The organism is Streptomyces sp. NPDC020490 (assembly GCF_044335305.1).
GTDB lineage: Bacteria > Actinomycetota > Actinomycetes > Streptomycetales > Streptomycetaceae > Streptomyces.
In genome coordinates, this window is sequence record NZ_JBIRUY010000002.1 from 1 (window position 1) to 57,671 (window position 57,671).

Below are 57,671 nucleotides of genomic sequence, written 5' to 3' on the forward strand. Positions count from 1 at the left end.
AGCCGATCCGCTTCGGCACCGACCTCTCCAAGGGCGTCGTACGCGATGCGGCGACCGGCGACCTGAAGGCCGTCGCGGTGACCCCGGAGAACGAGGCACGGATCCTGGTCCACGACGCGCACTCCACCTCCCCGACCACCGCGTTCGCCCTGTCCCGACTCGCCGACCCCGACACCCTGCACCACACGCCCGTCGGCGTCTTCCGCGACGTCGAACGCCCCGTGTACGACGAGCTGATGTCCGGCCAGCTGGAGCGGGCCGTCGAACTGCACGGCAAGGGCGACCTCGCCACCCTTCTCACCGGCAACGACACCTGGACCGTGGGGAGTTCCTCATGACGTATGTGATCGCCCAGCCCTGCGTCGACGTCAAGGACAAGGCCTGCGTCGACGAGTGCCCCGTGGACTGCATCTACGAGGGGCCGCGCAAGATGTACATCAACCCCGACGAATGCGTGGACTGCGGTGCCTGCGAGCCCGTGTGCCCGGTCGAGGCGATCTTCTACGAGGACTCGCTGCCCGACGAGTGGGCCGGCTATCTCACCGCCGAGCGGGACGTGTTCACCGTGATCGGTACGCCCGGTGGCGCGAGCGCGGCCGGACCGCTGGCCGCGGACCACCCGATCGTCGGGGGCGAGCCGGTCCCGGTGGGCTGAACGCCCAGGTGGGGGCGGTAACGAACGTTCGCTTCAGTGTGGCTTCCCCGGTCCTTCAGCGGAGTCGGGCAACGTGCTCTCCGTCAAGCGCACGTGCCCAGCCAGCCTTCCGCAGAGCCGCCGGACACCGCCGCAGAGGAAGTCCATGGACACCTACACCCCCACGTACACCCCCACGTCCCCCACGTCCCCCTCGCTCCTCGGACCCCACCATCTGGTCCACAGGCCCGGCAGCCCCGAGGCCTTCCTGTTCAAAGCGACCGCGCCGGTTCGGCAGAACTTCGCCTTCTCCGCGCAACTGCCCGAAGAACACCCGCTCTTCGGCGACTCCGGGTCGCGGTACCACGATCTGCTGTTCCCCATCGAGTCGCTGCGCCGGACGATGCTGTTCGCGGCTCGCCGTTACTTCAGGGTGCCGGCGGACCGGCTCCCCGTGCTGGCCTCCGCCGGCGCCGCGATCACGGGGCCGGACGCCTGGCGCCGCGACGGCGCCGGGACCAGGATCGCCCTGGATCTCGGCATGACACCGCTCGACGTGGTCGGCGGCGTGCCGCGCGGCCTGGAGTGCGAGGCCGCCGTCTCGATCGACGGCGAGCGCTGCGGGACCGCCTCGGCGCGGCTGGTCTTCCCCGTCCAGGGCGTCCGCCCCGGCGGTGCCGTGCTCGGCCGGCCGGAGAGCGAGGAGCCGGCGGCGGCAGGAGGCGGCGTTCCGGCGTCGCCCGGCGTGCCGCTGCCCGAACAGGTGGGGCACCTCGACAGCCGGCACGTCCTCGTCGGGCTGCCCGCGTACGCCGGGGCGGAGGGCGGCGACGGCCTGGTGTTCCCCGTCCACTCACCGGCGGCCGCCGAGCTGCCGGCCGAGGTGCCCGGCGTGATGGAGCCGACGCTGTTCCTGGAGGTGTCCCGCCAGGTCGGGCTGCTCGCCGCAGCCGAACTGCGCGGCTTCGTGCCGTCGTACGCCGTGCTGTCCCGGTGGCAGGCCTCGTTCGAGGGTGTCGCCGAGTCGGCCGTGCCGCTGCGCTGCACGGTGCGCGAGGAGGCGCGCCGTGCGGACGGGCGGGTGTCCCGGGACGCGGAGGGGCGGCCGGTGATCGACCTGCGGATGTCGTTCTCCCAGGGCAGCCGGGTCGTGGCGCGCGTCTCCGCGGCCGTGCTGCAGGACTGCTGAGGCGCGCGATGAGATACCGCGTGCTCGGACCCGTGCACATGTCGCCCCGTACGCCGTCCGCGGCCAAGCCGCGCGCGGTCCTGGCCACCCTGCTGGTGCAGAGCAACACGGTGGTGTCGACCCACACCCTGATCGACGAGCTGTGGGGTTCCGAACCCCCGCGCACGGCCACCACCACCCTCCAGGTGTACGTCTCCCAACTGCGCAAGGCCCTGCTGGCGGCGACCGGTGAGGTCCCGCCCGGGACGGACGCGACGCAGCCGCTGCTGACCCGCCCGCCCGGCTACCTGATGCGGGTCGCCCCGGATGATCTGGACCTGTCCGTCTTCGAGTCGCTGCGGGCCGAGGGCCGGGCCGCGTACGGCAGGGGCGATTACCAGGCCGCCTCGCAGGCGCTGAGCCGTGCGCTCGGACTCTGGACGGGGCCCGCGCTCTCGGGCATCCCGCACGGACCGTCGCTGCAGGCCTCCGCGATCAGACTGAGCGAGTTGCGCGCGGAGGTGCTGGAGCAGCGGATCTCCGCGGATCTGCGGCTCGGGCTGCACCAGGAGCTGATCGGCGAGCTGATGGCGCTGGCGCACGAGCATCCGCTGCGTGAGGCGCTGCACGGTCATCTGATGGTGGCGCTCTACCGCTCGGGCCGGCAGTCCGACGCCCTGCAGGTCTACCAGCGGGCGCGGCGGGCGCTGGTCGACGAACTGGGCGTGGAGCCCGGACCGGTGCTGAGCGGACTGCAGGAGCGGGTCCTGGCCTCCGACCCCGCGCTGGCCTGGCGCGGCGAGCCCGAGCGCCGGCTCGTGCCGGTCGGCGGCCCGGCCGACCACCCGGCCGAGGGGTCCGGGAGCGTGCGGCCCGAGACGGGTACGGGGCCCGGGAGAGACTCGGGGCCGACGGTGTGGCTGCCGCCCGCGGTGGCCGACTTCACCGGGCGCGAGGACCAACTGGCCGAAGGTGAGCAGCTGTTGGCGGACGACGCTGCCGGCCGGACCAAGGTGCTGGTGCTCTCGGGCCGGGCGGGCGCCGGTAAGACGGCGCTGGCCGTGCGGCTGGCCCACGGAGCGGCCGGCCGGTTTCCCGACGGGCGGGTCCTGGTGTCGTTGCGGGACGCGGGCGGGCGGGCCGTCGAACCGAGGACGGCGCTGACGACCCTGCTGCGCCGGCTGCGCGGCCCGCGGGCGGCCGGAGAGGGCACGGACTCCGGGACGGAGCCGTTGCCGTCGTCCGATGCGGAACTCGCGGAGCTGCTGCACCGGCGCACCGCGGGCCGCAGGATGCTCTTCGTCCTGGACGACGCGGTCTCGGAGGCGCAGGTCCGGCCGGTGCTGTCGGCCGTGCCGGACAGCACGGTGATCCTGACCAGCCGGCATGTGCTCGGCGCGCTGGGCGGCGTGCGGCGGCTGACCCTCGACGTGCTGTCCGCGCCGGAGGCCGAGGCGCTGCTCATGGCGTGCGGCGGGCGGCGGATGCGGGACGACCCGGAGGCGGCGGGCGAGATCGCCCGGCTGTGCGGCCGGCTGCCGCTCGCGCTGCGGGTGGCCGCTGCCGGGCTCGCGGCCCGGCCGCACTGGACCGCCGCGGGGCTCGCCCGTCGGCTGCGTGACGAACGGACGCGGCTGGCCGCGCTCGCGCTGGGCGATCTCGACGTACGCAGCAGCCTGCTGACCGCCTACCGGGACGTGGACGAGGAGGCCCGGCACGCCTTCCGGATCCTCGCGCAGGGCTCGCTGCCCGACTTCGCCCTGTGGAGCGCGGCCGCGCTGCTCGGCACGGACCTGGCGGAGGCCGAACGGCTCACCGAGGAACTGGTGCAGGCCCATCTGCTGGAGGCGCGGCGCCGGCCCGGACGGTCGGCCCCCGTGCGCTACGGCTTCCACGCGCTGCTGCGCTCGCTGGCCCTGGAGGTGTCGGCCGGGGAGGACCCGCGGGAGGGCCGCGCGGCCGTGGAGCGGCTGTGCCGTGCCTTCCTGGCGCTGGCCAGGCACGCGGACGCGCGGCTGACGCCCGGCCGGGTCCTGCTCGCGCACGAGGCCGAGCCCCCGGCCGGGGTCTACCCGGAGGAGGTGGTCGGCAGTGCGCCGCTGCGGTGGTTCCAGGAGGAGTCCGCGGGCCTGTCGGAGGCCGTACGGCAGGCCCACGCGGCCGGGCTGTGGGGCCTGTGCTGTGCCTTGGCGTCGGCCTCGGCCGGCTACTACGAGGCGGCCGCGCTGTGGGAGGAGTGGGAGTCGACCCACCGTCTCGCGCTGGACGCGGCCCGCAGGTCCGGCGACGTGCACGCCGAGGCCGTCGTCCTGCGGTCCCTGGGTGACCTGGACTGGCAGCGTCAGCAGACGTCGGCGGCGATCGACCGGTACCGCCTCGCCGGGGAGTTGTTCACCCGGCACGGCGACCGGGCGGCGGCGGGCCGCTGCCTGTCCGCGGAGGCGGACGCGCTCCTCGGGACCGGGCGGGTCGCACAGGCCGGACGGGCCTACGCGCACGCCCTGTCGGTGAGCCGGCCGGCCGGCGACGCGCGCGGCACGGCCGAGTCGCTGCGCGGACTGGCGCTGGTGGCGGTGCGCGAGGCCCGCCACGAGGAGGCACTGGCCCGCCTGGCGGAGTGCGAGAACGCGGCGCGCTTCGCGGGCGACCGCCGGTGGACCGAGTACGCCCGCCGCACGGCATCCGCCCTCCGCGCGGCCCTCGGGTCCGGCGGTCCGGGCACGGCGGCCTCGATGCCCCTCGAAGTCCGCCCGGGAGTCTGGCTGTTCTGCCCGTCGGAACCGGCCGGCCGGGCGGCGTGAGCCCGCGTCCCGCCCGCTGCCGGACACCGTCCCCGGCACCGGGCGGGCGCCTCGCCGCGAACGCGGACACGCGCGCCGTCCCCGCCACACCCGCCGCCGCGGCCCCGCACGAGACGGACACCCTCCCCCAACCAGGCACGCACCTCCCCGCGAACGCGGACACGCACACCATCCCCGCCGCACCCGCCGCCACGACCCCGCACGAGACGGACACCCTCCCCCAACCAGACACGCACCTCCCCGCGAACGCGGACACGCACACCATCCCCGCCGCACCCGCCGCCACGACCCCGCACGAGACGGACACCCTCCCCCAACCAGGCACGCACCTCCCCGCGGACGCGGACACGCACGCCGTCCCCGCCACGCCCGCCGCCGCGGCCCCGCACGAGACGGTGACCGTCGGTCCGACGGGCCGCCTCGCGGCGTACGGCACGGCCGCCCTCTCCGGCACCTGCCACTGCCTAGGCACCCGTCCGTGTGCGGCTCCGCCGTGCGGGCGTCAGCCGCCCGCGCCCGGCACCCGATGCCGGCACCCACCATGGGCGCCCGCGCTCACGGCCCCCGTCTCACCACCCGTCGGCGGCGGCCGTCTCCCGCTCGTCGGCCGGCTCCCGCTCCCCCAGCGCCGCCGTCACGGCGTCGACGATGCCCGGGTCGAGTGCCGTGCCCGCCGCCGTGTCCACCGTACGGCCGAAGCCCGCGTCCTCGACGGCGACGGCGACGGTGTAGCGGTCGCCGAGCGACCAGGTGCGGAAGGCCCATCTGCCGACCGGTGCGGGGGTGCCGTCGGGGCGCAGCACGGCCCGGGGCGCCCGGTCCGGGGTGAAGCCGAAGTCCGTGAAGCGGAAGCGCAGGCCGAGGCCGAGGGCCTTGCTGTAGGCCTCCTTCAGGGTCCACAGCCGGAGCACGGCGGGGTTGCGTTCCGCGAGCGGCAGGGCCTCGACGCGGTCCAGTTCGAACGGGGTGCACAGGTGCCGGTCCAGCCCCGGGCCGTACAGGACCCGCTCGGCGGGCTCGGCGTCGACGCCGATCGCGCCGTCGGCGGCCAGGCCGACCAGCAGCAGGCCGTCGGTGTGGCTGAGGCTGACGTGGACGCCGTCGTAGCCGCGCAGGAAAGGGCGCCCGGTGAGGCCGTAGCCGATCTCGACCGACTCGGGCGGTACCCCGAGCGCGGCCGCCGCCGCGAACTTCAGCAGGACGCGCGAGGCGGCGAACCGGCCGCGGACCTGCGGGTGCGTCAGCTCCAGGTAGCGCTCCCAGTCCCGGCCCAGGAGCGCGCGCAGCCGCGGCAGGCCCGCCCGCTCCGGCCGCCAGGCGTCCTGGCGGGCGAACAGCACGGCGGCCCCGTGCCGGTCCAGGTCAGCGCGTACTCTGCCCCAGTCCCCCGACGGGCCGCGGATCGCGATCGGCTCCCCGAGCGTCCGTCCCGGGCCCCTGCACCCGGACGCCGGCGGTGCCGTCCGTACCAGCGGTGCCGTCGCTGCTGTCATCGAACGCCTCCATCGTGTCGTGGAGATCGGACAGCACGTCGGCCGCGGTCGCGCCGTCGATCACCCGGTGATCGAAGGTGAGGCCGAGCCGCATCACCGGCGCGGGCACCACGACGCCGTCGCGCACCACCGCGCGGTCCACGACCCGGCCCGCGCACAGGGTCACCGCGGTGCCGCCGGCCGAGTGGAAGCCGTCCACGGTGCGATGGCCGAGCGAGCTGACCGAGACGGTGCCGAACACGCCGGCGCGTCGGCGCGGATCGCGCAGCGCCGCGGCGAACGCGGCCCGGCCGAGCGGGACCGGGAGCCGGCCCAGCATCCGTACGCCCTTGAACTCGGGCAGGTCGGCGGCCTGTTCGCCGCGGTAGCGGTCGACGCGTTCCTGGATCTCGCCCAGGGTCGCCGACTCCAGGCCCGGCACGAGCGCCGAGAGCACGGTGCGCTCGCCGTCGACGGGCCGGTCCAGGGCGAGCTTGGCGGTGACGCCGTCGAAGCGGACGGTCCTCGGGCGCCGCAGCGGTCCGGGCCAGCCGGGGGCCATCGCGGCGTTGGCCTCCGGGTGGCGGTCCAGGACCCGGCCGGCGGCGTACAGCAGGTAGCTGACGACCGAGTAGCGCCGGCCGGCCGCGCGGGCGGCGGCGCGGTGCGCCTGGACGCGGGTCATGTCGATGTCCGTGTCCAGGTGCACGGGCCGCTGGGCCGCCGCCCACTCCAGGAAGTACAGGGTGTGGCGGCGGCGCCGTTCGGCGGTGACGGTGGGGGTCACCCGAGCACCGCCAGTTCGTAGATCTCCTTCAGGCTGCGGGCCTCCAGGACCTTGCCGACGGCGATCTTGCGGCCGACGGCGGTCTCCAGGGCGGTGACGAGCTTGAGGAGGTACAGCGAGTCCCAGTCGGGGAGTTCGTCGAAGTCGGCGGCCACCTGCCCGGCGGCGAGCGGGATCCCGATCTCCTCGTCGACGAGCCGGACGTAGTCGTCCAGGGTGAAGCCGCCTGTGGTGGGAACTGTGCTGTCGACGCTCATATCTTCTCCAGGGCGAAGCCGGCCTTGATCCACTTGCTGGACTCGACGGCGACCGCGAGGGCCTTCTCGCCGTCGGACATCCGTTCCAGCAACTTCTCGATCTGCAGGAAGGGCAGGGCGTTTCCGTTGTTGCCGGTGTCCGCGACGCAGCTGATGTCCTCGGCGGTGGGCACGTCGAGTTCCTCGGTGATGCGGCGGGTCATCCGGCCGGACAGCTGCGGCGGCAGCAGATAGTCCAACTGGTCCGCCTCCCAGTCGAGTTCGCCGAGCATCTCCCAGAGGATCTCGACGGCCATGACGGGCACGGACTCCTCGATGGCCTTGTAGTCCTCGGTGAGGGCCTGCCGGTCGTCGTACCGGTCGGCGAGCCCGAACCACTCGATGACCTGGCCCGGCGCGCGGCCGAGGCCGGTGAAGCGGTTGAGGACGTGGCGCAGCGCGAGCCGCTGTCCGCGCGGCTCGGCGGTGACGACGGCCGCGCCGGCGCCGTCGCCGAACAGGACGTAGTTGACGAGGTCGCCGGGGGCGGCGCCGGCCACGTCACGCTGGAGGTCGAGGTGCTTGCTGCACACGTCGCCGCCGATGACGAGTCCGGAGCGGTACTGGCCGGAGGCGATCATCGTCTGCGCCAGGGACAGGGCCTGTACGGCGCCGGCGCAGCCGGACTGGAGCTGGAAGGTGGGCACCTGGTCCAGGCCGAGCTGGTCGGCGACGTGGTTGACGGTGGCGGGCATCAGGGTGTCGGGGGTGGCCGTGCCGAGGACGACGAACTCGACCTCGGACGGGTCGACGTCGGGGGCGGCGAGCGCCTTCTCGGCGGCCTGCGCGCAGAGGTCGGCGAGCGACCAGCGGACCACTCCGGTGCCGAGGTCCCGGGCGAAGTGCCGGGTTTTCGTGCCGATGAAGACCTCGATCCAGTCCTCGTTGATGCCGAGCACCTTGGCCAGGGTGGCGTTGTCCACCGGGTCACCGGGCAGCGCGGTGCCCAGGGAGGCGAGATGGGCCGTGACAGCCGTCGGGGTGGTCATGCCGTCCTCTCTTCTTCCATCAGCTCCCGCCCGTCCGCCGCCTCGGCGGGGCCCGCGGGACCGGGGGCCGCCGCGCCGGACTCCCGCAGGAAGGCGACGAGGTCGCCGACGGAGGAGAGGCGGGGCAGCAGGTCCTGGACCGTCAGGGCTCCGATGCCGGTGAGCCGGGACTCCAGCCGGTTCTTGAGCTCCATGATCATGACGGAGTCGAAGCCGAGATCCTCGTAGAGCCGGTCGTGCGGGCCGATCTCGGCGTCGGTGTAGCCGCCGACGGTCCGGACGGCGGCGAGGACGGCGTCCTCGACGGGGTCCGCCGGGCCGCCGGGCCGGTTCAGGGTGTTCAGGGTGAGCACGGCGGCGGGCGCGGGCTGCGGCTCCCGGTGTCCCGTGAACGCCCGGTCGGCCGACTCGTCGGCCGTCGCCCGGCCGCGCACCGGGTTCCTCGCCCAGAAGCGGTGCTGTGTCGAGAACGTGTACGGCGGCAGCGGGTGCGGGACCCGCTCCCCGGGCGTGTACACGGCGTCCCAGTCGGGTTCGACGCCGCCCCGGTACAGCTCGGCGAGGGCCTCGGCGAGGTCCCGGCCCGCGGACTCGGGGCCGCGCACCGGCAGGACGTGCGCCGGGCCGGGGCCCGCGGCGGAGCCGTGCAGGCGGCGCACCATCCCGGAGAGCACCGGCCGGGGGCCGGTCTCCACCAGGTGGGTCGGGCCGTCGGCGAGGAGCGCGGCGACCGCGTCGCCGAACAGCACGGTGGCGCCGATGTGCTCGACCCAGTACGCGGCGTCCATCGCCTCGCCGTCGAGCACCCGTCCGCGGACGGTCGAGTACAGCGGGATCTCGGGCACTGTCCCGCCGACCTCCTCGGCGATCTCCGCGAAGCGGTCCAGGACCGGCCGCATCAGCGGTGAGTGGAAGGCGTGCGAGACGGTCAGGCGGCGCGTGTCGACTCCCTCGGCCCGCAGCTCGGCGCCGATCTTCTCCAGGGTCTCCAGGTCGCCGGAGAGCACCGTGGACGTGGGGCCGTTGACCGCGGCGACGCCGATCAGGGGTTCCTGTTCGATCCGGGCCGCCAGCCGCGCGCTGGGGGCGCGGACGGCCAGCATGCCTCCGCCGTCCGGGAGTTCCTGCATCAGGGCGCCGCGGGCGGCGATCAGGCGGGCGGCGCCGTCCAGCGGGAGTGCCCGGGCCAGGACGGCGGCGGCGAACTCGCCGACGCTGTGGCCGAGGAGCATCTCCGGGTGGACGCCGAGTTCCGTCAGGGTGCGGCCGAGGGCGTAGCCGACGGCGAACAGGGCGGGCTGCGTCCACTGCGTGTCGTGGACGGCATCGTCGCCGGCGAGGAGCAGGTCGCGCACCGACTTTCCGGTGTGCGGCAGCAGCGCGGTGTCGGCCTCGTCGAGGAAGTGCCGGTACAGCGGCGACTGTTCGTACAGGGCGGCGGTCATCCGCGGGTACTGCGAGCCCTGTCCGGTGAACAGGAACGCGGTGCGGGGCCGCTCGGCGGGCCGGCCGGAGAGCCGGGCCAGCAGATCCGGGTCGGCGGCCGACTCCCGCAGCCGGGCGACGAGTTCGCGGGTGTCGGTGGCCGCGGCCGCGAAGCGGTGGCGGTGTCCGGCCTTCACGCGGTTGCTCGACCTGGCCAGCGGGCCGAGCGGTACCCGGCGGGCCGCCGCCGCGTCCGCCTGGGCCAGCAGGTTGCGGCGCAGCGCGTCGGCGTTCGGCGCGGTGAGGGTGAACACCGCGGCGCCGATGCCGCCGGGCGCGGCGCTGTTCGCCGGTTCGGGGCGCGCGGCGTGCGCGGGCGCGGACTCCAGCACGGCGTGGGCGTTGGTGCCGCCCATGCCGAAGCTGCTGAGCCCGGCGACGACGGGGCCGGCGGGCAGCCGCAGCGGTGCCTTGAGCAGCCGCAGGCCGTGGTCGCGCAGTTTCAGCCGCTTGCTCTCCTTGGCCGCGAAGCGGCTGGCGGGGACGATCCGGTGGTGCAGGGACAGGGCGACCTTGATCAGTCCGGCGATGCCGGCGGCGCCCTCGGTGTGGCCGAGGTTGCCCTTGACCGAGCCCAGCGCCATGGGCTTCGCGGCGCGGCCGGCGTGGTGGTGGCCGAGCGCCTTGACCTCCATCATGTCGCCGAGGGCGGTGCCGGTGCCGTGCGCCTCGGTGAAGACCACGTCGGAGGGCTCGACGCCGGCCCTGCGGTAGGCGGCGCCGAGCACCTCCTGCTGGGCCCAACGGTTGGGCGCGGTCAGCCCGTTGCTGCGGCCGTCCTGGTTGACGGCGGTGCCGCGGATGACGGCGTACACGCGCTGGCCGTCGGCGACCGCGTCCCGCAGCCTGCGCAGCACGACCACGCCGACGCCCTCGCCGCGGCCGATGCCGTCCGCCTCGGCGCTGAAGGGCTTGCAGCGCCCGTCGGGGGCGGACAGCCCGGCCTGGGTGTAGAAGATCGACAGGGCCGGTGTGAGGGCCACGTTGACGCCGCCGACGAGCGCGTGGTCGCACTCCTCGGCCAGCAGCGCGTTCGCCGCGAGGTGCACGGCGACCAGCGAGGAGGAGCAGGCGGTGTCGACGGCGAGGCTGGGGCCCTTGAGGTCGAGGTGGTAGGAGATCCGGTTGGCGGTCATGCAGTAGCCGTTGCCGGAGCCGACCTGGGCGGTGACGTTGCCGTAGTCGGTGAGGTGCAGCTGCGCCCACTCGTTGCCCATGATGCCGACGAACACCCCGGTCCGGCTGCCGGCCAGGGTCCGCGGCGGGATGCCCGCGTCCTCGACCGCCCGCCACGCGGCCTGCAGCAGCAGCCGCTGCTGGGGGTCCATGGCCGCCGCCTCGCGCGGCGAGACGGTGAAGAACTCGTTGTCGAAGGCGTCCGGGTCGGCGATGAAGCCGCCCTCGGTGGTGTTGGCGTGTCCTTCGTCCCCGGCCGCCGAGTAGAACTCCTTGGCGTCCCACCGCAGCCGGGGCACCTCCCCCACCCCGTCCGCGCCGCGCATCAGCAGGTCCCAGTAGGCGCCGGTGTCGGGCGCCCCCGGGAATCTGCAGTCGATGCCGACGATGGCTATGGGCTCCATCAGGCGCCGCCGTCCTTCGCGGTCTGGGCGGCGAGTTCTTCCACGAGGTGGCCGGCGAGCGCGTGGACGGTCGGGTAGTCCCAGGCGGCGGTGGGCTCCATCATGACGTCGAAGTCGTCCTCGATGTCCCCGCACAGGCTGAGGGCGGCGACGGAGTCGAGGCCGTACTCGGCGAGGGGCACGTCCGGGTCGATCTCGGCGGGCCGCCGCTTGAGGTAGAGGGCGATGCGCTCGGCCAGCCACGTGGTCAGGGACTCGGTGGTGTGTGCGGTGGTGGGAACGGACATGGTGCACTCCTCGCGAGGGTGAGCGGTTTTCGCGTGCTGTCGGGTGGTGGTCCGGTGGCCGTCGCGGGCGGGCGCTCCGTCACGGACGGGCGCTGTACGTCCCGGACGGGCGTCGTCCGGGGCGGCCGGCCGGTGTCCGTCAGCCGGCGAGCGGGGTGTCGTACAGGTCGTAGCTGGTGCGGGCGTGGAACCTGCGCAGGACTTCCTCGTGCATGCGCTCGTCCACGGACGCCGGGAGGGCGGCGGGGCGCCGGCCGAGCCGACGGGCGAGCCGGTGCAGTGCGGCGGCGAGCCAGGCCGGGTCGGCGAGGAACGCGTCGCCGCCGTCGTGGGACGCCTGCTGCCAGACGCCGATCGTGGCGGCGGCCGCGAGCAGGACGGCGTAGCGGTCGGCGAGGGCGAAGGCGGCGGGGCCGGCGAGGGCCGTGCGGTCCTCGGGTGCGAGCGCGCGGCTCGCCTCGCGCAACTGCCGCAGTTCGTCCACCAGTTGCAGGGCGAGCGCCTGGACGGCACGTTCCTCGGGTGAGGAGCCGGGCAGCCGGTCCACGGCGGCGACCAGGGTGGCGCTGAGCGCGTCCCGTCCGCTCGCCAGGGTGAGCCGGTCGTAGGGGAGGCCGGGCAGGTCCGTGCGCGGCTGGAAGAGTTCCGCGGGGGCGGGTTCGTCGCTGAACCAGGACCGCCGGGCGAGCCGGGACAGCTGGGGGATGATCGTGGCCTGGCAGGCCGCGGAGCCGGCGTGGCCGAGGCTGAGCACCGGCAGGTCCCGCAGGTGCTTCTGGAAGATGCCGTGCTCGCCGTCGCGGATGTAGAAGCGGGCCCCGAGCACGACGGACAGCTCCTGCGTCGCCTCGGCGAGCACCTTCGGGACGAGGTACTTGACGGCGGCGGCGAAGACGCTGGTCTGATCGGACAGCAGGTGCACCGCCCGGGTCGCGGCCAGCGAGAGGCTGTCGCAGGTCAGCAGGTCGGTGAAGGCCCCGGACAGGGTGCCCCTGGCGTGCGGGATGTCCATGACGGACTTGCGGTAGAGGCGTCGGCCCAGCGCGAAGCGCACGACGGTCCGCAGGGCCGTGTCGGTGGTGCCGACGGCCATGCCGGGGAGCGCGGAGCGGGTGATCTGGAAGGCGCGCAGGGCGGTCTCCACGCCCTTTCCCTCCTCGCCGACGAGGGCCGAGGCGGGCACGGGCGTGCCGTCGAAACGGAGTCCGGACAGCAGGCAGCCGCGCACGCCGACGGCGTCGTAGCGGGGCAGCACCTGCCAGGAGTCCGGGTCCAGGCCGTCGCGTTCGACGAGGAGCACGGAGTGGCTGCGGCTGCCCGGCGCGGGGCTGGTGCGGCTGAACAGGACCCAGGCGTCGGCGCGTGAGGCGTTGTTGATGACCTGCTTGGCGCCGTGCAGCCGGTATCCGCCGCCGTCGGCGGGGCGGGCCTCGAACTCGTTGCGCACGAAGTCGTTGCCGTGCGCGAGTTCGTGGTAGGCGACCGAGACCTTGCCGCCGCCGGTGAGGATCTTCGCGAGCCGGGCGCGCTGCGCGGCGTCCCCGGAGGTCCAGACGTTCACGGCGGCCATGAAGGAGGTGACGCCGTAGCCGAGGCCGAGGGCGACGTCGCGGCGGAACACCTGCCGCATGATCCGTACCAGGGTGTCGAGCCGCTCCAGGCGGCCGCCCTCGGCACGCGGTACGAAGTCGGCGCCCAGGCCGAGTTCGTCGAGGGCGCGCTCGCCGGGTGCGGAGAGTTCACCGGCCTCGTCCGCCTCCAGCAGCCTGGCGTACGACAGTTCGTTGCGCTCGTCGGTGGGGTCGCCGAGGCGCCGGTCCAGTTCGGCGACGCGGGCCGCGGCCCGGGACTCCTGGTCCGTCCGTGCGGTCGCCGTCCGCGCGTCCTGGGGTTGTGTGCCGGTCAGCATGACGTCCTCTCCGTTCCGTCCGCGTCCGCACCGGCCGACGCGGGCTGCCGCTCGGGCAGGCGCTGCGGCAGCAGCGAGAACAGGCGGCCCGAGGAGCGGGCCGCTCGCAGGGCGCCGAGCAGTTCCTCGTACGTCTCCTCGCCGGCCGCCGCCGGTTCGCCGAGGCGGACCAGCAGCCGGTCGAGGGCGGTGTGCAGCCACAGGCCGTCGCGCCACAGCCCCCCGGTGGCGGGGTCGTCGGCGAGGTGGCCGGTGCTGTGCGTCCACAGGCCGAGGCAGGCCGCTCCGGCCCAGCACAGGGTGTAGCGGCGCGCGACCTCGAAGGCGGCGGGCGGGACCTCGGTGAGCACGCCCTGGTACTCCTCCGCCTCGGCGTGCACCGCGCGGGTGACGTCGAGCAGCCGCCGCGCCGCTTCGGCCACGGGGGCGAGCGCGGGGTCCGCCTCCGCGCGCCGGGTGATCTCCTCGACGCAGGCCGGGAGGGACGCCGTGACGCCGCTGCCGTGCCGGGCGACCAGTGACAGCTTCGCCGGGTCGAGGGCCGGCAGCGGTGCGGCCAGGTCGAAGGCGGCGCCGGCGCCCGCGGTGTCGCCGGTGCCGCGGCGGAACCCGCGGACCAGCGAACGGAACTGGTTCACCAGGGAGTTGAGGTTGACCAGGGTGTTGCCGTCGAAGAGTCCGACGATGCGGTGGTCGCGTACGACCTTCTGGAACCGTCCGCCCGCGTGCACGCCCTTGAGGAAGGCGCGGGCGCCGAGCAGCCCGGTCAGGTCGGCCAGCACCTGGTCGGTGCCGGTGGGCAGCAGGTACTTGGTGACGGCCGAGGTGACGCCGAGTTCGGCGGTCTGGGTCTGTACGGCGCGGGCGGCGACCAGGGCGACCGCCTCGTGCAGCAGGACGTCGGCGGCGGCGCCGGCCAGCAGGTGCCGGGCCTGCGGGAGGTCGATCAGCCGGCGGCCGTACAGCTCGCGGTCCTCGGCGAAGTCCAGGCCGAGCCGCAGCCCGTGGTCGGCGGCGCCGAGCGACAGCGCCGCGCACATGGTGCGGGTGAGCTGGAGCGCCTTGAGCACGATCTCCAGGCCGGCGCCCTCGGCCCCGACGAGGGCGCCGCGCGCCACGCGGGCCCCGTCGAAGGCGATGCCGGAGATGTCGGCGCCGCGGATGCCGTGGGTGCGGATCTTCGGGAGGTGGCGGTAGGTGTCCGCGTCGAGTTCCCGCTTGTCCACGAGGAGGACGCTGAAGCCGCGCGGCCCGCCGTCCGGCCGGGTGCGGGTCAGCAGCGACAGCACCGCGCCCCGCGTGGCGTTGTTGATCAGCCACTTCTCGCCGCTGACCAGCCAGTGCCCGTCGGTGTCGGCCGCCTTGTCGCCGGTGTCGGCCGCCTTGTCGCCGGTGTCGGCCGTCTTGCCGTCGGTGCGCACGTCACCGGCCAGCAGGTCGCTGCCGTGGTCGCGTTCGGTGAGCCCGAGGGAGACCGGCACCCCGGCCATGATGTCGGCGCCGAGCCGGGCGCCCTGCTCCGCGGAGCCGGCGACCCAGACGCAGACCCCGCCGAGGTAGGTCTTGCCGTGGCCGATGGCGCAGGTCAGGTCGCGGCGGGCGACGGCGCGGACGAGCTGGAGCACCCGCTCGTAGTCGCGCAGCCGGCCGCCGTGCTCGACCGGTACGTACTGCGCGGGCAGGCCCCACTCCTCGAAGCGGCGGCAGATGTCGGCGGGGAACTCCTCCCGCTCGTCGAGCTCGGCGCAACGCGCGTAGGAGAAGACCTCGTCGGGGTCGCCGGGGTCGCCGAGGAAGCGGTCGAACTCCTCGGCGAGCCGGTAGGGCTGGTGTTCCATGTCAGACCACCGTTTCCAGGGACGGGGCGGCGTCGGCGTCAGCGTCGTCAGCGGCAGCGGCAGCGGCAGCGGGGGAAGCGATCAGGTCGCGGACGGCGGGCTCCAGGACCTCGTGCAGCGCGGTGATCCGGCCCTCGAGGAACAGCTTGCGCATCAGGGTCCGCTGGATCTTGCCGCTCGTGGTCTTGCGTACGGTGCCGGGCCGCACGAGCAGCACGTTGCCGGCGGGGACCGTGAACTCCCGGCTGATGAACCGCTGGACGTCGGAGGCGAGGGTGGGCAGGTCGGTGGAGACGGCGGCGGGGCGGACCTCCTGCACCGCCACCAGGTGCTCGCGGTCGGTGTCCACGGCGAAGACGGCGCCCGCGCCGGTGCCGAAGGCCGGATCGAGGGACTGCACGGCGCGTTCGACGTCCTGCGGGTAGAGGTTGCGGCCCGCCAGGATGACCATCTCCTTGAGCCGGCCGGTGACGTAGAGCTCTCCGCCGTGCAGCACGCCCATGTCGCCGGTGCGCAGCCAGCCGCCGCCGTCGTGGCCGCCGGCGCCGTCGGAGATCGCCGCGTCGAAGATCTCCTTGTTGGTCTCCGGCCGTCTCCAGTACCCCTCGGCGACGCTGTCGCCCTTGAGCCAGATCTCTCCGACGTGTCCCTCGGGCCTCTCGGCGCGGGTCTCCGGGTCGACGACGCGGATCTCGAAGTCCCGTACGACTCCGCTGCTGACGAGGGAGCGGCTGGGCTCGTCGCCGCGCGGGCCGGCCAGTTCACCGCGTTCCAGGGCCGCGGCGTCGACGTCGAGCACCCGGGGTCCGGCGGTGCGCGGGATGCCGGAGACCAGCAGGGTCGTCTCGGCCATGCCGTAGCAGGGGAAGAACGCCTCGGGGCGGAATCCCGCGGGCGCGAAGCGCTCGGCGAACGCGCGGATCGTCTCGGCCCGCACCGGTTCGGCGCCGTTGTTGGCGGTCGTCCAGGTGGACAGGTCCAGCGTCTCCAGCTGGGCGTCGGTGACCCTGCGCACGCACAGGTCGTAGGCGAAGTTGGGGCCGCCGCCGGTGGTCACGCCGTAGTCGCCGATCATCTTCAGCCAGCGGTGGGGGCGCTTGAGGAAGGTGAAGGGGGCCATCAGGACGGCGGGAATGCCGAGGTAGAGCGGGTGCAGGATGTGCCCGATCAGACCCATGTCGTGGTAGAAGGGCAGCCAGCCGCCGCACACGGTGTCCGGGCCGGTGCCGATCGACCGCTGGATCGCCGCCTCGTTGGCGAGCAGGTTGCGGTGCGAGACCGCGACGCCCTTGGGGTCGCTGGTGGAGCCCGAGGTGTACTGCAGGAAGGCCAGGCTCTCCGGGGTGAGGGAGGGCGCCCGCCAGGCGTCCGCGTGGCCGCCGGCCGGATCGTCGGTGGCCAGGCAGGGCACGTCGGTGAAGCCCTCCGCGGCCAGCCAGGCCGAGATCTCGGGGGCGTTCGCGGAGTCGGTGAGCACGGCGACCGCCTCGGCGTCGCGCAGGATGCCGGACACCCGCGTGAACTTCTGCCCCTGTTCGGTGGGCAGCGGCGCGGGCACCGCCACGGCGCCGGCGTACAGGCAGGCGGTGAACGCCTTGATGAAGTCCAGGCTGGACGGATAGAGCAGCAGGACCTGCCGGTTCGCCGCTCCGCGCGCCTGGAGCCAGGACGCGATCCGGCGCGCCTCCTGGTCGAGCCCGGCGAAGGTGAGGTGCTGCGGCACCGAGCCGCGGGCGTCGTCGGGCAGGAAGACGAAGGCATCCGCGGCGCTGCGGGCTTCGGTCCGCTCCAGAACCAGTTCCGTGAAGGTTCGGAAGTTCGTCAACGTCTTTCTCCGACCTCTCCGAGATCCGCTGGCGTGGCGCCGGCACGGGTCGCTCTGACATCACGATCGTCGTCCGCGGCGCTAAGGAGACGCTTGTGCGCTCCGCTCCGCGGTGGGGACGTGGTACGGCGTGGTACGGCGTGGTACGGCGTGGGTTACGGTCGTCCGGCGTCGGGCGCGGCGCCGTGGAAGTCCGCGGTGAGACGCACGTGGGCCGGGACGTGCGGGAGTTCGGTGAGCGGATGGCGGAACTCGAGCGTGCCGTCGGCCGATTCGGCGGTCCGCTCGAAGCCGAGCGACGGGTAGAGGTCGCGCACCTTGTGGTTCTTGGCGGTGGGCCGGTAGCTCGCGCGCACCTCGGCCGCCCCGGAGTCCCTGGCGTGCTCCAGCAGTGCGGCGAGCGCGGCCTGCTCGATGCCGCGGGCGAAGACCCGGCAGCTGAGCAGCATGTTGTCGATGCGCAGGGCATCGTCCTCGCGGTGGGCGAAGAGGGCGCCGACGACGCCGTTGTCGCCGAAGCGGTCGCGGGAGCGTACGGCCAGCACCAGGTGGTCCGGCGAGTCGAGCCGTTCGCGGACGTCGGGCGCCTGGAGCCGGCGGGTGGTGAGGTTGAACTGGTTGGTGCGCAGCGTGATCTGGGCGATCCGGGCCACCTCGTGGTCGCGTACCGGGGCGACCTGCACGGTCACCCCGAGGGCGCGCAGGTACTCCTCCATCGAGCCGGTGGCCTGCTGGAGGTCCTGCCGCTCCGCCTCCTGGCGGTACTGCACAGCACGGCCCCGGTCCGCGGCGGTCAGTTCCCGTACGTCGAACCAGCCGTCGGCGAGCAGCCGGTCGACGTGCAGCGCCGGCTCCTCGTCGAGCGCGATCAGGGCGATCTCGGGCAGCGAGGAGGCGACGAGGCCGCGTTCGAAGGGGGAGTCGTCGGCGAAGACGAAGCTGTCGTTGCCGAGGTTGAGCCGGCCGGCCATGGTGCGGATGGCGCCGTCCTTGGGCTCCCAGTCGGCGTGGATCCGCACGAAGTCGTCCTCGCGCAGGGCCATGTCGGGGTGGGTGCGCAGCACGTCGAGCACCGGCTCGCGGTCGTTCTTGCTGCACACCGCGAGCAGCACGCCCTGGCTGCCGATCTGCTTGACGACGCGCTGGAACCGGCCGAACGCCTCACCGCGGTAGGTGGTGGCGGCGGCGATGCCGTCGGGTCCGTCGTCGCCGAGGATGCCGTCCCAGAGGGTGTTGTCGAGGTCCACGACGAGGACCTTCCGGGTCCGGCCGCGCAGGGTCCGCAGCAGGTGGCCCGCCTGGCGCGCGTACCGGGCGAGCAGTTCCTCGCCCAGGTGCACCTTGGCGTAGGCGGCCAGCCGCGGGTCGCGGACCGGTCCGCCCTCGGCGATCAGCGGTTCCAGGTCGACGATGTGCAGCCGCGGGTGCGCGGCGGCCAGCCGCAGCACACCGATGTTGAACTCCCGCCACAGGATGGACAGTTCGGTGCGTGAGCGGTGGTCGAGAAGCTGCCTCGGGTGCTCGGCCGGCAGCGGCAGCGTGTTGAGTACGAGCGTGCCGGTGCCGTGTTCGTCGTAGCGGGCGGCGAGCGCGTCGAGGAGTTCGAGCTTGCCGGCGACGGCCTTGGCGACGTCCTCCGGGCCCCAGGGCAGCGGCAGTTCGTCGAAGACGGCCTGGGCGTCGAGCAGGCACAGGGCGAGTTCGGTGCCGGGGGCGTACAGATGACTGCCGGGGTCCTGGAGGTCGCGCAGCCACGCGTCGTGTTCGCCGACACTCACCCGCGACGGGATGCCGTGGCGGGCGAGTTCGGCGGTGAGCGGTGCGGTCAGCGCGTCGAGCGTGCCGTGTCCCGTGACGGCGACGCCGGCGGGTTCGACGCCGGGGTGCCGCTCGGCGATGTCCTCGGGGGCGACCCTGGCGAGCAGCCGGCCCGCGCGGGACAGCTGGGCGGGCCAGTCGTCCTGCCGCGCGAGTTCGGCGAGCAGTCCGGGGACCGCCGGGTATTCGGCGGCGAGCCTCTTCTCGCCGTACAGCGCGCGCAGCCGGTCGAGGGGGCTCGCGGTGCCGGTGGGCTCCGGGCCGGGCGGCGTCGTCACTGCTGTGCTCACGATGTGTTCGCCTCTCTGCCGGGGCGGGCGGGCGTTCCGGAGCTTGTGCCCCGGTCCTAAAGACGGGCTTGCGCCGGGCCGCCCGCGCGGGCCGGAAGGGACGCCCGCGTGAGCGGCTTCGCGGCGGCCGCGGGAGCGGCTTCGCGGCGCCCGCACGAGCCGCCCCGGCGCCCGCGAGAACCGCCCCGGCTCCCGCAAGAGCTTCTTTAGGCGGGCTGCGGACCATGCGGAGGATGACTCCTTCTGAAAGGCAGCGTTGATGTCGACAAGTGAGCTGACCGCAGAGGTGTGTGTGGTCGGAGGAGGCCCGGCGGGACTCACGCTGGCCGTGGAACTCGCCAAGCGTTCGGTCTCCGTCGTGGTCGTGGAACAGAGCGGTCACTTCGACCGGTCGTTCCGTGGCGAGTCGGTCTCCCCCGACTCGGTGTGGCTGCTCGACAAGCTGGGCGTCCTCGGCCGCCTGAACGGCGCCTACCAGCAGATGCACAGAATGGAGATCGTCGACTCCGGCAGCACCGTGCTGCGCGCCGACTTCCGCCGCTTCCCGTACCCGCACCCCTACCCGGTGGAGATGCCCCAGCCGGCGCTGCTGTCGGCGCTGGCCGCCCTGGGGCAGGAGGAGCACCCGGACCACTTCGTCCTGGTGCGGCGGGCCACGGCGACCCGGCTGCTGCGCGCGGCCGACGGCAGCGGGCCGGTCACGGGGGTGACGGCGCGCACCCCGGAGGGCGAGATCACGGTGCGGGCGGCGCTCACCGTGGCGGCGGACGGCCGGTTCAGCAAGGTCCGCGAGATGGCGGGCCTGCCGTACACGAAGCTGCCGCTGGACCGTGACGTGGTGTGGCTGAAGCTGCCGTTCCCGCCCGAGTGGGACGACCGCACGTACCGCATCCGCATCCGCGGCGACCAGCACGGGCTGTTCATCCCGACCCACCCGAACAGCGTCCGCGTCGGCTTCAACATCCCCAAGGGCGGTCTGAAGGAGCTGCGCGCCCAGGGGCTGACCGCGCTGTACGAGCGTCTCGACCTGCTCGCGCCGGAGCTGTCCGGGTCGGTGCGCAGCGAGGTCCGCTCGTGGTCCGACACGTCGATGCTGGACATCTTCACCGCGCTGGTGCCGCGCTGGTCCATGCCGGGCCTGGTGCTGATCGGCGACGCGGCGCACACGCTGACGCCGATCCTCGGGCAGGGCGTCAACCACGCGATCATCGACGCGGTGACGCTGGCCCCGCTGGTGCGCGAGGCGTTCGACGCGGGCGGCGGCGAGACGGCGCTGCTGCGGGCGTGCGAGGAGTTCCAGCGGGCGCGCGAGGAGGCGGTCGGCAAGTCGCGCGGTCTGCAACTGCGGCAGGAGCGGCTGTTCGCCCTGCACGGCGCCGGCGGTGTGTTCCGGCGCTCGCTGTACCGCGTGGTCGACCAGAGCCAGAAGCTGAAGGAGCGGGTGCTGGGAGGCGCGTACTTCCAGCTGCAGAAGCCGGGTCCGCACGTCGTGGAGGCGCAGTCCCCCGACACCCGCGTGTGACCGACCGCCCGGATCACGGCCTGGACCGGGACCGGGGCCCGGACGGGGACCGGGGCCTGGACGGAGACCGGTGAGTGTCGGCGGACCGGACGGTGTGAAGGCCCCGGCCCGTACGCAGGACGCGTACGGGCCGGGGCCTTGGTGCTGCCTACGGGCGCGTCACCAGGTGACGGGCAGGCGGGTCAGGCCGTGCACCATCATGCCGGTCGTCAGCTCCAGGGACTCGACGTCCTCCGCGAGCCGCAGGCCCGGGAAGCGGTCGAGCAGCGAGGTGAGGACGATCTGCAGCTCCGCCCGGGCCAGCGCCGCGCCCAGGCAGAAGTGCGGGCCGTGGCCGAACGCGACGTGGTGGACGGCCTCGGGCCGCGCGGGGTCGAACTCGTTCGCCTGCGCGCCGGGGAAGCGCGCGGGGTCCTGGTTGGCGGAGCAGACCGCCGCCAGTACGGCGCTGCCCTTGGGGATGACGGTGCCGCCGACCTCGACGTCCTCCAGGGTGATCCGCAGCGGGCCGCCGTCGCCGATCGGGTTGACGCGCAGCAGTTCCTCGATGGCGTGGTCCATCATCTCGGGGTGCTCGCGCAGCGCGGCCATGTGCTCCGGGTGGCGGAGCAGGGTCAGGACCATCTTGCCGATCATGCTGACGGTGGTCTCGTGACCGGCGACGAGGATGGTCGCCGCCATCACGATCAGCTCGTACTCGTTGAGGCTGCCCTCCTCGTCGTGGGCGGCGACGAGCGCCCCCATCAGGTCGTCCGTCGGCTCCTCCCGCTTGCGCGCGACCAGGGCGGCCAGGTACTCGATCATCTGCTGGCGCTGCGCGGCGGTCTCCTCCGCGGTGTGCGCGGTCAGCGAGACGAACGCGTCCGACCACTCACGGAACCGGTCGCGGTCCTCGAAGGGGACGCCGAGCAGTTCGCAGATGACCATCACCGGCAGCGGGAAGGCCAGCGCCGCGTTGAGGTCGACCGGCCCCTGGAACTTCTCCATCTCGTCCAGCAGACCGTCGGTCAGCTCCTGGATGCGCGGACGCATGTTCTGCACCCGGCGGGCGGTGAACTCGCGGGAGACCAGCCTGCGCAGCCGGGTGTGCTCGGGCGCGTCCGTGGTGAACAGGCTGCCCGGCACCGGGGGTGTGCCGGTGAGCTGCGGCGCGTCGGGGGAGATGGTGGCGGCCCGGCTGAACCTGGCGTCCGCGAGGACGGTGCGCACGTCGTCGTAGCGGGTCACCACGTAGCCCTCGTCGCCGCTGGGCAGCCGGACGTGGGCCACCGGGCACTTGTCCCTCAACTCCTCGTACACGGGCGGAACTTCGACGGCCGAAGGACGGTGGAACGGGTAGCTGAGTATCGGCTGGTCCGTCTCCGGTCCGCCCTGCGTCGTCTCCGTCGTCTCCGTCGTGTCCGTCGTCTCCGTCGTGTCCATGCGTTTCCTCCGGCAACAGTGCTCAGCGGTTACTGGGGTGCGGTGGTCCGGTCCCCGGGGCGGCGGGATGCGCCGCCCCGGGGACCGGACGAGCCTCGCAGCAGGGGCTTGCGCGGGGCCAAAGCGCACCGAGGCCGCCCGGGAACCGTGTCTTCTGCCGGAGTCGCCCCGCGTCGGCGTCTCTTACCGGGGTCGCCCCGCGTCAGCGCTGCCAGCCGTCGGCCGTGCGCAGGCCGAAGCCGAAGGCCCGGTCGGAGGCGATGTGCTGGAGCCAGGCCAGACCGAAGTTGAACAGGGGAACGGCGACGGCCGGCGAGTCGGGGATCAGGCAGCCGAGCATGACGGCGACGGCGACGACGGGCCGGTGCAGGAGGTTGTAGAGGGGAACGGCCCTGGGAGACAGCCGGCCGTGCTGGTGCGGACCGGAGAGACCGGCGAGGAACGACAGGTCGGGCACGACGATGCCGGCGACGACCGCGGCGATCACCCATCCGCCGTACTTCACCGCCTCGAAGACCGCCCAGATCAGCAGGAAGACGGCCAGCACGCCCCAGGCGATGCGGACCTGCCGAGAGGCCGAGCTCCTGATGGCGCCCTCGGTGGCGTCGTGGGTCACGGTGCTGTTCCTTTCGCGATGGTTCCGCGGGCACCGCGGGGCGCCGCCGTACGGGCATGGTGATACCCGTACGGCGGGAGTCCGGCATGACCCGCGCATTGCCGGAGCGTGAAATCCTCACGGCCGGCCGCGGCGGCGCCGGTTCACACCGCGATCCGCTCCCGCGCTGTGGCGTACCGGCGGGTAAGGGAGGCGAGTTCGCGCAGGAACACGTCCTCGTGCGACCTGACGAAGAAGTGCCCGCCGGGCATCGTCCGCACGGCGTACCCTGCGCCCGCGTGCCGCCGCCAGGAGAGCACCTCGTCGACGCTGACGAGCCGGTCGCCCCGTCCGGCGAACAGGTGCAACGGTACCCGCAGCGGCTCGGTGTGCGCGGCCGTGCCGCCGAGGCACAGCCGCAGGTCGTCGCGGGCCACCGGGAGCAGCACGGAAAGGAACTCGGGATGGTCGAGCAGCGTCTGCGGGATGCCGCCGAGCGCCGCCAGGCCGGCGACGAGCTCCTCGTCCCCGGCGTCCGGGTCGGCGATCGCCGGGGCCGGCAGGTGCGGGGCGCGGTAGGCGCTCAGCACGAGGGCCCGGGGCAGACTCGCGCCGCGCTGCTGCCGGCGCCGGGCCAGCGTGAACGCGATGAGCGCGCCCATGCTGTGCCCGTAGAAGAGGTGGGGTTCGGACAGCTCCTCGTCGAGCTGCGCGTCCATGTCGTCGATGAGAGCGTCCAGTTCGGTGAACCGGGGTTCGCCGAACCGTTCCTCGCGGCCGGGCAGTTGCACGGGCATGACCCGTACTCGGGCGTCCAGGGCGTCGAGGCCGCGCTGCCATCGCCGGTACGCCGACGCTCCGCCGCCCGCGTAGGGGAAGCAGAACAACCGTGTCGCAGGGGCCGGTTCGTGGTCCGGGCGCTTCCGGGACAGGTATCGCGTCATGGGTGGTCCGTCTCGGTTCCGTCCAGGGGGTGGGTGGGGGGATGGCGCGGTGTGGGGGGTGGGATGCGGATCCCCGTGGGCCGGGCCCGGCGGGCGCGGGCCCCACACTGCCGGGGTCCGCTAAAAGGCCGCCAAACTCGGTACGACGAGGTCGAGTTGCGGGTCGGCCGCGAGGATCGCCCGGTGCAGCTGCTGGACCCGGAGGGAGGGCTCGATGCCCAGCTCCTCGACGGTCGACGCGCGTAGCTTTCGAAAAATCTCGAGCGCCTGCCACGAGCGGCCGCTCCGGTAGAGCGCCAGCATCAGCAGTCCGTGCAGGCTCTCCTCCAGCGGGAACCGCTCGGTGAGCGTGAGGAGTTCACCGATCACCTCGGCGTGTCTGCCGAGCCGCAGATCGGCGGTGATCCGTCCTTCCAGCGCGGAGCGCCGGGTCTCCTCCAGCCGGAGCGACTCCAGGCGCAGCGCCGGTCCGATCCTTACGTCGGCGAGGACCGGCCCCCGCCACAGGGCGAGCGCCTCGCCCAGCAGCTGCGACGCGGACTCGTCGTCGCCGCCGGCCAGGGACCGCAGCCCGCGGGCGGTGAGCCGCTGGAAGACCTCGGCGTCGATGGCGTACGTGGGCATGTTCAGCACGTACCCGGCGTAGCTGCGGCTCAGGACGTCCTTCGGCGCACGCTCGTGCTCCGGCCCGAGAGCCAGGGCGATGGCCCGGCGCAACTGCTTGACGTAGGTCTGCACGACTCCCGCGGGCCCGCTGGGGGGACTGGCGTCCCACAGCTCCTCCGTCAGGGTCGTCACCTTCACGTCCACGCCCGCGTTGACAGCCAACAGCGCGAGCATCTGGCGAGGTTTGGCCGCGCTCGGCACCACGGAGGTGCCGCAGATGTCCACCACGAGCGGCCCGAGAACTCCGATCTCCATACCACTGCTCCTTCCGCCTGCCGGAACAGTGACACGTCACCGCGTGCAAAGACACTTAGCCGATCATGTCCTCGGCTAGGAATTTGGCTGAGTCGGGGCATGAAATATTCACGCCGCCCCCGCTTTAAGCGACGCTTCAGGCCGGGCGGTGAGCATGGCGCCGACGGGGTCGCCGGGTGACGGCCCCGGACCAGGTCGGGAGAGGAGTGCCGGTATGAGGCTGAGGTTCTGGCTCGGCAGGGCCGGCGCGGTCGTGATGAGGCACCTGCTCATCCAGCTCAACGGTCTCGGCGTCCTCTTCACCGGTCCCCTGCCCGGTGTCCACTACGTCGATCTGGGCACCGACTCCGACCGCGCCCTCCGGAAAGCCTCGTCGAGGCCCTTGCCGGGGCCCCCGCCCGGCCATCCGGAGCGGCACTGCACGATCCCGCCGAGCCGTCAGGAGCGGGAGCTGTGGGCGTCGCTCGGCATCGACACGGAACGAACCGGCAGCTGACGCGCTGACGCGCTGCGGCGGTCGTCGGCGGTCGCCTGCGGGGGCCAACGGGGCCCGGCGCCGCCGCGACGCCGGGCCGCCGGGCGTTTCGGCTGTTCGGCCGTTCGGCTGTTCGGCCGTTCAGCCGTTCTTGAGTGTCACCTCTCGCTGCTGTGCCGCGCGGAAGCTGGGCATGGGCAGGCCGTCCTCGGAGCGGAGTTCCATCAGGGTGGCCGCGACCCGGGCCCTGCCGGGGACGAGGGTGTCCGGGGTGCCGGGCGCGCCCGTGTTCACCCAGCGGTGTTCCGCGCCGTCGCACACCGCGTGGGTGCCGCCGATGCCGTGGCGGATGCCGGGAGAGTCCTGGCTGAGGGACGAGCTGACGTAGACCGGGCCCGTGCCGCCGAGACAGCGGTAGGTGCCGGAGAGGGTGACGGTGCCGTCCGCCGCGAGGCGGCCCGTCCGGTCGACGGTCACCGTCTCGTGCGGGTCCGCGGCGGCGGGGGTGGCGGGGACGGCGGCCAGCAGGAGCAGGACGGCCGCGCCGAGGACTGGGCGCAAGGGCATGGGAGACCTCCTGGGGGTGGGGGCTTCCACTGCTACCGGGTGCGGGCGGGCGCGACCGTCACCGTCACCCCTTCGGTGGCGAGTCCGCACCGGCGGTGGTGGAACCGTCCAGGGGCATAACGGGTGCCGTCCGGGTGCTTTTTCCGGGTACTGTCCGGGTTTCGCTGTCCGCGTGCTGTCCGCGGGATGTCAGCGTGTTGTCACGCTTCGCGGCGGGGTGTTCCGGCCCGCGCGCGGCGGGAGCATCGTCTTTCCAGGGAATCCGGTCCGGTGATTCCCGCAGACGTGGAGGTGCGCCATGTGTTCCAGCCGGTCTTCGTGCCCTTCCTCCGACAGCGCCGCCCAGCACGTGGTCGCCGCCCACCCCGAACAGGGCTGGAGCCTGCTCTGCGACGGCACCGTCGTGTTCGACGACACCGGTGAGCTGACGCCCGACGGCCGGGCCGTCGCGCCGCACCGGCCGCCGGTCGGGCAGCCGGCCGTGGCCGCCTGACCGGAGCCGGTCCGCGGTCCGGCCGGTCCGCGGTCCGGCCGGGGGGCGGTCCGGCCGGGGGGGGGCGGGTCCGGTCGCAGCCCACGGTCGGCTGCCGGTTCCGGTTCCGGTGCCGGTGCCGCGTCAGGGCAGTACCGCGAACCCGTCCAGTTCCACCATCGCCTTGTCGTCCCACAGGCGCACGACCTCCACGACCGCCATCGCCGGGTAGTCCCGCCCCGCCAGGTCCCGCCAGATCCTGCCGAGTCGCGGGGCGTGGGCGCGGTAGGCGGCGACGTCCGTGGCGTAGACGGTGACGCGGGCGAGGTCCGCGGGGGTGCCGCCGGCGGACGCGAGGGCGGCGAGGAGGTTGGCGAGGGCCTTCTCGAACTGCTCGGCCAGGGTGTCGCCGACGACCTCGCCGCCGGTGTCGAGGGCGGTCTGGCCGGCCAGGAACACCACGCGGGAGCCGGTCGCCACGACGGCGTGCGAGAAGCCGGTGGGCGGCGACAGCTCCGGCGGATTGACGCGCTCGACGGTCACGAGGCGCCTCCCGCGGCGTACGGCTCCGTATCGGTCCCCACGTCGATCCCCACGTCCATCCCCACGTCCGTCTCCGCGTCCATCCCCACGTCCGTCTCCGCGTCCATCCCCGCGTCCATCCCCACGTCCGTCTCCGGGCCCATCTCCGCGTACAACTCCTTCGCGATGATCGCGCGTTGGACTTCGCTGGCGCCCTCGTAGATGCGCGGGGCGCGCACCTCGCGGTACAGGTGCTCCAGCAGGTGGCCGCGTTGCAGGGCGCGCGCGCCGTGCAGCTGGACGGCCGCGTCGACGACGTACTGCGCGGTCTCGGTGGCGAGCAGTTTCGCCATCGCGGCGCGCCGGGGCACGTCGGGGGCGCCCTCGTCGTACGCCGTCGCCGCCGCGTAGACCATGAGCCGGGCCGCCTCCGTGCGCAGGGACATCTCGGCGACCTGGTGGGCGACGGTCTGCAGGTCCTTCAGCTTCCCGCCGAAGGCGTCCCGGCGGGAGGTGTGGACGACGGTCGCGTCGAGGGCCGCCTGAGCCATGCCGACGGCGAACGCGCCGACGCTGGGGCGGAACAGGTTGAGGGTGGTCATGGCGACGCGGAAGCCGCGGTCGACGTCGCCGAGCACGTCGTCGGCCGTGACCGGTACGCCGTCGAAGCGCAGGGCGCCGACGGGGTGCGGGGAGAGCAGGTCGAGGGGTTCGCCGGTGAGTCCGGGGCGGTCGGCCGGGACCAGGAAGGCGGTGACGCCGCGGGCGCCGGCGCCCGGGGTGGTGCGCGCGAAGACGGTGTACAGGTCGGCCTCGGGGGCGTTGGAGATCCAGCGTTTGTCGCCGGTGAGCCGCCAGCGTCCGGTGCCGTCGGGGTCGGCCGACAGGGCGAGCGCCGCCGCGTCCGAGCCCGCCCGCGGCTCGCTGAGGGCGAAGGCGGCCACCGTCGCCCCCTCGACGACGCCGGGGAGCCAGCGGTCGCGCTGGGCCGGGGTGCCGTACGCGTGGACGGGATGGGCGCCCAGGCCCTGGAGGGCGAGCGCGGTCTCCGCCTCCGTGCAGGCGCGGGCGAGGGACTCGCGCATCAGGCAGAGGTCGAGGGCGCCCGAGGTGAACAGGCGCTCCAGCAGGCCGAGCCGGCCGAGCTCGGCGACCAGCGGGCGGTTGACGTGGCCCGGCTCCCCCTTCTCGGCGATCGGGCGCAGCCGCTCGGCGGCCAGCGAGCGCAGTTCGGCGCACCAGGCGGTCTGTGCGGGGTCGAGCGAGAATGCGGGCATCGCCGGTCCTCTCCGCCGCGGGCCCGCGGCCGCTCCTGCGCGACCGGGCGGCCACTCCCCCGACGGTATCGCGGACCATTGACTGCCGTCACCAAGACGATACGCTCGTTGCGCGAGCCCGTCCTGACGCCCGCCATGACGCCCACCCGGCAAGGGGGCACCGGCATGCACGACTCGGCCCATGTCGACACCTTCGCGCGCGACCACCTCCCGCCACCGGATCAGTGGCCGGAACTCCGCTTCGACCTGCCGGAGCTGCGCTACCCCGCCCGGCTGAACTGCGCCGCCGAACTGCTGGCCGGGACCGACCCCGGCCGCCCGGCGTTCCACACGCCCGCCGGCCCCTCCTGGTCGTACGGCGACCTGCGCGCCCGCGTCGACCGCCTGGCGCACGTCCTCACCCGCGACCTCGGGGTGGTGCCCGGCAACCGGGTCCTGCTGCGCGGCCCGACCACGCCGTGGCTGGCGGCGTGCTGGCTGGCGGTGCTGAAGGCGGGCGGGGTGGCGGTCACGGTGCTGGCGCAGCAGCGGCCGCACGAGCTGGCGGTGATCTGCGAGATGGCGCTGGTCCGGCACGCCCTGTGCGACATCCGGTCCGTCGACGACCTGGCCAAGGCGGAGATCCCCGGCCTGCGCATCACCACCTACGGCGGCGACACCCCCGACGACCTCCTCAACCGCCCGGCGCCGTCGGCCCCGTTCCCGGCCGTCGGCACCGCGGCCGACGACGTCGCGCTGATCGCGTTCACGTCGGGGACCACCGGCCGTCCGAAGGGGTGCGTGCACTTCCACCGGGACGTGCTCGCCGTGGCCGACACCTTCTCCCGGCACGTGCTGCGGCCGCGCGAGGACGACGTGTTCGCCGGCAGTCCCCCGCTCGGCTTCACCTTCGGCCTCGGCGGGCTGGTGATCTTCCCGCTGCGGGCCGGGGCCGCCGCACTGCTGCTCGAACAGGCCGGTCCGCGCCAGTTGCTGCCCGCGATCGCCGAGCACCGGGTCTCCGTGCTGTTCACCGCGCCGACCGCCTACCGCGCCATGCTCGACGACCTCGACTCGTACGACGTCTCGTCGCTGCGCCGCTGCGTCTCCGCCGGCGAGAACCTGCCCGCCGCCACCTGGCACGCCTGGCACGAGCGCACCGGCCTGCGCATCATCAACGGCATCGGCGCCACCGAGCTGCTGCACATCTTCGTCTCCGCGGCCGACGAGCGGATCAGACCCGGCACGACCGGGGTGCCGGTGCCGGGGTGGCAGGCGCGCGTGCAGGACGCGGACGGGCGGCCGGTGCCCGACGGGGAGCCGGGGCTGCTCGCCGTGCGGGGCCCGGTCGGCTGCCGCTATCTCGCCGACCCGCGCCAGCGGGAGTACGTCCGGGACGGCTGGAACATCACCGGCGACACCTACGTCCGGGAGGCCGACGGCTGGTTCCGGTACGTCGCCCGCGCCGACGACATGATCATCTCGGCCGGGTACAACATCGCCGGGCCGGAGGTCGAGGACGCGCTGCTGCGCCACCCGAGCGTGCTGGAGGCGGCGGTGGTGGGGCGGCCGGACGAGGCGCGCGGCCAGATCGCCGTGGCCTACGCGGTCCTCAAGGAGGGCGCCGCGCGGGACGCCGAGGCGCTGCGCGACTTCGTCAAGTCGGAACTGGCGCCGTACAAGTGCCCGCGGGAGATCGTCTTCGTGGACGCGCTGCCGCGCACCGCGACCGGCAAACTGCAGAGGTTCCGCCTGCGCACCCGGCCCGACCGGCAGTGATGCCGGCCGACGACCTAAGATGATCAACGTGTCCGACCAGCATGCACCACGGTCTCTCATCGTCACGCTCTACGGCGCCTACGGCCGCTTCGTACCGGGCCCGGTGCCCGTCGCCGAGCTGATCCGGCTGCTGGCCGCGGTCGGCGTGGACGCGCCCTCGGTGCGCTCTTCGGTCTCCCGCCTCAAACGGCGCGGGCTGCTGCTGCCGGCCCGCACGGCGCGGGGCGCGGCCGGGTACGAACTGTCCCCCGAGGCACGCCAGTTGCTCGAGGACGGCGACCGGCGCATCTACGCCACCTCCCCGCCCGAGGACGAGGGCTGGGTGCTCGCGGTGTTCTCCGTGCCGGAGTCGGAGCGGCAGCGGCGCCACGTGCTGCGCTCGCGGCTGGCCGGCCTGGGCTTCGGCACGGCGGCGCCCGGGGTGTGGATCGCCCCGGCGCGGCTGTACGAGGAGACCCGGCACACCCTGCGGCGGCTGCGCCTGGAGCCGTACGTCGACCTGTTCCGGGGCGAGCACCTCGGCTTCGCCGCGACCGCCGAGGCGGTGGCCCGCTGGTGGGACCTGGCCGCGATCGCCAAGGAGCACGAGGCGTTCCTCGACCGTCACGCGCGCGTGCTCCAGGCGTGGGAGCGGCGTACGGACACCCCGCCGGACGAGGCCTACCACGACTACCTGCTGGCCCTGGACTCCTGGCGCCACCTGCCCTACGCCGACCCCGGCCTGCCCGCCCGGCTGCTGCCCGGGGACTGGCCGGGCGCCCGCTCGGCCACGGTGTTCCGCGGACTGCACGAGCGGCTCAGGGACGCGGGGGCCGAGTTCGCGGGGCTGTGAGCTCAGACACATCACTGGTCACTTACGGAACCCTCAGCTTGTTCTGTCCCTCTTCTCAAATTTCTTACCCAGCGTTCCACGCACCGTCCGCCGGGTAGAGAAAGAGGACCGTTGCGCATGGCCACCACGGGCAGGGCTCAGGGAGCCACCGTCTGGCTCACCGGGCTGCCGAGCGCGGGCAAGACGACCATCGCCCGCCTCCTCGGCGAACGGCTCAAGGCCGAAGGACATCGCGTGGAGGTCCTCGACGGCGACGAGATACGCCGCTTCCTCTCCGCCGGCCTGGGCTTCTCCCGGGAGGACCGCAACACCAACGTCCAGCGCATCGGCCTGGTCTCCGAGGTACTCGCGCGCAACGGCGTGCTGTCGGTCGTCCCGGTGATCGCGCCGTACGCGGACAGCCGTGCGGCCGTCCGCGAGCGGCACCGGGCGAGCGCGACGCCGTACGTCGAGGTGCACGTGGCCACGCCGGTGGAGGTGTGCAGCGAGCGGGACGTCAAGGGGCTGTACGCACGGCAGGCCGCGGGGCGGCTGACCGGGCTCACCGGCGTCGACGACCCCTACGAGCCGCCGGCCGACCCGGACCTCGTGCTGCCGACGCAGCAGCAGACCCCGCGGGAGTCGGCCGGCGCCGTGTACGCGGTGCTGGCGGAGCGGGGGCTGGTGTGAACCGCGGTCTGTCCCACCTGGACGCCCTGGATTCGGAGTCCGTGCACATCTTCCGGGAGGTCGCGGGCGAGTTCGAGCGGCCGGTGATCCTGTTCTCCGGCGGCAAGGACTCCATCGTCATGCTGCACCTGGCGCTGAAGGCGTTCGCGCCGGCGCCGGCGCCGTTCTCACTGCTGCACGTGGACACCGGGCACAACTTCCCCGAGGTGCTCGACTACCGGGACCGTGTGGTCGCCGCCCATGGGCTGCGCCTCCATGTGGCCTCCGTACAGGACTACATCGACCGGGGTGTACTGCGCGAACGCCCCGACTCCACCCGCAACCCGCTGCAGACGCTGCCGCTGACGGAGAAGATCCAGAGCGAGCGGTACGACGCGGTCTTCGGCGGCGGACGCCGCGACGAGGAGAAGGCCCGCGCCAAGGAGCGGGTGTTCAGCCTGCGCGACGAGTTCTCCCAGTGGGACCCGCGCCGCCAGCGCCCCGAGCTGTGGAACCTCTACAACGGCCGCCACGCGCCCGGCGAGCACGTCCGCGTCTTCCCGCTGTCCAACTGGACCGAGCTGGACGTCTGGCAGTACATCGCCCGCGAGGACATCGAGCTGCCGTCCATCTACTTCGCGCACCACCGCGAGGTGTTCCGGCGCGGCGGCATGTGGCTGACCGCGGGCGAGTGGGGCGGGCCGAAGCCGGGCGAGACCGTGGAGAAGCGGCAGGTCCGCTACCGCACGGTCGGCGACATGTCCTGCACCGGCGCCGTCGACTCCGACGCCGACACCGTCGAGAAGGTGATCGCCGAGATCGCCGCCTCCCGGCTGACCGAGCGCGGCGCGACCCGCGCCGACGACAAGCTCTCCGAGGCCGCGATGGAAGACCGCAAGCGCGAGGGGTACTTCTAGCCATGACCGGCACGACCATCGGGACCACGACCATCGACGGCCCGACCATCGGGACCACGACCATCGACAGCCCGACCATCGACACCCCGACCATCGACACCCTGCGGTTCGCGACGGCCGGCTCCGTCGACGACGGCAAGTCCACGCTCGTCGGACGGCTGCTGCACGACTCCAAGTCGATCCTCACCGACCAGCTGGAGGCCGTGCAGCGCGCCTCCGCGAGCCGCGGCCAGGACGGTCCCGACCTGGCGCTGCTGACGGACGGCCTGCGCGCCGAACGCGAGCAGGGCATCACCATCGACGTCGCCTACCGCTACTTCGCCACCGCGCGCCGCCGGTTCATCCTCGCCGACACCCCCGGCCACGTGCAGTACACCCGCAACATGGTCACCGGCGCCTCCACCGCCGACCTGGCGGTCATCCTGGTCGACGTCCGCCACGGCGTCGTCGGGCAGACCCGCCGACACGCCGCCGTCGCCGGGCTGCTGCGCGTCCCGCACGTCGTCCTCGCCGTCAACAAGATGGACCTGGTCGGGTACGAGGAGCGGGAGTTCGAGCGGATCGTCGAGGAGTTCGCCGGTGACGCGGCTGAGTCGGGGCTCCCGGGGTTCACCCCGATCCCGGTCTCGGCGCTCGCCGGGGACAACGTAGTGGCACGCTCGGCGCACATGCACTGGTACCGGGGCCCGGCGCTGCTGGAGTTCCTGGAGACCGTGCCCGTGGGTGCCGGGGCGGCCGACGGCCCCGCCCGCTTCCCGGTGCAGTACGTGATCCGGCACGGCGAGGAGCGGTACTACGCGGGCCAGTTGGTGTCCGGGGCGCTGCGCGTGGGCGACCGGGTCACCGTGCACCCGTCCGGCGCGACCTCGGAGATCACCGGCATCGACGTGCTGGGCACGGCGGCCTCGGCGGCCTGCGCGCCGCAGTCCGTGAGCGTGCGTCTCGCCGACCAGCGGGACGTCTCGCGCGGCGACATGATCACGGCGGGCGTCGACGTGCCGGTGCTCACCCAGCGCGTCCGGGCGGCCGTGTGCCACCTGGCCGACCGTCCGCTGCGGGTCGGCGACCGGGTGCTGGTGCGGCACACCACCAGGACCGTCAAGGCGGTCGTCGAGGACCTGGCCGGCGCCCCCGAACTGTCCGTGAACGACCTGGGCCGGATCTGCCTGCGCACCGCCGAGCCCCTCGCGCTGGACGACTACGCCGACTGCCGGCGCACGGGCGCGTTCGTCCTGATCGACCCGGCGGACGGGGCGACGCTCACCGCGGGCATGGCCGACCTCAACCGCCCAGCGTGAGGCGGGGCTTGGGGGCGTCCGTCCGCCCGGTCTGCGGGCGGCGGCTGCCCGCCCGGTAGGGCGCGGGCCAGACGGCGGCCGGGCCGTCGTAGCCCTGTTCGGCCGCCGCGTGCAGCGTCCAGTTCGGGTCGTACAGGTGCGGGCGGGCCAGCGCGCACAGGTCGGCGCGGCCCGCCAGGATCAGCGAGTTGACGTCGTCCCAGGAGGAGATCGCGCCGACCGCGATCACCGGCACACCGGTGGCGTGCCGGATGCGGTCCGCGTACGGCGTCTGGTACGACCGCCCGAACTCGGGCCGCTCGTCGGCCACCACCTGCCCGGTCGACACGTCGATCGCGTCGGCGCCGTGCGCGGCGAAGGCGCGGGCGATGTCGACCGCGTCCGCGGCCGTGGTCCCGCCCTCGGCCCAGTCGGTGGCGGAGATGCGCACCGTCATGGGCTTCTCCTGCGGCCACACCTCGCGTACCGCGTCGAACACCTCCAGCGGGAAGCGCAGCCGCCCCTCCGGCGAGCCGCCGTAGGCGTCGGTGCGGCGGTTGGTCAGCGGGGAGAGGAACCCGGAGAGCAGATAGCCGTGCGCGCAGTGCAGTTCGAGCAGGTCGAAGCCGGCCCGGGCGGCGCGCGCGGCGGCCGCCGCGAACTGCTCGCGGATGTCCGTGAGCTGAGCACGCGTCAGCTCGCGCGGGGTCTGACTGAAGGGCTTGTACGGCAGCGGGGAGGCGGCCACCAGCGGCCAGTTGCCCTCCCGGAGCGGCTCGTCCATGCCCTCCCACATCAGCTTGGTCGAGCCCTTGCGGCCGGAGTGGCCGAGCTGCACGCCGATCGCGGTGCCCGGCGCCTGCCGGTGCACGAAGTCGGTGATCCGCCGCCAGGCCTCGCCCTGCCTGCCGGTGTAGAGGCCGGTGCAGCCGGGGGTGATGCGGCCCTCGGGGCTCACGCACACCATCTCCGTCATCACCAGTCCGGCCCCGCCGAGCGCGCGGGCGCCCAGGTGGACGAGGTGGAAGTCGCCGGGGAGGCCGTCCACGGCCGAGTACATGTCCATGGGCGAGACGACGACGCGGTTGCGCAGGGTCAGGCCGCGCAGCCGGAACGGGGTGAACATGGGGGGCGTGCCGGGCGGGCAGCCGAACTCGCGCTCGACGGCCTCGGTGAACCGGGCGTCGCGCAGCCGCAGGTTGTCGTGGGTGACGCGGCGGCTGCGGGTGAGCAGGTTGAAGGCGAACCGGAGCGGCGGCTGGTCCAGGTACAGGCCGAGGTTCTCGAACCACTCCAGGCTGGCGCGGGCGGCGCGCTGGGTGGAGGCCACGACGGGCCGGCGCTCCTCCTCGTAGGCCGCCAGCGCCTGTTCCGTGGAGGGCTGTTCCTCCAGGCAGGCGGCCAGGGCGAGGGCGTCCTCGACGGCGAGCTTGGTGCCGGAGCCGATGGAGAAGTGGGCGGTGTGGGCGGCGTCGCCGAGCAGCACGACGTTGCCGTGCGACCAGCGCTCGTTGACCACCGTGCGGAAGGTGGTCCAGGCCGACTTGTTGGAGCGCAGGGGGCGGCCGCCGAGGGCGTCGGCGAAGATCTTGGCGCAGCGGTCGAGGGACGCCTGCGGGTCGAGGTCGGCGAATCCGGCCGCGCGCCACACCTCCTCGCGCATCTCGACGATCACCGTGGAGGCGTCGGGCGCGTAGGGGTAGCCGTGCAGCTGCATGACGCCGTGCTCGGTCTCGGCGATCTCGAAGCGGAAGGCGTCGAAGGCGAAGTCGGCGGCGAGCCATATGTAGCGGCAGCGGTGCGAGGCCACATGGGGCCGGAACACATTGGCGTAGGTCTCGCGGGTGGTGCTGTGCACACCGTCGGCGGCGATGACGAGGTCGTGACCGGCGGCGAGCCGGTCCGGGTGCGGCGCCTCGGAGCGGAAGCGCAGCTCGACGCCGAGGTCGCGGCAGCGGGTGTGCAGGACGTCCAGGAGCCGTCTCCTGCCGAGGGCGGCGAAGCCGTGCCCGGAGGAGGTGTGCCGGACGCCGCGGTGGACGATGTCGATGTCGTCCCAGCGGACGAACTGTTTGCGGAGGGCCTCGTAGACCACCGGGTCGGCGTGCTCGATGCCGCCCAGGGTCTCGTCGGACAGGACGACGCCGAAGCCGAAGGTGTCGTCGGGGGCGTTGCGTTCCCAGACGGTGACCTCGCGGGCCGGGTCGAGGCGCTTGAGCAGCGCCGCCGCGTACAGGCCGCCGGGGCCGCCGCCGACGACCGCGATGCGCCGGGCCCGGCCGGTCGCGTCCGGTGACGCCGTCATGGTCACCGTCCCTGCCACTTCGGCGGCCGCTTCTCGGTGAAGGCGGCGTGGAACTCGGCGTAGTCCTCGCCGTTCATGAGGAGCGCCTGGGTGGCGGCGTCCAGTTCCACCGCGGCCGCCAGCGGCATGTCCAGTTCGGCCGTCAGGAGCGCCTTGGTCTGCGCGTACGCCAGGGCCGGGCCCTCGGCGAGGCGGCGGGCCAGCGCGTGCGCGGCCTCGTCGGCGCCTCCCTCCCCGGTCAGTTCGCTGATCAGGCCGATCCGCTCCGCCTCGGGCGCCCGCACCGGCTCGCCGAGCATCAGCAGCCGGGTGGCGTGGCCGAGCCCGACGACCCTGGGCAGCAGGTAGGCGGCGCCCATGTCGCCGCCGGACAGGCCCACGCGGGTGAACAGGAACGCGAAGCGCGCGGTGGGGTCGGCGACCCGGAAGTCGGCCGCCAGGGCCAGCACGGCGCCGGCGCCCGCGGCCACCCCGTGCACGGCGGCGATCACCGGGAAGGGGCACTCCCGCACGGCCCGGACGACCTGCCCGGTCATCCGGTTGAAGTCGAGGAGCTGGGCGGTGTCCAGGGAGAGCGTCGCGCCGATGATCTCGTCGACGTCGCCGCCGGAGCAGAAGCCGCGTCCCTCGCCGGCCAGCACCAGAGCGCGTACCGACCGCTCCCGGGACAGTTCGGCGAGCAGGTCGCGCAGGTCGGCGTAGGCGCCGAAGGTGAGGGCGTTGAGCTTGTCGGGGCGGGCCAGGGTGACGGTGGCGACGCCGTCGGCGAGGTCGACGCGCAGGTGCCGCCAACGGGGGGTGCGGGCGGCGGAGCCGGTGAAGGGACTCATGACGTGCGGCCTCCTCGGGGGCGGGCACTGCCTCACGGACCTCTGCCCCTCGAAGCTATCACCGATGTGTGACTGTCGTCATGATGGCGCGATACGTCGGGGCGCCTGACCGGCTTCGCATGACCTGGCTTCGTAGGTTCATCCGACCGGGCTTCATAGGTTCATCCGACCGGGCTTCGTCACATACGTCACGGCTCGTCCATGGATCGGTAACAGCGGGATCGGCGGTGCGCGGGCCGGCGTTCACCCGGGTAAGCCGCCCGTCATCGGGGCCGACGACCCCGGACGGCGCCCGCCCGGTGTCCCCGCCGGACCGACCCGTACCATGCACACGATCGACGGCAGGACAGCCTGCTCATGAACGGACCCGCCTTGTACGAGCCCCCCTCCGCCTCCGCCTCCTGGCGCATCGCGCTGCCGCACTCCGCCGCGGCCGTGCCGGTGGCCCGTGCGCTGGTGCGCGCGGCGCTGACCGAGCTGGAGCACGGGGCCGACAGCGACACCGCGGAACTGCTCACGGCCGAGCTGGTCGCGAACGCGGTGGAGCACACGGCGGGCGACGCGCCCATAGAGCTCGTGGTGGAGCTGCTGCCGAACGGCTGCCAGGTGGAGGTGCACGACCCGGATCCGGCGCCGCCGGGCAACCTGACCCGGCCCGACGCCCGCGAACCCGACCCGTGGCAGGAGCACGGGCGCGGGCTGCTGCTGATCCGGGCCCTCAGCTCGTCCTGCGGACACCGCCCCACCGAGTCCGGCAAGGCGGTGTGGTTCCGGCTGTCGGCCGTGCCGCCCCAGCGGCGGCCGGTGTAGCCGGGGCGGGCCGGCGGGTACGGCGCGGTCCGGCCGGGCGGCGTGAATCGGCCCGGCGGGCGCCGAGGGGAGCTCCGGTCAGGCGAGGGTGGCCACCAGGACGGCCTTGATGGTGTGCAGCCGGTTCTCGGCCTCGTCGAAGACGACCGAGTGGGCGGACTCGAAGACCTCGTCGGTGACCTCGAGGGAGTCCAGGCCGTGGGTCTCGAAGATCTCCCGCCCGACCTTGGTGCCGAGGTCGTGGAAGGCCGGGAGGCAGTGCAGGAACTTCACGTCCGGGTTGCCGGTGGCGCGCAGCACGTCCATGGTCACCGCGTACGGCGCGAGCGCGGCGATCCGCTCGTCCCACACCTCCTTGGGCTCACCCATGGACACCCACACGTCGGTGGCGACGAAGTCGGCACCGAGGACACCCTCGCCCAGGGACTCGGTGAGCGTCACCCGGGCTCCGCCGGCCTCGGCGAGTTCACGGGCCCGGTCGACGATCTCCTGCGCGGGCCAGTAGGACTTCGGCGCGACGATGCGCACGTCCATGCCGAGCAGCGCGCCGGTGATCAGGTAGGAGTTGCCCATGTTGAAGCGGGCGTCGCCGAGGTAGGCGAAGGCGGTCTCGGTCAGCGGCTTGGCGCTGTGCTCGGTCATGGTGAGCACGTCGGCCAGCATCTGGGTGGGGTGCCAGTCGTCGGTGAGCCCGTTGTAGACCGGCACGCCGGCGTGCGCCGCGAGTTCCTCGACCTTCGCCTGACTGTCGCCGCGGTACTCGATGCCGTCGTACATCCGCCCCAGCACGCGCGCGGTGTCCTTCACGGACTCCTTGTGCCCGATCTGCGAGCCGGAGGGGTCCAGGTACGTCGTGCAGGCTCCCTGGTCGGCCGCCGCGACCTCGAAGGCGCAGCGCGTCCGGGTCGAGGTCTTCTCGAAGATCAGCGCGATGTTCTTGCCGCGCAGGTACTGCGTCTCGGTCCCGGCCTTCTTGGCGGCCTTCAGTTCGGCGGCCAGCTCGATCAGGCCGCGGAACTCCGCCTCGGTGAAGTCCAGTTCCTTGAGGAAGTGGCGGCCGGCGAGGGCGGTCGGGACTGTCGCCATGGGGGCGCTCCAGAGGTGCAGGGGCAGGGACCGTGGAAGTCTATACGACCCCCAGCATTTCTATGCAAACCTTTGTTCCCCCGCTCCCCCGGTTCTCCCCCCCTCTGTCCCCCTATCCGCCCACCCCTCTATCCCTCCGCCCCTCCGCCCCTCCATCCCTCTATCCCTCTATGCGCCTATGCGCCTATGCGCCTATGCGCCTATGCGCCTATGCGCCTATGCGCCTATGCGCCTATGCGCCTATCCGCCTATCCACCTACGGCGTCCCGCTCGACCGGGCAGCTCATGCAGCGCGGTCCGCCCCTGCCCCGCCCCAGTTCGCTGCCCGGGATCTCGATCACCTCGACGCCCTGTTTGCGCAGGTGGGTGTTGGTGGTGGAGTTGCGCTCGTAGGCGACGACCACGCCCGGCTCGACGGCCAGCACGTTGCAGCCGTCGTCCCACTGCTCGCGCTCGGCGGCGTGCACGTCCTGGGTGGCGGTCAGTACGCGGATCTCGCTCAGTCCGAGGGCGGCGGCTATCGCGCGGTGCATGTGCTCCGGCGGATGGTCGGTGACCTTCAGCTCCTTGTCGCCGGCGCCGGGCTCGATGGTGTACGAGCGGAGCATGCCGAGACCGGCGTACTGGGTGAAGGTGTCGCCGTCGACCATCGTCATCACGGTGTCGAGGTGCATGAAGGCGCGGCGCTTCGGCATGTCGAGCGCCACGATCGTCCGCGCGGAACCCGCGGCGAACAGTTTGTGCGCGAGCATCTCCACCGCCTGCGGGGTGGTGCGCTCGCTCATGCCGATGAGGACGGCACCGTTGCCGATGACCAGGACGTCGCCGCCCTCGATGGTGGACGGGTAGTCGGCCTGCCCCTCCGACCAGACGCGGAACGTCTCGTCACGGAAGAGCGGGTGGTGGCGGTAGATCGCCTCGAAGTGGACCGTCTCGCGCTGCCGGGCCGGCCAGCGCATGGCGTTGACGGCGACGCCGTCGTAGATCCAGGCGGAGGTGTCGCGGGTGAAGAGGTGGTTGGGCAGCGGGGCGAGGAGGAAGTCGTCGAGGTCCATGACATGGAACCGCACGGAGACCGGCTCCGGGTGCGCCTCGAGGAACTCGCGCTTCGTCATGCCGCCGACGAGGAGTTCGGCCAGCTCACGGGCGGGGAGGTGCTCGACGGCGGCTCTGAGGTGGTCGGTGGCGAGGACACCGTACTCCTTCTCGTCGAAGACCCGGTCCAGGACGAGTGTTCTGGCCGCCGGGATCTCCAGGGCCTCGGTGAGCAGGTCGCCGAAGAGGTGGACGGCGACCCCGCGGTCACGCAGGACGTCCGCGAAACCGTCGTGCTCGGCGCGGGCCCGGCGGACCCACAGCACGTCGTCGAACAGGAGGGTGTCCTTGTTGCTGGGGGTGAGCCTTTTGAGCTCGAGATCCGGCCGGTGCAGGATGACGCGGCGCAGCCGCCCGGCCTCGGAGTCGACATGGAATCCCATGACTCCATCCTGACCACCGGGACCCGTCTTCACCCCCCGCTCGGCCGTTTCGACAGCAGACCAATTTTCGTCCCCTTGACGATTACCGGGTCGGGTCAATATCGTCTCACTGACGAGATCGGCGGCCGGGGACCGCCCGGGCCTCGACGACGACGGGGGTGTCGTCGAGGCCGGGCTCAGTCCCGGCTCACCGCCGTGGGGCGTCCCGGCTCACAGCCGCGGGTCCACGGGCTCGGACTCCAGCGCGAGCACCCCGAACACCGCCTCGTGCACCCGCCACAGCGGCTCGCCCCCGGCCAGCCGCTCCAGCGCCTCCAGACCGAGCGCGTACTCGCGCAGTGCGAGCGAGCGCTTGTGGTTGAGGAACCGGTTCCGCAGCCTCGCCAGGTTGTCGGGGCGGGTGTACTCCGGCCCGTAGATGATCCGCAGGTACTCCCGTCCCCGGCACTTGACGCCGGGCTGCACCAGTCGCCCCTCCCCGTTGCGCACCAGCGCCCCGAGCGGCTTGACGACCATGCCCTCGCCGCCGCGGCCGGTCATCTCCAGCCACCAGTCGACGCCGGACCGCACCGACTCCGGGTCGCCGGTGTCGACGTACAGCCGGCGCGTCGTCTGCAGCAGGCCGCTGCCGTCGTGCTCGACGACCCGGTCGAGCAGCGCGAGCTGCTCGTCGTGCGGAAGGGCGGCGAGGCTGCGGCCCTGCGCGGCGAGTATCTGGAACGGGGCGAGGCGTACGCCGTCCAGGCCGTCCGTCGTCCAGCAGTAGCGGCGGTACGCCTGCGTGAACGCGGCGGCGTCCGCGGCCCGCTCGCGCTGGCCGGCGAGCAGGCCGGACACGTCCACGCCGCGGGCCGCGGCGCCCTCCAGCGCGGCCAGCGCGCCGGGGAACACCGCCCCGGACGCGGCGCCCACGGCCGCGTACTGCGACCGCAGCAGCCCGGACGCCTTCAGCGACCACGGCATCAGCTCGGCGTCCAGCAGCAGCCAGTCGGTGTCCAGCTCCTCCCACAGGCCGGCCTCGCCGACCGCGGTCCGCACCCGGTCGAGGACCGTCTCCGTCACCGACCCGTCGTCGAAGAACGGGCGCCCGGTGCGGGTGTAGAGGGACCCGGTGGGACCCGCCTCGACGCCGAACCGCCTGCGGGCCGCCGCCGCGTCCCGGCACACCAGGACCACCGCCCGCGAGCCCATGTGCTTCTCCTCGCACACGACCCGGGCGACGCCGTCCGCGGCGTACTGCGCGAACGCCTCCACCGGGTGCTCCAGGTAGCCCTCGACGTGACTGGTGGCGGTCGGCGCCATGGTCGGCGGCAGGTACGGCAGCAGCCGCGGGTCCACCGCGAAGCGGCTCATCACCTCCAGGGCCGCCGCCGCGTTCTCCTCGCGCACCGCCACCCGGCCGGCGTGCCCGGTCTCCACCACCCGGCGGCCGTGCACGTCCGCCAGGTCCAGCGGCCGGCCGTCGTGCCCGCCCGGCGCCTCGGTGCGCAGCGGCCTGGCCGGCTCGTACCAGACCCGCTCGGCCGGTACGTCGACCAGCTCCCGCTCCGGCCAGCGCAGCGCGGTCAGCTTGCCGCCGAACACCGCGCCGGTGTCCAGGCAGATGGTGTTGTTGAGCCAGGTGGCCTCCGGGACCGGGGTGTGGCCGTAGACCACGGCCGCGCGGCCCCGGTAGTCCTCCGCCCACGGGTAGCGCACCGGCAGCCCGAACTCGTCGGTCTCGCCGGTCGTTTCGCCGTACAGCGCGTGCGAACGGACCCGGCCGGAGGTGCGGCCGTGGTACTTCTCCGGCAGACCGGCGTGGCAGACCACCAGCCGGCCGCCGTCGAGGACGTAGTGGCTGACCAGCCCGTCGATGAACTCGCGGACCTGCTGCCGGAACTCCTCGCTCTCGCCCTCCATCTGCTCGACCGTCTCGGCGAGTCCGTGGGTGTGCTGGACCTTGCGGCCCCGGAGGTGACGGCCGTACTTGTTCTCGTGGTTGCCCGGCACGCACAGCGCGTCGCCCGACTTCACCATCGCCATCACGCGGCGCAGCACGCCCGGTGAGTCCGGGCCGCGGTCGACCAGGTCGCCGACGAAGACGGCCGTACGGCCCTCCGGGTGCGCGCCGTCGACGTAGCCCAGCTTGCCCAGCAGCGACTCCAGTTCGGCCGCGCAGCCGTGGACGTCGCCGATGATGTCGAACGGTCCGGTGAGGTGGGTCAGGTCGTTGAACCGCTTCTCGGTGACGACGGTGGCGTTCTCGATCTCCTCCACGCCCCGCAGGACGTGCACCTTGCGGAAGCCCTCGCGCTCCAGGTGCCGCAGCGAGCGCCGCAGTTCGCGGATGTGCCGCTGGATGACCCGGCGCGGCATGTCGGCCCGGTCGGTGCGGGCGGCGTTGCGCTCGGCGCACACCTCCTCCGGCACGTCCAGCACGACGGCTATGGGCAGCACGTCGTACTGCCTGGCCAGCTCGATCAGCTGCCGGCGGGCGTCCTGCTGCACGCTGGTGGCGTCCACGACCGTGCGGCGGCCCGCGGCCAGGCGCTTGCCGGCGATGTAGTGCAGCACGTCGAAGGCGTCCTTCGTGGCGCTCTGGTCGTTCTCGTCGTCCGAGACCAGGCCGCGGCAGAAGTCGGAGGAGATGACCTCGGTCGGCTTGAAGTGCCTGCGGGCGAACGTGGACTTGCCGGAGCCGGAGGCGCCGACGAGGACGACGAGGGACAGGTCGGTGACGGGCAGCACGCGCCCCTTGCTCCGCTTCTCGTCGCTCCGCTTCTCGTTGCTCTGTGCCTCGTCGCTCCGCTTCTCGTCGCTCTGTGCCTCGTCGCTCTGCGTCTCGTCGCTCTGCGTCTCGTCGCTCTGGGTCTCGGTCATGCCGCCTTCGCCTCCTTCACTGTCTCCACGCTGAACACGGCCATCTGGGTGGGCGGTCCGACCTCGGGGTCGTCCGGGCCGACGGGCAGGAACTCCACGCCGTAGCCGTGGCGTCCGGCGACGGCGTGCGCCCAGGCGCGGAACTCCTCCCGCGTCCATTCGAAGCGGTGGTCGCCGTGCCGGACGTGCCCGGCCGGGAGGGACTCCCAGCGCACGTTGTACTCGACGTTCGGGGTGGTCACGAGGACCGTCCGGGGGCGGGCCGCGCCGAACACCGCGTACTCCAGGGCGGGCAGCCTCGGCAGCTCCAGGTGCTCGATCACCTCGCTGAGCACGGCGGCGTCGTAGCCCTTGAGCCGGCTGTCGGTGTAGGCGAGCGAACCCTGGAGGAGCTTGACGCGCGCGGCCTGCCGCTCGCCCATCCGGTCCAGCTTCAGCCGCCGGCCCGCGATGGTCAGCGCCCGCATCGACACGTCCACACCGACGATCTCCGTGAACCGCGGGTCCTTCAGCAGCGCCTGCACCAACTGGCCCTGTCCGCAGCCGAGATCGAGGACGCGGGCGGCGCCCGCCTGCCGCAGCGCCGCGAGGATCGCGTCCCGTCGCTGCACGGCGAGCGGGGCAGACTTCTCCTCCGCCCCGGCCTCCCCTTCGGTCTCCGCCCCGGTCTCCCCCTCGGTCTCCCCTTCCGGCTCCGCCCCGACGGCGTTGTCGATCTCCTCGACCGCGCTGTCGTCCGTCTCGGCGAGCCGCACCAGTTCCAGCCGCTCCATCGCCTCCCGGGTCAGCGACCAGCGGCGCGAGAGGTAGCGGCTGGTGATGAGCTTCTGCTCCGGATGCCCGGGCAGCCAGCCCTCACCGGCCCGCAGCAGCTTGTCGACCTCGTCGGGGGAGACCCAGTAGTGCTTGGCGTCGTCGAGCACCGGCAGCAGCACGTACAGGTGCCGCAGCGCCCCGGCGAGGGTCAGCGCCGCCGACTCCAGCACGAGCCGGACGTACCGCGACTCGCCCCACTCGGGGAACTCGGCGTCCAGCGCGACGGGTTCGGCCGCGACCGTCCAGCCGAGCGGCTCGAACAGGCGCCGTACGAGGTCCGGGCCGCCGCGGGCGGGCAGCGCGGGCACCTCGACCCGCAGCGGCATCGGCTGCCCCGGCAACTGCGGACGGGCGGTGCAGACGCCCTTCATCGCGCTGGAGAAGACGCCGCTCAGCGCGACCGCGAGCAGCGAGGAGGCCGCGTAGGGGCGGTCGTTGACGTACTGCGACAGCGCCGCGTCGGGCGCGCCGCCCCGGCCCTTGCCCTTGCCCCTGCGCACCAGCGCCACCGCGTCGACCTCCAGCAGCAGCGCCGCCGTGCAACGCCGGTCGTCCGCCTCGGGGTAGAAAACGTGCGCCGTCCCATAGGACGTGGAGAACGCCTGCGCCCTGTCGGGGTGCTTGTGCAGCAGGAATCCGAGGTCGGTGGCCGGGCGTCCGGGGGTGCCGGTGGTGCTGATCGTCAGGAACATGCGGAGGGCCTCTCCGGCTGGGTGGTCGATGCGGTGCCGTGCGTGCGAAAGCCCCCGGGGCGCTGATCCCCGGGGGCCTGCCGGACGGTGGTCACACCTTCGCACACCGGGGAGGACCGGCGCCTTTCGTTTATCGCCGCTGCCGCCGCCGTCGCCGCCGCGTGCCGGATTCCGTCGCCGCGACGGCTACGACGGCTACAACGGCTACGACAGCTGCGACTGGACCTGGGAGGAGATCAGCTCCAGGTGGTCCAGGTCGTGGAGGTCGAGGACCTGGAGGTAGATCCGCCGCGCACCGATCTCGGCGTAGCGGCCGATCTTGTCGACGACCTCGGCCGGGGAGCCGGCCAGGCCGTTGGCCTTGAGCTCGTCGACCTCGCGGCCGATGGCGGCGGCGCGGCGGGCCACCTCCTGGTCGTCGCCGCCGACGCAGACGACGAGGGCGTTGGAGTAGACGAGGTCGTCCGCACGGCGGCCGGCCGCCTCGGCGGCGGCGCGCACCCGGCCGAACTGCCGCTCGCTGTCCTCGATCGAGGCGAACGGCATGTTGAACTCGTCGGCGTAGCGGGCGGCGAGGCGGGGGGTGCGGGTCGCGCCGTGGCCGCCGATCAGGACGGGGACCTTGTCCTGGGCGGGCTTGGGCAGCGCGGGCGAGTCCGTGAGGTCGTAGTAGGTGCCGTGGAAGTCGAAGGTCTCGCCGGTCTTCGTCGCCCACAGGCCGGTGACGATCTCCAGCTGCTCCTCCAGGCGGGCGAACTTCTCCTTCGGGAACGGGATGCCGTAGGCCTTGTGCTCCTGCTCGAACCAGCCCGCGCCCAGGCCGAGTTCGACGCGTCCGCCGGACATCTGGTCGACCTGGGCGACCTGGATGGCGAGCACGCCGGGCAGCCGGAAGGTGCCGGCGGTCATCAGGGTGCCGAGGCGGATGCGCTTGGTCTCGCGGGCGAGTCCGGCGAGGGTGATCCAGGCGTCGGTGGGTCCGGGGAGGCCGTCCACGGCGCCCATGCGGAGGTAGTGGTCGGACCGGAAGAACGCGTCGAATCCGAGGTCCTCGGTGGCCTTCGCCACGGTGAGCAAGGTGTCGTAGGTGGCCCCCTGCTGGGGCTCGGTGAAGATGCGAAGATCCATGCCCCCCATCCTGCCCGCTGTCGTGGCGGCCGCTGTCACTGGTTCCTCGGAGCGTCGCCGGGGAAGCCGTCGGCGGTCCGGGCGACGGACCCCGTCCACGAGCGGGCGCGGTCCGGTGCCGGCCCGTCTACCGGTCGGGCACGGTTTCCGCGCTGTCCGCCAGTCGGCGCAGCATCTCGCGGACGCGGTCCCGGGACTCGTCGGCCGCGTCGATCGCCTCCATGCACTGCCAGTACGTGCTCTCGTCGGCCGCGGCGCAGGCGATGCCCACGAGGGTGATGCCGACCTCGCCGAGGAGGCCGCCGAGGTACGTCAGGGCCTGGCGGGCGTCGCCCAGGTCGGTGAGCTGGGCGGCGCGCAGGTCCTCCAGGGCGAGCTGCGGCGTGCCCAGCACACCGCAGCCCCGGCCCGCCAGTTCGGTCAGGCCCAGTGCCTCGCCGCGCAGTTCGGGTGGGCCGGTGACCGCGAGGCGGCTGCCTATCGCCTGGGCCAGGGCCTGTGCCTGCCACACCTCCGTCAGGAGGTCCGGCGGGCTGCCGCCGGCCGCCAGGGCACGTCTGCTCGTCACGATGAGTCGCACCGCGTCCATGCATTGCCCCCGTCCGTCACAGCGTGCTACCGGCACGCCCGCCCGAGCACAGCCTGTCCACTACTCAGCGTGAGGCACAGCAGGGCGAAAAGCCAGAGGTGGGCGGAAATCTATGGACACCGCATCGACATATGGCGAGATTTGAACTACGGAGAGTGAAAGCGGAGCCGATAACTCATCGTCACTGTCGGTCACCTCACCTCACGAGGCCGGGAACCTCCGCTCGTTGCGGTCGATCTTCGCGTCCAGCGCGGCCAGCGGATCGATCCGCAGCACCTCGCACAGTTGCAGCAGATAGGCGAGCACGTCCGCGACCTCGTCCGTCACCCGGTGCGCCGTCTCCGGGTCGTCCATCACCCGCGCCGACTCCTCCGGCGTCAGCCACTGGAAGATCTCCAGCAGTTCGGCGGCCTCGACGCTGAGGGCGGCGGCGAGGTTCTTCGGGGTGTGGTACGGCTGCCAGTCGCGGGCCGTCGCGAACTCGGCCAGCCGCCGCTGCAGTTTCGTCACGTCGAGAGGTTCTGTCACGGCCCCAGGTGTACCACCGTGACGCCGTCCGCCCCGGCGGCCCACGAGGCGTCGCTCACCGCGGCGACGAGGCGGATGTGCCCGCGGCGGCCCATCCGCGCCGCCAGCAGCAGCAGTTCGCGCCGCTGCCGCGCGTCCAGCGACCGTTCGAAGCGGTCGGCGAGGACGGTGAGCGTCTGCATCGCCGCGGGCACCTCCCCGGCGGGGTCCACCTCCAGCACCCCGGGCCCGGTCAGCAGGACCAGCGCGAGGGCGAGGTACCTCAACTCGCCGTCGCCGAGGCGGCCGAGGGTGGTCCGGTGTCCGTCCCCGCGGTCGAGCAGCGCCCGGACCGTCCCGTCGCCCAGCGGCTCCGCGCGCACGTCCGCCACGTCTCCGGCGCATCCGGCGCGCACCGCCTCGACGAGCAGGGCGTGCCGGCGGCCGCACTCGGTCCGGGTGCGCCACAGGACGTCGGCGAGGTTGTCGCAGCCGCCGAGGAGACGGCCGGAACCGGCCGGGACGGGGGCCCGCATCCGGCCGGGGCGCGGGTCGCAGGCGAAGACGGAGCGCAGGGCGACGACCGTCTGCTCGGCGGCGGCGAGCACCCGGCGCTGTCCGTCGGTCCGGCCTGCCACCCGCAGCGGCAGCAGCGCGGTGCCGAGCCGGTCGTCCGGCAGCGGCGCCCGGGTCACCGGCGACGGCCCGCCCGTGTGCCAGGCGGCCTGCACGAAGCGGCGCGCCGGGTCGCGCAGGGCCGTCTCCAGCAGCACCCGCCCGCCCGAGGTCAGCCGCTCCCCCACGACGCGCAGTTCGGGCTCGGCCTGTACGGCGACGTCCAGCCGTACCGGGCCCTCGGGTCCGTCGGCCGTGCAGCCGATGCGGAACCCGCGCCGCCGCTGGGCGTCGGGCCGGGCGCGCTCCGGCACGCAGGCGCCCGGGTCCGGGAACGCCTCGCCGACCGGGGCGCCGCCGCCGAGCCGTGCCAGCGCCTCGTACGCCCGCAGCGCCCCGGTCTTGCCGGATCCGCTGCCCCCGGCGAACAGGGTGACGGGGCCGAGTCCGAACACCGCCCCCCGGTGCCCGGCGAAGGCGGACAGCCGCAGCTCGGTGACGCAGGGCCGCGGCACGAACGTTCCGGCCGGCGGGGAGGAGGACGACGGAGGGGACGAGGACTGGAACGGGGACGGGGACAGGGACGGGGCGAGCGCGGGGGCCGGGGGCACGGGTGACACGGTCATGTGCGGACCGTAGGGGGTCCGGCGGGCGGTGAACCGTTCCGGCTGCGCGGCCTTCCCACGATCGGAGGACCGGCCGGAGCGCCGGGTCAGACGCGCCGGGTCAGACGCCGGGGACCCCGGCGTTCCGCATGAGGCCGGTCACCTCGGTGTCGGCCGGGGTCAGCAGGAACACGTTCCGGTCGACCCGGTGCATGCCGCTGGCGAGGCCGAAGACGACACCGGTGCTGAAGTCGAGGACGCGCTTGGCGACATCGGCCTCCGCACCGCTCAGGTCGAGCAGGACGGGCACCCCGGCCATCAGCGTCTCGGCGACCTCACGGGCGTCCGAGAAGACGTTGACCCTGAGGACGACGAAACGGCGGCGGCTCTCGGTCGCCGCGTCCGCGAACGCGCGGTGGTCCACCGCGGACGGCCAGGAGTCCCGTCCGCGCAGCGGCACGACCTGGGCAAGCCCCTCCCACTGTTCATCGGTGACGTGGCGGTTCACCGGCTCCCCCCGACCTGACTCGCAATCGTTGCCTGCACCAGCCAATTCTTACGCCAAGTCACCCGTTCGGCCCAACAGCGACACGGTCCGCGACCGCTCCGGGAGCAATAAAACGCCACTGTGGTCTCGTCCGGACACATTCGGGAGCGTCCGACTGTTTTCAGTCATCTTCCTTCACAATCGCCCGCGATGACCTTTTCATCAGTGATCACGGCTTCTTACCGGCCTCACACCGCGCTCTTCACCTCCGGTCGCGCCCCGCTCACCGGGCCCCACTAGCGTCCGGGCCGTGCACACGGCAGAGAAGACCAAGCCGGTGACACCGGGCCGGCGGACACAGTCGGCGGTGTCCGCCGCCCCGGAAACCCCCGCGCAGTGGCACCGCGTCCTGACGCTGCTCGCCGACGTCAGCCTCTTCATAGGCACCCGCTCGGTGTGGACGGAGGCGGCCAGTCACCGGCTCGCCGTGGCCGCGGTCATCTCGGTCTGCTACGCCTCGGTCCTGGTGTGCGGGGTGCTGGCCCTGGTGGTGCGCCGGACGCGCACGCTGGCCCGGCTGGACCTGTGCGTGCTGGCGACCGCCGTGACGCTCGCCCTGTGCGCCTGGGTGATGTACCACCGGGGCTCCGACGAGGCGCTGCTGACCACGCAGGCGGCCCGTGAACTGGTCGCCGGCCACCGGGTGTACGGGCAGCCCTGGCCCTGGCTGTTCGGCCACGGCATCGCGCTCACCCCGACGGTGACCGGCGGCTACGACTTCACCTACGGCTATCCGCCGCTCGTCCCGCTGCTCACCGCGCCGCTGCTGTGGCTGGGCCACGGTGGCACCCCGGCGACGGCGGTGAGCACGGGCGCGCTCGTGGCCGGCACGGTCGTGCTGTGGCGCATGCTGCCGGTGCCGTGGCGGCCGGCGGCGACCATGGTGTGCCTGGGCTTCGGCTTCCTGCCCACGTACGCCCGCCTCGGCTATCCGGCGATCACCGCGCTGGCCCTGCTGGTGCCGGTGGTGGTGGGCTGGCCGCGGACCGGGCGGGGCGGGCGGCTCGGTCCGGCCGGTGTGATGCGCGCCGGATGCCTGGGCGCGGCCTGCGCGGCGCAGCAACTGCCGTGGTTCCTCGCGCCGTTCCTGCTCGCCGGCATCTACGCGGTGCGCCGGGGGGAGCTGGGCGGCCGGGCGGCGGCGCTGGTGGTGCTGCGGATCGCCGGCGCCGCCGCGACTGTGTGGCTGCTGCTGAACACGTACTTCCTGGTGAGCGAACCGGGCACCTGGCTCACCGGCATCGCGCTGCCGCTGACGCAGGGGGCGACGGTGCACGGGCAGGGCCTGGTGGACGTCTCGCTGTACCTCACCGACGGCAGCGACCGGATCGACTGGTACGCGCACGCGAGTCTGCTGCTGGCCGCCGCGCTGCTCGCGCTGCTGGTGCTGTTCCCGCGCCGCCTGGGCGCGGCGGCGACCGTCCTGCCCTGGTGCGCCTTCTACCTGGCGACCCGTTCCCAGGACGGCTACTACTTGATGATGACGCCGCTGTGGCTGGCGGCCGCGGTCACCGCTCCGCCCTCGGAGTTCGCCCGCGCCTGGCAGCCCCGGCCGCGGCCGCTGTCGGGGCCGTACCGTCGTCCCGCGCTGGCCGCGGCGGCCGTGCTGGTGGTGCTGCCGGCGTCGGCGAGCGCGGTCTTCGCGGTCACCGGCTCGCCGCCGCTGCGGATGCGCGTCGCCGCGGTGCGGCGGGTCTCGGCGGACGCCGTCTCGCGGCTGACGGTGCGCGTCGCCAACACCGGGGGCACCGCCCTCACGCCCCACTTCATGCTGACCACGGACCAGGGTTCGGGCCGGTACTGGTCGCTGGTGCGGGGGCCGGCGACGGTGCCCGCGCACGGCACCGTACAGATGGAGATCAGGCCGTCCGGCGGCCGGTTCCGGCTGCCCGCGCCGGGCGTGCGGATCCGGCTGCGCGCCTTCACGGCGACGCCGCAGACGCTGTCGAGCACGGACATCCGGCTGCGGCCGGCACGGGCGGGAGCGGGGACGCCGTAGGGCGGGAGCACGGACGCCGCAGGGCGGGTGGGCCCGGCGCGGCTGGGTACCCGGCGGGCCCCTGCCGTGGCCGCACCGGCGACCGAAGGAGGACACCATGGGCGCGCTGGATCTGCCCGGACCCGTCGTCCGCCGTCCGGGGGCGGCGCCCCCGGCCGACCCGGCGCGGCTGGAGGCCGCGCTGCGTGAGCGGGTCGACGGGGAGGTCCGGTTCGACGCCGGGAGCCGGGCGGCGTACTCCACGGACGCCTCCAACTTCCGGCAGACGCCGATCGGGGTGGTCGTGCCGCGCAGCCCCGAGGCGGCCGCCGAGGCGGTGGCCGTCGCGCGCGAGCACGGCGTGCCCGTGCTGTCCCGGGGCGGCGGGACCAGTCTGGCCGGGCAGTGCACCAACACGGCCGTGGTGATCGACTGGTCGAAGTACTGCAACCGCGTCGAGTCCGTCGACGCGGACGCCCGCACCTGCGTCGTCCAGCCCGGCATCGTCCTCGACGACCTCAACCGGCAGCTCGCGCCCAGCGGTCTGCGGTACGGCCCCGAGCCCGCCACGCACGCCAACTGCACGATCGGCGGGATGATCGGCAACAACTCCTGCGGCGCGACCGCCCAGGCGTACGGGAAGGTCGTGGACAACGTCGCCCGCCTGGAGGTGCTGCTGTACGACGGCACCCGGTTCTGGTGCGGCGAGACCAGCGACGAGGAGTACGCCGAGATCGAGCGGCAGGGCGATCTGCGCGCCGCCGTCTACCGGCGGCTGCGCGCCCTGCGCGACGCCTGCGCGGACGAGGTGCGCCGCCGGTTCCCGGACATCCCGCGCCGGGTCTCCGGCTACAACCTGGACTCGCTGCTGCCGGAGCACGGCTTCGACGTGGCGGGGCTGCTGGTGGGTAGCGAGTCGACGCTCGTCACGGTGCTGCGGGCCGAGCTGGAGCTGGTGCCGGTGGTGCGGGAACGCGCGCTCGTGGTGCTCGGCTTCCCCGGCATCGACCGCGCCGGCGACGCCGTGCCGACGATCCTGCCGTACGAGCCGATCGCGCTGGAGGGCGTCGACGAGCGGCTGGTCCGCGACGAGCGGATCAAGCGCCTCAACCCCAGGGCGCTGGCGAAACTCCCCGCCGGACGGGCGTACTTGATGGTGCAGTTCGGTGCGGACACCCTCGCGGAGGCGGAGCAGCGGGCGCACCGCATGCTGGCCGGGCTGCACGAGTCCGAGCACGATCCCGAGGTCGCCTTCCTGGACGACCCTTCCCACGAACAGGAGTTGTGGGAGGTGCGCGAGGCCGGGCTCGGTGCGACCGCGCACATCCCGGGGCGGGCGGACACGTTCGAGGGCTGGGAGGACTCGGCGGTGCCGCCCGCGCGGCTGGGCGAGTACCTGCGCCGACTGCGCGGCCTGTTCGAGGAGTTCGGGTACGAGAGCGACACCGGGCCCAGTCTGTACGGCCACTTCGGGCAGGGCTGTATGCACACCCGCATCCCGTTCGACCTCTACAGCGCGGACGGGGTGGCGGCCTACCGGCGGTTCATGGAGCGCGCGGCCGACCTGGTGGCCGAGTTCGGCGGGTCCTTCTCCGGCGAGCACGGAGACGGGCAGAGCCGGGGCGAGCTGCTGCCGCGGATGTTCGGCGAGGAACTGGTGGAGGCGTTCGGGCGGCTCAAGGCCGTCTTCGACCCCGGCGACCGGATGAACCCGGGGAAGGTCGTGGCGCCGTACCGGCTGGACGAGAACCTGCGGCTGGGCGGTGACTGGGCCCCGCACGACCCGCGTGACCTGCACTTCCGCTTCCCGCACGACGGCGGGTCGTTCGCTCAGGCCGCCAACCGGTGCGTGGGCGTGGGCAAGTGCCGGCAGCTCACGAACCAGGGCGGTTCGGTGATGTGCCCGTCGTACCAGGCGACGCGGGAGGAGGAGCACTCCACGCGGGGGCGGGCCCGGCTGCTGTTCGAGATGCTCGACGGGCACGGGGACAGCGCGCTGTCGGGCGGCTGGCGGTCGGAGGCGGTCCGGGACGCGCTCGACCTGTGCCTCGCCTGCAAGGGGTGCAAGAAGGACTGTCCCGCCGACGTGGACATGGCCACGTACAAGGCCGAGTTCCTGTCGCACCACTACCGCGGGCGGCCGTGGCGCAGGCCCCGTTCCGACCTGTCCCTGGGCTGGCTGCCCGTCGTCGCCCAGCTGGTCGGCCGGGCGCGGCTCGGGCCGGTGGTCAACGCGCTCACGCACACGCCTCCGCTGTCGAAGGCGGCCGCCGCCGTGGCGGGGATCGAGGACCGGGAGGTACCGCTGTTCGCGGACCGGACGCTGCGGCAGTGGTTCGCGGGCCGCCGCGAGCGGAACGGCGACGGCTCGCGCGGCAGCGTGCTGCTGTGGCCGGACACGTTCACCGACTTCTTCCACCCGCACGTCGGGCAGGCCGCGGTGGACCTGCTGGAGCACGCGGGCTGGCGGGTGGAGATGCCGCGGGAACCGCTGTGCTGCGGGCTGACCTGGATCTCCACCGGGCAGCTCGGCGTCGCCGAACGCGTGCTGGCCGGCACCGTGCGCCGGCTCGCCGGGCACGTCCGGGCGGGCGGGCTGGTCGTCGGCCTCGAACCGAGCTGCACCACCGTCTTCCGTTCCGACCTGGGCGAGCTGTTCCCCGGCGACCAGGACGCGCGCAGGCTGACCGACCGGACGGTGACGCTCGCCGAGCTGCTCACCGAGCACAGCCCCGGCTACGAGCCGCCCCAGGTGCCGGAGCGGTCGGCGCGGGCGCTGGCCCAGGTGCACTGCCACCAGCACGCCGTACTGGGCTGGGACGCCGACCAGGAGCTGCTGCGCCGGGCCGGGGTGGACGCCGAGCGGCTGGAGTCCGGCTGCTGCGGGCTGGCCGGCAACTTCGGCTTCGAGCGCGGCCACCTGGACGTCAGCGCGGCGTGCGCGGAGCGGGTGCTGCTGCCCCGGCTGCGGGAGGCCGACGCGCAGACCGTCGCCCTCGCCGACGGCTTCAGCTGCCGTACCCAGATCCACGAGCTGGACAGCGGCGGGCACGAGGCCGTGCACGTGGCGGAGCTGCTGGCCTCGGCGCTGCCCGCGGAGGCCCACGGCAGCGCCTACGGCGTCGCCCCGGGCGCCCGACCCGCTCCCCCGGACCGCCGCACCAAGGCGGCCACCCTCGCCGCCGCCGGCCTGACCGGCGCCGGAATCGCCGCGGCGGGGGTGCGGCTGGGAGTGCGACTGGGGGTGCGGCGCTGAGGCCCGGCCGCCGGCCGTCACCCGTCCCAGTCACCGCACCCGCCGACGCCCGTCCCAGTCACCGCACCCGCCCGACGCCCGACGCGCGCACCCGCGCGTTGGGCGTCGGCGTGCTCCGCGTCGGCGGCGCCGGGCCAGGGGCAGCGGGCGTGCGGATCGCTGCGGAGACGCCCCGCAGCGGCAACCCGCAGCGCCGGCCCGCGGTGACGGCCACCACTTAGGCGACGAACGCGCCCGAAGGGGACAGCGAGGGGTGGCGGGACATCCGACCGTCCTTCACAGGTAACCCGAACATCGCCCGGACGAGGGGTAACCGGCGGTAAGTTCTGCCCTGCGCGGTTCTGTCATGTCCCCACCCATCACACCCCTCACCGCTCCAGGAGACTCCCCATGCGCAGACTCCTCGCCTGTCTGGCGACGGCAGCCGCCGTCCTCAGCGGGTTCACCGCGGCCGCCCCCTCCGCGGCGGCCGCCGACGGGGGCGCCTTCAGCGTCCTCAGCTACAACGTGGCCGGCCTGCCCGAGAGCCTGTCCAGCGCGCCGACACCCCGCGAGCCGAGCACCACCGAGATCGGCAAGCGCATCGCGCCGTACGACATCGTCCACGTGCAGGAGGACTTCAACTACCACGCCGCCCTCTACGCCGGCGACACCTCCCACGCCTACCGCACCCCCACCAGCGGCGGCGCGGGCATCGGCAGCGGGCTCAATACCCTCTCGAAGATCCCCTACGACGTGGACGACTTCGAGCGGGTGCGCTGGAACTCCTGCCAGTACGACTCCGGCGACTGCCTCACCCCCAAGGGCTTCACGTTCATGCGCGTGCGCCTCGCCGAGGGCGTCTACGTGGACTTCTACAACATCCACACCAACGCCGGCACCAACGACGGCGACCTCGCCTCCCGCGCCGACAACCTCAACCAGCTCAGCGGCTTCATCGCGAGCCACTCCGCCGGCAACGCTGTCGTGGTGATGGGCGACACCAACACCCGCTACACGCGCACCGGCGACACGATCGCCGAGTTCGCCGCCGCCAACGGCCTCACCGACGCCTGGGTCCAGCTGGTCCGCGGCGGCACCCCGCCCGCCAAGGGCAGCGACGCCCTGGTCTGCGACCAGTCCCAGCCGACGGTGCCCGACACCTGCGAGGTCGTGGACAAGGTCCTCTACCGCAGCAGCAGGCTGGTCTCGCTGAACGCCACCTCCTACGGCAACAAGCACGCCGGCTTCCTCAACGACGACGGGCTCATGCTCTCCGACCACGACCCGATCGCGGTGGGCTTCTCCTGGGCGCGCAACTCCGCCTACCAGCTGAGCGACCAGTTCGGCGGCCCGCACGGCGACTACTTCACCGACATCGACAAGGTTCCGGCGGGCGCCCGCGCCACCGCCGTCGGCCTGCGCGCCGGCTCCCGCGTCGACCAGCTGAACGTCACCCTGAGCGGCGGCACCACGCTCACCCACGGCGGCACCGGCGGCACCGCGTCCTCCCTCACCCTGGGCAGCGGCGAGTACGTGACCACCGCCTACCTGTGCCAGGGCGTGAAGGACGGCCACACCCGGATCTTCTACGCCAAGTTCACCACCAACCTCGGCCGCACCCTGGCCGGCGGCTCGACCACCTCCGACTGCGTCACCCGCACCGCCCCCTCCGGCTGGCAGATCGCCGGGTTCCACGGCCGGACCGGCGACGAGGTCGACAAGATCGGGTTCATCTACACGCAGCGGTAAGGGAGTTGACGGGCGTGGCCGGTGCGCACAGAAATCACCCAAGGACAGCCCAGGCGATTGACGCGCACATGGTCACGCCCTACCTTCTGACCGATCAACCGAACTCTGTTCGGTATATCGACCCAACCGCTCTCCCCGTTCCGTAGTCCCGCTGACCCGCTGTCCTGCCGTCCTGCTGTTTTCCAGGGCCCCCACACACCCACAGGAGCACGCATGGCCACGTCCCGCCGCCACTTCCTCGGCCTGGCGGCCACCACCCCCCTGGCCGTGACCGGGGCGATGAGCCTCGGCGCCGGCACCGCGCACGCCGCCGGCTCGGCGTACGTGATGTCCTACTTCACCGAGTCGACCAGCCTCGGCGACGGCACCGACTACGGTCTCCACCTGGCCGTCAGCACCGACGCGCTGAACTGGACGCCGCTGAACCAGAACAACCCGGTCGTCACGCCCACCGGGGGCGCGCTCGGGCTGCGCGACCCGTTCATCCTGCGCAAGCAGGACGGCACCTTCGTCGTCCTGGCCACGGACCTCAAGGGCACCGACTGGAGCTACGTCAGTCAGTACGTCCACGTCTGGAACTCCACCGACCTGCGCACCTTCACCGGATACCACCGGCTGAAACTGCACGACATGAACACGCACTGCTGGGCGCCCGAGGCGTTCTGGGACGCGGGCCGGGGCCAGTACGCCCTCATCTACTCCGCGGTGAACTCCAGCGGCCACAACGTGATCATGGTCAACTACACCACCGACTTCGTCACCGCCTCGGCGCCCCAGGTCTTCTTCGACCCCGGCTACGACGTCATCGACGGCGACATGGCCGTCGGCGTGAACGGGGTCAACTACCTGTACTTCAAGAAGAACCAGACCCTGGTGGGCGCGCGGTCCACCTCCCTGGACCCCGGAAGCTTCACGGAGTTCAGCACCCCGGTCGCGCACGGCGGCACCGAGGCCCCGACCCTCGTCAAGTCCCTGACGAGCGGCACCTGGTTCCTCTGGGGCGACAACTGCACTTACCCCCCACGGAAGTCGGCTAGCATGCCACCATGCCCTACGCGCCCGAATACCTGCACCTCGTCATCCCCGACGTGCGCTTCGAGGCCTACCTCTACGGCCGCAACAGCGAAAACATCTTCGCCGGACACGCGGGCACCCGCGACTCCGTAGACGACCAGCTCACCACCGGACGCGACCTCTGCCACCGCCACGGCTGGCCCATCATCCGCGAGTTCAAAGACTCCGACCTCTCCGCCAGCCGCCACGCGAAGAAAGACCGCGCCGACTTCGAGAGCCTCCTCGCCACCATCCTCGACAGCCCCGCCCCCACCGGCGTGCGCCGCATCGTCGTCGCCTACGAAGCCTCCCGCTACTACCGCGACTTGGAGGCATACGTCCGCCTCCGCAACGCCTGCATGACCACCGGCACACTGCTCTGCTACAACGACCAGATCTACGACCTCTCCCGCCGCGACGACCGCAAGGCCACGGCCATGCACGCCGTGGACGCCGAGGACGAGGCCGACGCGATCCAGGCCCGCAACGCACGCACCGCCGCTGTGGAGGCGGAGGCTGGCAAGCCGCACGGCCGGCTGCCGTTCGGGTACGCCCGGGAGTACGCCGTCGTGGGCGGGCGCACCCGCTGCATCCGCCAGTACGAGGATCCCGTCCGCGGCCCGATCGTGGTGAAGGCCCTGCAGCACATCGACTCGGGCAAGTCGCTGCGCTCGCTGATGATGTGGCTCAACTCGACCCCGGACGCAGCCCGGCCGGACGGGTCTCCATGGATGCCCCGCACGGTGCGCATGATGCTGCAGAACCGGGCCTACCTCGGCGAGCGACTCCACAACGGCACCTACCGCAAGGCGACATGGCCGCCGTTGCGCGGGCTGGAGACGCCCGCCGGGCGGGCAATGTTCAACCGGGTGTCCGCGAAGCTCACCGACCCGGGCCGCCGCACGCACCGCGGCACAGAGGTCAGGCACCTGCTGTCGTACCTCGCGCTGTGCGGGGAGTGCGGCGACCACGCGTTTCTGTGCGCGCAGCAGATACGCGCGAGGAACTGCTCGATCCTGACGTGCGAGAAGACCAGGGACGCCAGCATGCGGGAGGACCTGGTGACGGCCTACGTCGAAGAGGCCCTGCTGATGTGGTTCGCCGACAAGGCGAAGGCGAGGGCCGCGCTCATCCCCGGGTCGGACGATATCGAGGGGAAGGTCGCCACGGCGCAGCGCCTCATCAACAGCTACGAGGAGCAGCTGGCCGAGGCGCGTGCACTGGCCGAGGAGTTCGACGAGACGACGGGCCGCTTCCGTCTGTCGCCGGCGTCGCTGGCGTCGCTGGAGCAGAAGCTGGAGCCGAAGCTGGAGGCGGAGCGGAAGAAGCTGCGGGACATGACGGGCGTGTCGCCGCTGCTGCTGGGCCTGTTGGAGGCTCCGGACCCGGAGATCATATGGAACGGGCGCCCTGCAACCGAGGATGGGCCTGCGCTGCCCGGGTTGACGCTGGAGC

Annotated in this window: 44 protein-coding genes and 2 pseudogenes (1 of these 46 running past the window's edge); 18 read left to right on the top strand and 28 right to left on the bottom strand. The window is 73.3% G+C overall.

The window, feature by feature from the left end:
• The 4 genes and pseudogenes from ACH4ZX_RS03330 to ACH4ZX_RS03345 all read left to right on the top strand — a co-directional run.
• Positions 1-338 (top strand): annotated as a pseudogene (locus ACH4ZX_RS03330) (2-oxoacid:ferredoxin oxidoreductase subunit beta); the annotation flags it as partial.
• A complete protein-coding gene (gene fdxA, locus ACH4ZX_RS03335) occupies positions 335-655 on the top strand; it encodes a ferredoxin (RefSeq protein ID WP_398266719.1) in 321 nt (106 codons plus the stop codon). The pseudogene ACH4ZX_RS03330 and the gene fdxA, both read left to right, overlap by 4 nt.
• 145 nt (positions 656-800) lie before the next feature.
• Positions 801-1,823: an AfsA-related hotdog domain-containing protein gene (locus ACH4ZX_RS03340; RefSeq protein WP_398266722.1), complete on the top strand. Its 1,023-nt coding sequence runs from the start codon at positions 801-803 to the stop codon at positions 1,821-1,823.
• Between the two features lie 20 nt (positions 1,824-1,843).
• Complete coding sequence (locus ACH4ZX_RS03345; protein ID WP_398266725.1) at positions 1,844-4,603, top strand: AfsR/SARP family transcriptional regulator; 2,760 nt, start codon at positions 1,844-1,846, stop codon at positions 4,601-4,603.
• Between the two features lie 569 nt (positions 4,604-5,172).
• Here ACH4ZX_RS03345 and ACH4ZX_RS03350 read toward each other — a convergent pair.
• The 10 genes from ACH4ZX_RS03350 to ACH4ZX_RS03395 form a co-directional block, all read right to left on the bottom strand.
• The gene (locus tag ACH4ZX_RS03350) at positions 5,173-5,943 is read right to left on the bottom strand and encodes a 4'-phosphopantetheinyl transferase family protein (RefSeq protein WP_398266728.1); all 771 of its coding nucleotides are present in this window, start codon (positions 5,941-5,943) and stop codon (positions 5,173-5,175) included.
• A 22-nt stretch (positions 5,944-5,965) separates the two neighbouring features.
• Entirely contained in the window at positions 5,966-6,784 is an 819-nt protein-coding gene (locus ACH4ZX_RS03355; RefSeq protein WP_398267630.1) for a 2-oxo acid dehydrogenase subunit E2, read from the bottom strand.
• Between the two features lie 74 nt (positions 6,785-6,858).
• Complete coding sequence (locus ACH4ZX_RS03360; protein ID WP_324785325.1) at positions 6,859-7,119, bottom strand: acyl carrier protein; 261 nt, start codon at positions 7,117-7,119, stop codon at positions 6,859-6,861.
• Positions 7,116-8,147: a 3-oxoacyl-ACP synthase III family protein gene (locus tag ACH4ZX_RS03365; RefSeq protein ID WP_398266731.1), complete on the bottom strand. Its 1,032-nt coding sequence runs from the start codon at positions 8,145-8,147 to the stop codon at positions 7,116-7,118. The genes ACH4ZX_RS03360 and ACH4ZX_RS03365 overlap by 4 nt, the downstream gene beginning before the upstream one ends.
• Positions 8,144-11,212 (bottom strand): type I polyketide synthase, encoded by a 3,069-nt coding sequence (locus ACH4ZX_RS03370; RefSeq protein WP_398266734.1) that lies wholly within the window; start codon positions 11,210-11,212, stop codon positions 8,144-8,146. The genes ACH4ZX_RS03365 and ACH4ZX_RS03370 overlap by 4 nt, the downstream gene beginning before the upstream one ends.
• Complete coding sequence (locus ACH4ZX_RS03375) at positions 11,212-11,499, bottom strand: acyl carrier protein (protein ID WP_398266737.1); 288 nt, start codon at positions 11,497-11,499, stop codon at positions 11,212-11,214. The genes ACH4ZX_RS03370 and ACH4ZX_RS03375 overlap by 1 nt, the downstream gene beginning before the upstream one ends.
• Before the next feature lie 139 nt (positions 11,500-11,638).
• Positions 11,639-13,408: an acyl-CoA dehydrogenase family protein gene (locus ACH4ZX_RS03380; RefSeq protein ID WP_398266740.1), complete on the bottom strand. Its 1,770-nt coding sequence runs from the start codon at positions 13,406-13,408 to the stop codon at positions 11,639-11,641.
• Positions 13,402-15,246, bottom strand: a complete 1,845-nt coding sequence (locus ACH4ZX_RS03385; RefSeq protein WP_398266743.1) for an acyl-CoA dehydrogenase family protein — start codon at positions 15,244-15,246, stop codon at positions 13,402-13,404. The genes ACH4ZX_RS03380 and ACH4ZX_RS03385 overlap by 7 nt, the downstream gene beginning before the upstream one ends.
• Position 15,247: 1 nt before the next feature.
• Positions 15,248-17,071, bottom strand: coding sequence for a fatty acyl-AMP ligase (locus ACH4ZX_RS03390; RefSeq protein ID WP_398266746.1), 1,824 nt, complete (start codon positions 17,069-17,071; stop codon positions 15,248-15,250).
• A 155-nt stretch (positions 17,072-17,226) separates the two neighbouring features.
• On the bottom strand, positions 17,227-19,179 hold the full coding sequence (locus tag ACH4ZX_RS03395; RefSeq protein WP_398266749.1) for an HAD-IIIC family phosphatase: 1,953 nt from the start codon (positions 19,177-19,179) through the stop codon (positions 17,227-17,229).
• Between the two features lie 259 nt (positions 19,180-19,438).
• Between ACH4ZX_RS03395 and ACH4ZX_RS03400 the strand changes: the two genes are divergently transcribed.
• On the top strand, positions 19,439-20,701 hold the full coding sequence (locus ACH4ZX_RS03400) for an FAD-dependent monooxygenase (RefSeq protein ID WP_398266751.1): 1,263 nt from the start codon (positions 19,439-19,441) through the stop codon (positions 20,699-20,701).
• Between the two features lie 159 nt (positions 20,702-20,860).
• Here the strand turns inward: ACH4ZX_RS03400 and ACH4ZX_RS03405 are convergent, their stop codons facing one another.
• The 4 genes from ACH4ZX_RS03405 to ACH4ZX_RS03420 all read right to left on the bottom strand — a co-directional run bounded on the left by ACH4ZX_RS03405 (position 20,861) and on the right by ACH4ZX_RS03420 (position 24,583).
• On the bottom strand, positions 20,861-22,123 hold the full coding sequence (locus ACH4ZX_RS03405) for a cytochrome P450 (RefSeq protein WP_398266753.1): 1,263 nt from the start codon (positions 22,121-22,123) through the stop codon (positions 20,861-20,863).
• A 202-nt stretch (positions 22,124-22,325) separates the two neighbouring features.
• Positions 22,326-22,739 (bottom strand): DUF4260 family protein, encoded by a 414-nt coding sequence (locus ACH4ZX_RS03410; protein WP_398266755.1) that lies wholly within the window; start codon positions 22,737-22,739, stop codon positions 22,326-22,328.
• Between the two features lie 143 nt (positions 22,740-22,882).
• Complete coding sequence (locus tag ACH4ZX_RS03415; RefSeq protein ID WP_398266758.1) at positions 22,883-23,662, bottom strand: thioesterase II family protein; 780 nt, start codon at positions 23,660-23,662, stop codon at positions 22,883-22,885.
• Positions 23,663-23,782: 120 nt separating this feature from the next.
• Positions 23,783-24,583, bottom strand: a complete 801-nt coding sequence (locus ACH4ZX_RS03420) for an AfsR/SARP family transcriptional regulator (protein ID WP_324785313.1) — start codon at positions 24,581-24,583, stop codon at positions 23,783-23,785.
• A gap of 214 nt (positions 24,584-24,797) precedes the next feature.
• On the opposite strand from ACH4ZX_RS03420, the gene ACH4ZX_RS03425 reads away from it, so the two are divergent.
• Positions 24,798-25,079: a DUF6059 family protein gene (locus ACH4ZX_RS03425; RefSeq protein WP_398266761.1), complete on the top strand. Its 282-nt coding sequence runs from the start codon at positions 24,798-24,800 to the stop codon at positions 25,077-25,079.
• Between the two features lie 120 nt (positions 25,080-25,199).
• Here the strand turns inward: ACH4ZX_RS03425 and ACH4ZX_RS03430 are convergent, their stop codons facing one another.
• A complete protein-coding gene (locus ACH4ZX_RS03430) occupies positions 25,200-25,625 on the bottom strand; it encodes a DUF6299 family protein (protein ID WP_398266764.1) in 426 nt (141 codons plus the stop codon).
• A gap of 298 nt (positions 25,626-25,923) precedes the next feature.
• Here ACH4ZX_RS03430 and ACH4ZX_RS03435 point away from each other — a divergent pair, with 298 nt between their 5' ends.
• Entirely contained in the window at positions 25,924-26,118 is a 195-nt protein-coding gene (locus ACH4ZX_RS03435) for a DUF5999 family protein (protein WP_398266767.1), read from the top strand.
• Positions 26,119-26,241: 123 nt separating this feature from the next.
• Here the strand turns inward: ACH4ZX_RS03435 and ACH4ZX_RS03440 are convergent, their stop codons facing one another.
• Positions 26,242-26,640 carry a RidA family protein gene (locus ACH4ZX_RS03440; protein WP_398266770.1) on the bottom strand — a complete coding sequence of 133 codons (399 nt, stop codon included), beginning with the start codon at positions 26,638-26,640 and terminating at the stop codon, positions 26,242-26,244.
• Positions 26,637-27,896: an acyl-CoA dehydrogenase family protein gene (locus tag ACH4ZX_RS03445; protein ID WP_398266773.1), complete on the bottom strand. Its 1,260-nt coding sequence runs from the start codon at positions 27,894-27,896 to the stop codon at positions 26,637-26,639. Before ACH4ZX_RS03445 ends, ACH4ZX_RS03440 begins: the two co-directional genes overlap by 4 nt.
• 165 nt (positions 27,897-28,061) lie before the next feature.
• Between ACH4ZX_RS03445 and ACH4ZX_RS03450 the strand changes: the two genes are divergently transcribed.
• From ACH4ZX_RS03450 to ACH4ZX_RS03470, 5 genes are all read left to right on the top strand, one after another.
• Positions 28,062-29,654 (top strand): AMP-binding protein, encoded by a 1,593-nt coding sequence (locus ACH4ZX_RS03450; RefSeq protein ID WP_398267633.1) that lies wholly within the window; start codon positions 28,062-28,064, stop codon positions 29,652-29,654.
• A gap of 19 nt (positions 29,655-29,673) precedes the next feature.
• A complete protein-coding gene (locus tag ACH4ZX_RS03455) occupies positions 29,674-30,486 on the top strand; it encodes a PaaX family transcriptional regulator C-terminal domain-containing protein (RefSeq protein WP_398266776.1) in 813 nt (270 codons plus the stop codon).
• Between the two features lie 117 nt (positions 30,487-30,603).
• Positions 30,604-31,155, top strand: a complete 552-nt coding sequence (gene cysC / locus ACH4ZX_RS03460) for an adenylyl-sulfate kinase (protein ID WP_398266779.1) — start codon at positions 30,604-30,606, stop codon at positions 31,153-31,155.
• On the top strand, positions 31,152-32,051 hold the full coding sequence (gene cysD / locus ACH4ZX_RS03465) for a sulfate adenylyltransferase subunit CysD (RefSeq protein WP_398266782.1): 900 nt from the start codon (positions 31,152-31,154) through the stop codon (positions 32,049-32,051). The genes cysC and cysD overlap by 4 nt, the downstream gene beginning before the upstream one ends.
• Positions 32,052-32,053: 2 nt before the next feature.
• Complete coding sequence (locus tag ACH4ZX_RS03470; RefSeq protein WP_398266785.1) at positions 32,054-33,349, top strand: sulfate adenylyltransferase subunit 1; 1,296 nt, start codon at positions 32,054-32,056, stop codon at positions 33,347-33,349.
• Here ACH4ZX_RS03470 and ACH4ZX_RS03475 read toward each other — a convergent pair.
• Together ACH4ZX_RS03475 and ACH4ZX_RS03480 are read right to left on the bottom strand one after the other, a co-directional pair.
• Positions 33,333-35,633, bottom strand: a complete 2,301-nt coding sequence (locus ACH4ZX_RS03475; RefSeq protein ID WP_398266788.1) for a bifunctional salicylyl-CoA 5-hydroxylase/oxidoreductase — start codon at positions 35,631-35,633, stop codon at positions 33,333-33,335. The genes ACH4ZX_RS03470 and ACH4ZX_RS03475 overlap by 17 nt on opposite strands.
• Before the next feature lie 2 nt (positions 35,634-35,635).
• Entirely contained in the window at positions 35,636-36,463 is an 828-nt protein-coding gene (locus tag ACH4ZX_RS03480) for an enoyl-CoA hydratase family protein (protein ID WP_360747933.1), read from the bottom strand.
• Between the two features lie 357 nt (positions 36,464-36,820).
• Between ACH4ZX_RS03480 and ACH4ZX_RS03485 the strand changes: the two genes are divergently transcribed.
• Positions 36,821-37,273 carry an ATP-binding protein gene (locus tag ACH4ZX_RS03485; RefSeq protein ID WP_398266792.1) on the top strand — a complete coding sequence of 151 codons (453 nt, stop codon included), beginning with the start codon at positions 36,821-36,823 and terminating at the stop codon, positions 37,271-37,273.
• 78 nt (positions 37,274-37,351) lie between these two features.
• Here ACH4ZX_RS03485 and argF read toward each other — a convergent pair whose 3' ends face one another.
• From argF to ACH4ZX_RS03530, 9 genes are all read right to left on the bottom strand, one after another.
• Positions 37,352-38,359 (bottom strand): ornithine carbamoyltransferase, encoded by a 1,008-nt coding sequence (gene argF / locus ACH4ZX_RS03490; RefSeq protein WP_398266795.1) that lies wholly within the window; start codon positions 38,357-38,359, stop codon positions 37,352-37,354.
• A gap of 248 nt (positions 38,360-38,607) precedes the next feature.
• Positions 38,608-39,837, bottom strand: a complete 1,230-nt coding sequence (locus ACH4ZX_RS03495) for an arginine deiminase (protein WP_398266798.1) — start codon at positions 39,835-39,837, stop codon at positions 38,608-38,610.
• 210 nt (positions 39,838-40,047) lie between these two features.
• On the bottom strand, positions 40,048-42,699 hold the full coding sequence (locus tag ACH4ZX_RS03500) for a polynucleotide kinase-phosphatase (RefSeq protein WP_398266801.1): 2,652 nt from the start codon (positions 42,697-42,699) through the stop codon (positions 40,048-40,050).
• A complete protein-coding gene (locus tag ACH4ZX_RS03505) occupies positions 42,696-44,207 on the bottom strand; it encodes a 3' terminal RNA ribose 2'-O-methyltransferase Hen1 (protein WP_398266804.1) in 1,512 nt (503 codons plus the stop codon). Before ACH4ZX_RS03505 ends, ACH4ZX_RS03500 begins: the two co-directional genes overlap by 4 nt.
• 204 nt (positions 44,208-44,411) lie before the next feature.
• Positions 44,412-45,335, bottom strand: coding sequence for an LLM class F420-dependent oxidoreductase (locus ACH4ZX_RS03510; protein ID WP_398266807.1), 924 nt, complete (start codon positions 45,333-45,335; stop codon positions 44,412-44,414).
• Between the two features lie 127 nt (positions 45,336-45,462).
• Positions 45,463-45,924, bottom strand: coding sequence for a DUF6099 family protein (locus tag ACH4ZX_RS03515; protein ID WP_398266810.1), 462 nt, complete (start codon positions 45,922-45,924; stop codon positions 45,463-45,465).
• Positions 45,925-46,125: 201 nt separating this feature from the next.
• Entirely contained in the window at positions 46,126-46,452 is a 327-nt protein-coding gene (locus ACH4ZX_RS03520) for a nucleotide pyrophosphohydrolase (RefSeq protein WP_398266813.1), read from the bottom strand.
• On the bottom strand, positions 46,449-47,672 hold the full coding sequence (locus ACH4ZX_RS03525; RefSeq protein WP_398266816.1) for an AAA family ATPase: 1,224 nt from the start codon (positions 47,670-47,672) through the stop codon (positions 46,449-46,451). Before ACH4ZX_RS03525 ends, ACH4ZX_RS03520 begins: the two co-directional genes overlap by 4 nt.
• Positions 47,673-47,772: 100 nt before the next feature.
• On the bottom strand, positions 47,773-48,159 hold the full coding sequence (locus ACH4ZX_RS03530) for a cell division protein SepF (RefSeq protein ID WP_398266819.1): 387 nt from the start codon (positions 48,157-48,159) through the stop codon (positions 47,773-47,775).
• 346 nt (positions 48,160-48,505) lie between these two features.
• Here ACH4ZX_RS03530 and ACH4ZX_RS03535 point away from each other — a divergent pair, with 346 nt between their 5' ends.
• The 5 genes and pseudogenes from ACH4ZX_RS03535 to ACH4ZX_RS03555 all read left to right on the top strand — a co-directional run.
• Positions 48,506-50,197: a hypothetical protein gene (locus tag ACH4ZX_RS03535; protein ID WP_398267635.1), complete on the top strand. Its 1,692-nt coding sequence runs from the start codon at positions 48,506-48,508 to the stop codon at positions 50,195-50,197.
• A 97-nt stretch (positions 50,198-50,294) separates the two neighbouring features.
• Entirely contained in the window at positions 50,295-53,432 is a 3,138-nt protein-coding gene (locus ACH4ZX_RS03540; protein WP_398266822.1) for an FAD-binding and (Fe-S)-binding domain-containing protein, read from the top strand.
• Positions 53,433-53,822: 390 nt separating this feature from the next.
• Positions 53,823-55,163 carry a jacalin-like lectin gene (locus tag ACH4ZX_RS03545; protein WP_398266825.1) on the top strand — a complete coding sequence of 447 codons (1,341 nt, stop codon included), beginning with the start codon at positions 53,823-53,825 and terminating at the stop codon, positions 55,161-55,163.
• A 213-nt stretch (positions 55,164-55,376) separates the two neighbouring features.
• A pseudogene (locus ACH4ZX_RS03550) lies at positions 55,377-56,186 on the top strand (glycoside hydrolase family 43 protein); the annotation flags it as partial.
• A 23-nt stretch (positions 56,187-56,209) separates the two neighbouring features.
• On the top strand, positions 56,210-57,671 hold the 5' portion of the coding sequence (locus tag ACH4ZX_RS03555; protein ID WP_398266828.1) for a recombinase family protein. It continues 128 nt past the right edge of the window; only the first 1,462 of its 1,590 coding nucleotides appear in the window; the start codon lies at positions 56,210-56,212; its stop codon lies off the right edge, out of view.

What these genes read in the sequence shown, in the direction of transcription:
- ACH4ZX_RS03425 (WP_398266761.1), top strand. Translation starts at nt 24,798, where the DNA reads ATGAGGCTGAGGTTCTGGCTCGGCAGGGCCGGCGCGGTCGTGATGAGG.
- ACH4ZX_RS03540 (WP_398266822.1), top strand. Translation starts at nt 50,295, where the DNA reads ATGGGCGCGCTGGATCTGCCCGGACCCGTCGTCCGCCGTCCGGGGGCG.
- ACH4ZX_RS03495 (WP_398266798.1), bottom strand. Translation starts at nt 39,837, where the DNA reads ATGGGATTCCATGTCGACTCCGAGGCCGGGCGGCTGCGCCGCGTCATC.
- fdxA (WP_398266719.1), top strand. Translation starts at nt 335, where the DNA reads ATGACGTATGTGATCGCCCAGCCCTGCGTCGACGTCAAGGACAAGGCC.
- ACH4ZX_RS03375 (WP_398266737.1), bottom strand. Translation starts at nt 11,499, where the DNA reads ATGTCCGTTCCCACCACCGCACACACCACCGAGTCCCTGACCACGTGG.
- ACH4ZX_RS03385 (WP_398266743.1), bottom strand. Translation starts at nt 15,246, where the DNA reads ATGGAACACCAGCCCTACCGGCTCGCCGAGGAGTTCGACCGCTTCCTC.
- ACH4ZX_RS03480 (WP_360747933.1), bottom strand. Translation starts at nt 36,463, where the DNA reads ATGAGTCCCTTCACCGGCTCCGCCGCCCGCACCCCCCGTTGGCGGCAC.
- ACH4ZX_RS03360 (WP_324785325.1), bottom strand. Translation starts at nt 7,119, where the DNA reads ATGAGCGTCGACAGCACAGTTCCCACCACAGGCGGCTTCACCCTGGAC.
- ACH4ZX_RS03370 (WP_398266734.1), bottom strand. Translation starts at nt 11,212, where the DNA reads ATGGAGCCCATAGCCATCGTCGGCATCGACTGCAGATTCCCGGGGGCG.
- ACH4ZX_RS03405 (WP_398266753.1), bottom strand. Translation starts at nt 22,123, where the DNA reads ATGGACACGACGGAGACGACGGACACGACGGAGACGACGGAGACGACG.
- argF (WP_398266795.1), bottom strand. Translation starts at nt 38,359, where the DNA reads ATGGCGACAGTCCCGACCGCCCTCGCCGGCCGCCACTTCCTCAAGGAA.
- ACH4ZX_RS03475 (WP_398266788.1), bottom strand. Translation starts at nt 35,633, where the DNA reads ATGACGGCGTCACCGGACGCGACCGGCCGGGCCCGGCGCATCGCGGTC.
- ACH4ZX_RS03445 (WP_398266773.1), bottom strand. Translation starts at nt 27,896, where the DNA reads ATGCCCGCATTCTCGCTCGACCCCGCACAGACCGCCTGGTGCGCCGAA.
- ACH4ZX_RS03380 (WP_398266740.1), bottom strand. Translation starts at nt 13,408, where the DNA reads ATGCTGACCGGCACACAACCCCAGGACGCGCGGACGGCGACCGCACGG.
- ACH4ZX_RS03470 (WP_398266785.1), top strand. Translation starts at nt 32,054, where the DNA reads ATGACCGGCACGACCATCGGGACCACGACCATCGACGGCCCGACCATC.
- ACH4ZX_RS03365 (WP_398266731.1), bottom strand. Translation starts at nt 8,147, where the DNA reads ATGACCACCCCGACGGCTGTCACGGCCCATCTCGCCTCCCTGGGCACC.
- ACH4ZX_RS03430 (WP_398266764.1), bottom strand. Translation starts at nt 25,625, where the DNA reads ATGCCCTTGCGCCCAGTCCTCGGCGCGGCCGTCCTGCTCCTGCTGGCC.
- ACH4ZX_RS03485 (WP_398266792.1), top strand. Translation starts at nt 36,821, where the DNA reads ATGAACGGACCCGCCTTGTACGAGCCCCCCTCCGCCTCCGCCTCCTGG.
- ACH4ZX_RS03415 (WP_398266758.1), bottom strand. Translation starts at nt 23,662, where the DNA reads ATGACGCGATACCTGTCCCGGAAGCGCCCGGACCACGAACCGGCCCCT.
- cysC (WP_398266779.1), top strand. Translation starts at nt 30,604, where the DNA reads ATGGCCACCACGGGCAGGGCTCAGGGAGCCACCGTCTGGCTCACCGGG.
- ACH4ZX_RS03435 (WP_398266767.1), top strand. Translation starts at nt 25,924, where the DNA reads ATGTGTTCCAGCCGGTCTTCGTGCCCTTCCTCCGACAGCGCCGCCCAG.
- ACH4ZX_RS03455 (WP_398266776.1), top strand. Translation starts at nt 29,674, where the DNA reads ATGATCAACGTGTCCGACCAGCATGCACCACGGTCTCTCATCGTCACG.
- ACH4ZX_RS03500 (WP_398266801.1), bottom strand. Translation starts at nt 42,699, where the DNA reads ATGACCGAGACCCAGAGCGACGAGACGCAGAGCGACGAGACGCAGAGC.
- ACH4ZX_RS03400 (WP_398266751.1), top strand. Translation starts at nt 19,439, where the DNA reads ATGTCGACAAGTGAGCTGACCGCAGAGGTGTGTGTGGTCGGAGGAGGC.
- ACH4ZX_RS03515 (WP_398266810.1), bottom strand. Translation starts at nt 45,924, where the DNA reads ATGGACGCGGTGCGACTCATCGTGACGAGCAGACGTGCCCTGGCGGCC.
- ACH4ZX_RS03340 (WP_398266722.1), top strand. Translation starts at nt 801, where the DNA reads ATGGACACCTACACCCCCACGTACACCCCCACGTCCCCCACGTCCCCC.
- ACH4ZX_RS03420 (WP_324785313.1), bottom strand. Translation starts at nt 24,583, where the DNA reads ATGGAGATCGGAGTTCTCGGGCCGCTCGTGGTGGACATCTGCGGCACC.
- ACH4ZX_RS03450 (WP_398267633.1), top strand. Translation starts at nt 28,062, where the DNA reads ATGCACGACTCGGCCCATGTCGACACCTTCGCGCGCGACCACCTCCCG.
- ACH4ZX_RS03510 (WP_398266807.1), bottom strand. Translation starts at nt 45,335, where the DNA reads ATGGATCTTCGCATCTTCACCGAGCCCCAGCAGGGGGCCACCTACGAC.
- ACH4ZX_RS03525 (WP_398266816.1), bottom strand. Translation starts at nt 47,672, where the DNA reads ATGACCGTGTCACCCGTGCCCCCGGCCCCCGCGCTCGCCCCGTCCCTG.
- ACH4ZX_RS03505 (WP_398266804.1), bottom strand. Translation starts at nt 44,207, where the DNA reads ATGTTCCTGACGATCAGCACCACCGGCACCCCCGGACGCCCGGCCACC.
- ACH4ZX_RS03545 (WP_398266825.1), top strand. Translation starts at nt 53,823, where the DNA reads ATGCGCAGACTCCTCGCCTGTCTGGCGACGGCAGCCGCCGTCCTCAGC.